At 30.3% G+C, this 55,833-nt stretch carries 49 protein-coding genes (1 of these 49 cut by a window edge); 21 read left to right on the top strand and 28 right to left on the bottom strand.

Features of this window, described 5'->3' with window-relative positions:
- Positions 1-1,066 precede the first annotated feature (1,066 nt).
- The 12 genes from G6N05_RS02125 to G6N05_RS02070 form a co-directional block, all read right to left on the bottom strand.
- Positions 1,067-1,918: an aldose 1-epimerase family protein gene (locus G6N05_RS02125; RefSeq protein ID WP_166124912.1), complete on the bottom strand. Its 852-nt coding sequence runs from the start codon at positions 1,916-1,918 to the stop codon at positions 1,067-1,069.
- Position 1,919: 1 nt separating this feature from the next.
- The gene (locus G6N05_RS02120; RefSeq protein ID WP_166124911.1) at positions 1,920-3,404 is read right to left on the bottom strand and encodes a hypothetical protein; all 1,485 of its coding nucleotides are present in this window, start codon (positions 3,402-3,404) and stop codon (positions 1,920-1,922) included.
- Positions 3,405-3,410: 6 nt separating this feature from the next.
- Positions 3,411-4,550: an ABC transporter ATP-binding protein gene (locus G6N05_RS02115; protein WP_166124910.1), complete on the bottom strand. Its 1,140-nt coding sequence runs from the start codon at positions 4,548-4,550 to the stop codon at positions 3,411-3,413.
- Between the two features lie 3 nt (positions 4,551-4,553).
- The gene (locus G6N05_RS02110; protein WP_166124909.1) at positions 4,554-5,114 is read right to left on the bottom strand and encodes a GNAT family N-acetyltransferase; all 561 of its coding nucleotides are present in this window, start codon (positions 5,112-5,114) and stop codon (positions 4,554-4,556) included.
- A 166-nt stretch (positions 5,115-5,280) separates the two neighbouring features.
- Positions 5,281-5,904 carry a DUF2238 domain-containing protein gene (locus tag G6N05_RS02105; protein WP_187002988.1) on the bottom strand — a complete coding sequence of 208 codons (624 nt, stop codon included), beginning with the start codon at positions 5,902-5,904 and terminating at the stop codon, positions 5,281-5,283.
- Positions 5,905-6,190: 286 nt separating this feature from the next.
- The gene (locus G6N05_RS02100; RefSeq protein ID WP_166124908.1) at positions 6,191-7,792 is read right to left on the bottom strand and encodes a S41 family peptidase; all 1,602 of its coding nucleotides are present in this window, start codon (positions 7,790-7,792) and stop codon (positions 6,191-6,193) included.
- A 32-nt stretch (positions 7,793-7,824) separates the two neighbouring features.
- Positions 7,825-8,619: a sulfite exporter TauE/SafE family protein gene (locus G6N05_RS02095; RefSeq protein ID WP_166124907.1), complete on the bottom strand. Its 795-nt coding sequence runs from the start codon at positions 8,617-8,619 to the stop codon at positions 7,825-7,827.
- Positions 8,620-9,276 (bottom strand): hypothetical protein, encoded by a 657-nt coding sequence (locus G6N05_RS02090; RefSeq protein WP_166124906.1) that lies wholly within the window; start codon positions 9,274-9,276, stop codon positions 8,620-8,622.
- Between the two features lie 6 nt (positions 9,277-9,282).
- Positions 9,283-9,777, bottom strand: coding sequence for a DUF4199 domain-containing protein (locus tag G6N05_RS02085; RefSeq protein ID WP_166124905.1), 495 nt, complete (start codon positions 9,775-9,777; stop codon positions 9,283-9,285).
- A gap of 179 nt (positions 9,778-9,956) precedes the next feature.
- Positions 9,957-10,586, bottom strand: a complete 630-nt coding sequence (locus G6N05_RS02080; protein WP_166124904.1) for a hypothetical protein — start codon at positions 10,584-10,586, stop codon at positions 9,957-9,959.
- Positions 10,587-11,082: 496 nt separating this feature from the next.
- Positions 11,083-11,568 carry an AAA family ATPase gene (locus G6N05_RS02075; protein ID WP_166124903.1) on the bottom strand — a complete coding sequence of 162 codons (486 nt, stop codon included), beginning with the start codon at positions 11,566-11,568 and terminating at the stop codon, positions 11,083-11,085.
- 36 nt (positions 11,569-11,604) lie between these two features.
- On the bottom strand, positions 11,605-11,997 hold the full coding sequence (locus G6N05_RS02070) for a DUF1801 domain-containing protein (RefSeq protein WP_166124902.1): 393 nt from the start codon (positions 11,995-11,997) through the stop codon (positions 11,605-11,607).
- 252 nt (positions 11,998-12,249) lie between these two features.
- Between G6N05_RS02070 and G6N05_RS02065 the strand changes: the two genes are divergently transcribed.
- Positions 12,250-13,818 carry a flavin monoamine oxidase family protein gene (locus G6N05_RS02065; RefSeq protein WP_166124901.1) on the top strand — a complete coding sequence of 523 codons (1,569 nt, stop codon included), beginning with the start codon at positions 12,250-12,252 and terminating at the stop codon, positions 13,816-13,818.
- A 51-nt stretch (positions 13,819-13,869) separates the two neighbouring features.
- Here the strand turns inward: G6N05_RS02065 and G6N05_RS02060 are convergent, their stop codons facing one another.
- On the bottom strand, positions 13,870-14,694 hold the full coding sequence (locus G6N05_RS02060) for a hypothetical protein (RefSeq protein WP_166124900.1): 825 nt from the start codon (positions 14,692-14,694) through the stop codon (positions 13,870-13,872).
- 100 nt (positions 14,695-14,794) lie between these two features.
- Positions 14,795-17,386: an ATP-dependent chaperone ClpB gene (gene clpB, locus G6N05_RS02055; protein ID WP_166124899.1), complete on the bottom strand. Its 2,592-nt coding sequence runs from the start codon at positions 17,384-17,386 to the stop codon at positions 14,795-14,797.
- A 162-nt stretch (positions 17,387-17,548) separates the two neighbouring features.
- Between clpB and ytxJ the strand changes: the two genes are divergently transcribed.
- The gene (gene ytxJ / locus G6N05_RS02050; RefSeq protein ID WP_166124898.1) at positions 17,549-17,947 is read left to right on the top strand and encodes a bacillithiol system redox-active protein YtxJ; all 399 of its coding nucleotides are present in this window, start codon (positions 17,549-17,551) and stop codon (positions 17,945-17,947) included.
- A gap of 367 nt (positions 17,948-18,314) precedes the next feature.
- Here the strand turns inward: ytxJ and G6N05_RS15790 are convergent, their stop codons facing one another.
- From G6N05_RS15790 to fahA, 6 genes are all read right to left on the bottom strand, one after another.
- Positions 18,315-18,425 (bottom strand): T9SS type A sorting domain-containing protein, encoded by a 111-nt coding sequence (locus tag G6N05_RS15790; protein WP_166125424.1) that lies wholly within the window; start codon positions 18,423-18,425, stop codon positions 18,315-18,317.
- Positions 18,426-18,443: 18 nt separating this feature from the next.
- The gene (locus G6N05_RS02040; protein WP_166124897.1) at positions 18,444-18,992 is read right to left on the bottom strand and encodes a YbhB/YbcL family Raf kinase inhibitor-like protein; all 549 of its coding nucleotides are present in this window, start codon (positions 18,990-18,992) and stop codon (positions 18,444-18,446) included.
- Positions 18,993-19,084: 92 nt separating this feature from the next.
- Positions 19,085-19,918 carry a helix-turn-helix domain-containing protein gene (locus G6N05_RS02035; protein ID WP_166124896.1) on the bottom strand — a complete coding sequence of 278 codons (834 nt, stop codon included), beginning with the start codon at positions 19,916-19,918 and terminating at the stop codon, positions 19,085-19,087.
- A 108-nt stretch (positions 19,919-20,026) separates the two neighbouring features.
- Positions 20,027-22,804 carry a COR domain-containing protein gene (locus G6N05_RS02030; protein ID WP_166124895.1) on the bottom strand — a complete coding sequence of 926 codons (2,778 nt, stop codon included), beginning with the start codon at positions 22,802-22,804 and terminating at the stop codon, positions 20,027-20,029.
- Positions 22,805-23,171: 367 nt separating this feature from the next.
- On the bottom strand, positions 23,172-24,353 hold the full coding sequence (locus tag G6N05_RS02025; RefSeq protein WP_166124894.1) for a hypothetical protein: 1,182 nt from the start codon (positions 24,351-24,353) through the stop codon (positions 23,172-23,174).
- Between the two features lie 42 nt (positions 24,354-24,395).
- Positions 24,396-25,682: a fumarylacetoacetase gene (fahA, locus tag G6N05_RS02020; protein ID WP_166124893.1), complete on the bottom strand. Its 1,287-nt coding sequence runs from the start codon at positions 25,680-25,682 to the stop codon at positions 24,396-24,398.
- A gap of 111 nt (positions 25,683-25,793) precedes the next feature.
- Between fahA and glyA the strand changes: the two genes are divergently transcribed.
- The 4 genes from glyA (at position 25,794) to G6N05_RS02000 (ending at position 31,534) form a co-directional block, all read left to right on the top strand.
- Positions 25,794-27,068: a serine hydroxymethyltransferase gene (glyA, locus tag G6N05_RS02015; protein ID WP_166124892.1), complete on the top strand. Its 1,275-nt coding sequence runs from the start codon at positions 25,794-25,796 to the stop codon at positions 27,066-27,068.
- Between the two features lie 280 nt (positions 27,069-27,348).
- Positions 27,349-27,936: a tRNA-(ms[2]io[6]A)-hydroxylase gene (gene miaE, locus G6N05_RS02010; protein ID WP_166125423.1), complete on the top strand. Its 588-nt coding sequence runs from the start codon at positions 27,349-27,351 to the stop codon at positions 27,934-27,936.
- A gap of 72 nt (positions 27,937-28,008) precedes the next feature.
- On the top strand, positions 28,009-30,231 hold the full coding sequence (locus G6N05_RS02005; RefSeq protein WP_166124891.1) for a M20/M25/M40 family metallo-hydrolase: 2,223 nt from the start codon (positions 28,009-28,011) through the stop codon (positions 30,229-30,231).
- Between the two features lie 241 nt (positions 30,232-30,472).
- Positions 30,473-31,534 carry a ligand-binding sensor domain-containing protein gene (locus G6N05_RS02000; protein ID WP_166124890.1) on the top strand — a complete coding sequence of 354 codons (1,062 nt, stop codon included), beginning with the start codon at positions 30,473-30,475 and terminating at the stop codon, positions 31,532-31,534.
- Positions 31,535-31,709: 175 nt separating this feature from the next.
- Here the strand turns inward: G6N05_RS02000 and G6N05_RS01995 are convergent, their stop codons facing one another.
- Entirely contained in the window at positions 31,710-31,880 is a 171-nt protein-coding gene (locus tag G6N05_RS01995; protein WP_166124889.1) for a hypothetical protein, read from the bottom strand.
- A 157-nt stretch (positions 31,881-32,037) separates the two neighbouring features.
- Here G6N05_RS01995 and G6N05_RS01990 point away from each other — a divergent pair, with 157 nt between their 5' ends.
- A complete protein-coding gene (locus G6N05_RS01990; protein ID WP_166124888.1) occupies positions 32,038-32,907 on the top strand; it encodes a cation diffusion facilitator family transporter in 870 nt (289 codons plus the stop codon).
- Positions 32,908-33,028: 121 nt separating this feature from the next.
- On the opposite strand, the gene G6N05_RS01985 is transcribed toward G6N05_RS01990, so the two are convergent.
- Together G6N05_RS01985 and G6N05_RS01980 are read right to left on the bottom strand one after the other, a co-directional pair.
- Positions 33,029-33,337, bottom strand: coding sequence for a tetratricopeptide repeat protein (locus tag G6N05_RS01985; RefSeq protein ID WP_187002987.1), 309 nt, complete (start codon positions 33,335-33,337; stop codon positions 33,029-33,031).
- A 123-nt stretch (positions 33,338-33,460) separates the two neighbouring features.
- Positions 33,461-36,886 (bottom strand): methylmalonyl-CoA mutase family protein, encoded by a 3,426-nt coding sequence (locus G6N05_RS01980; protein WP_166124886.1) that lies wholly within the window; start codon positions 36,884-36,886, stop codon positions 33,461-33,463.
- A 172-nt stretch (positions 36,887-37,058) separates the two neighbouring features.
- Here G6N05_RS01980 and G6N05_RS01975 point away from each other — a divergent pair, with 172 nt between their 5' ends.
- Together G6N05_RS01975 and G6N05_RS01970 are read left to right on the top strand one after the other, a co-directional pair.
- On the top strand, positions 37,059-37,781 hold the full coding sequence (locus G6N05_RS01975; protein ID WP_166124885.1) for a DUF4197 domain-containing protein: 723 nt from the start codon (positions 37,059-37,061) through the stop codon (positions 37,779-37,781).
- 12 nt (positions 37,782-37,793) lie between these two features.
- Positions 37,794-38,504 carry a DUF4197 domain-containing protein gene (locus tag G6N05_RS01970; protein WP_166124884.1) on the top strand — a complete coding sequence of 237 codons (711 nt, stop codon included), beginning with the start codon at positions 37,794-37,796 and terminating at the stop codon, positions 38,502-38,504.
- A gap of 152 nt (positions 38,505-38,656) precedes the next feature.
- Here G6N05_RS01970 and G6N05_RS01965 read toward each other — a convergent pair whose 3' ends face one another.
- Genes G6N05_RS01965 through pyrF form a run of 3 tightly spaced genes read right to left on the bottom strand, consistent with a single transcriptional unit; the run spans position 38,657 to position 41,118 of the window.
- Positions 38,657-39,439: an alpha/beta fold hydrolase gene (locus tag G6N05_RS01965; protein WP_166124883.1), complete on the bottom strand. Its 783-nt coding sequence runs from the start codon at positions 39,437-39,439 to the stop codon at positions 38,657-38,659.
- A 1-nt stretch (position 39,440) separates the two neighbouring features.
- The gene (locus G6N05_RS01960) at positions 39,441-40,271 is read right to left on the bottom strand and encodes an ABC transporter substrate-binding protein (RefSeq protein ID WP_166124882.1); all 831 of its coding nucleotides are present in this window, start codon (positions 40,269-40,271) and stop codon (positions 39,441-39,443) included.
- Positions 40,272-40,299: 28 nt separating this feature from the next.
- Positions 40,300-41,118 carry an orotidine-5'-phosphate decarboxylase gene (gene pyrF / locus G6N05_RS01955; RefSeq protein WP_166124881.1) on the bottom strand — a complete coding sequence of 273 codons (819 nt, stop codon included), beginning with the start codon at positions 41,116-41,118 and terminating at the stop codon, positions 40,300-40,302.
- A 128-nt stretch (positions 41,119-41,246) separates the two neighbouring features.
- Here pyrF and G6N05_RS01950 point away from each other — a divergent pair, with 128 nt between their 5' ends.
- The 4 genes from G6N05_RS01950 (at position 41,247) to G6N05_RS01935 (ending at position 44,807) form a co-directional block, all read left to right on the top strand.
- Positions 41,247-41,576 (top strand): hypothetical protein, encoded by a 330-nt coding sequence (locus G6N05_RS01950; protein ID WP_166124880.1) that lies wholly within the window; start codon positions 41,247-41,249, stop codon positions 41,574-41,576.
- Between the two features lie 68 nt (positions 41,577-41,644).
- Positions 41,645-43,420, top strand: coding sequence for a SulP family inorganic anion transporter (locus G6N05_RS01945; protein WP_166124879.1), 1,776 nt, complete (start codon positions 41,645-41,647; stop codon positions 43,418-43,420).
- Between the two features lie 6 nt (positions 43,421-43,426).
- A complete protein-coding gene (locus G6N05_RS01940; protein WP_166124878.1) occupies positions 43,427-44,110 on the top strand; it encodes a carbonic anhydrase family protein in 684 nt (227 codons plus the stop codon).
- 61 nt (positions 44,111-44,171) lie between these two features.
- Complete coding sequence (locus G6N05_RS01935) at positions 44,172-44,807, top strand: carbonic anhydrase (protein WP_166124877.1); 636 nt, start codon at positions 44,172-44,174, stop codon at positions 44,805-44,807.
- Between the two features lie 134 nt (positions 44,808-44,941).
- Here the strand turns inward: G6N05_RS01935 and G6N05_RS01930 are convergent, their stop codons facing one another.
- Both G6N05_RS01930 and G6N05_RS01925 read right to left on the bottom strand, forming a co-directional pair.
- Positions 44,942-46,132 carry an LETM1-related biofilm-associated protein gene (locus G6N05_RS01930; RefSeq protein WP_166124876.1) on the bottom strand — a complete coding sequence of 397 codons (1,191 nt, stop codon included), beginning with the start codon at positions 46,130-46,132 and terminating at the stop codon, positions 44,942-44,944.
- Positions 46,122-47,189 carry a DUF3810 domain-containing protein gene (locus G6N05_RS01925; RefSeq protein ID WP_166124875.1) on the bottom strand — a complete coding sequence of 356 codons (1,068 nt, stop codon included), beginning with the start codon at positions 47,187-47,189 and terminating at the stop codon, positions 46,122-46,124. Before G6N05_RS01925 ends, G6N05_RS01930 begins: the two co-directional genes overlap by 11 nt.
- Before the next feature lie 73 nt (positions 47,190-47,262).
- Here G6N05_RS01925 and G6N05_RS01920 point away from each other — a divergent pair, with 73 nt between their 5' ends.
- The 8 genes from G6N05_RS01920 to G6N05_RS01885 form a co-directional block, all read left to right on the top strand.
- Positions 47,263-47,472, top strand: coding sequence for a hypothetical protein (locus tag G6N05_RS01920; protein WP_166124874.1), 210 nt, complete (start codon positions 47,263-47,265; stop codon positions 47,470-47,472).
- The gene (locus G6N05_RS01915) at positions 47,472-47,768 is read left to right on the top strand and encodes a type II toxin-antitoxin system RelE/ParE family toxin (protein ID WP_166124873.1); all 297 of its coding nucleotides are present in this window, start codon (positions 47,472-47,474) and stop codon (positions 47,766-47,768) included. Before G6N05_RS01920 ends, G6N05_RS01915 begins: the two co-directional genes overlap by 1 nt.
- 93 nt (positions 47,769-47,861) lie before the next feature.
- Positions 47,862-49,328 carry an aminoacyl-histidine dipeptidase gene (locus tag G6N05_RS01910; RefSeq protein WP_166124872.1) on the top strand — a complete coding sequence of 489 codons (1,467 nt, stop codon included), beginning with the start codon at positions 47,862-47,864 and terminating at the stop codon, positions 49,326-49,328.
- 215 nt (positions 49,329-49,543) lie between these two features.
- Positions 49,544-50,503, top strand: coding sequence for a hypothetical protein (locus tag G6N05_RS01905; protein WP_205729725.1), 960 nt, complete (start codon positions 49,544-49,546; stop codon positions 50,501-50,503).
- Positions 50,463-52,712: a hypothetical protein gene (locus G6N05_RS01900; protein ID WP_166124870.1), complete on the top strand. Its 2,250-nt coding sequence runs from the start codon at positions 50,463-50,465 to the stop codon at positions 52,710-52,712. The genes G6N05_RS01905 and G6N05_RS01900 overlap by 41 nt, the downstream gene beginning before the upstream one ends.
- A 138-nt stretch (positions 52,713-52,850) precedes the next feature.
- Entirely contained in the window at positions 52,851-54,005 is a 1,155-nt protein-coding gene (locus tag G6N05_RS01895; protein WP_166124869.1) for a helix-turn-helix domain-containing protein, read from the top strand.
- 138 nt (positions 54,006-54,143) lie between these two features.
- Positions 54,144-55,610 carry a serine hydrolase domain-containing protein gene (locus G6N05_RS01890; RefSeq protein WP_166124868.1) on the top strand — a complete coding sequence of 489 codons (1,467 nt, stop codon included), beginning with the start codon at positions 54,144-54,146 and terminating at the stop codon, positions 55,608-55,610.
- 35 nt (positions 55,611-55,645) lie between these two features.
- A protein-coding gene (locus tag G6N05_RS01885) for a serine hydrolase domain-containing protein (protein ID WP_166124867.1) crosses the window boundary here: on the top strand, positions 55,646-55,833 show its 5' portion. 871 nt of this gene lie beyond the right edge of the window; the window shows 188 of its 1,059 coding nt (coding positions 1-188); it begins with the start codon at positions 55,646-55,648; its stop codon lies beyond the right edge, outside the window.

Here is a 55,833-nt window from a genome sequence, read left to right as displayed (position 1 = left end):
TACGATTTGGGATTTACGATTTACGGGAAGCTCTATGTGGTTAACCATTGCGGAAGTGGTTTGCGTGAGATCCTTTCAGGATGACAAGTTTGAGGGTAAGATTGCGGAAGTGGTTTGTGATTAACTATTTACGATTTGGGATTTACGATTTACGGGAAGCTCTATGTGGTTAACCATTGCGGAAGTGGTTTGCGTGAGATCCTTTCAAGATGACAAACTATACGCATAGCTTTTGATAACTATTTTGAGCGAAGCGTCTTTATGCGCAATACAACATAAAACCTATGTGGTTAACAATTTGGGATTTACGATTTGGAATTTACGTGAAGAACTAAGTGGTTAAACATTGCGGAAGTAGTTTGTGTGAGATGCTTTCAGCATGACAAGTTTGAGGGTAAGATTGTGGAAGTGGATTATGAGATTCCTCCTAAGGTCGGAATGACAAACTTTACGCAAAAAAAAATCTTTAGATTTTCAAAAATCCGCGGAAATCCCTCACCACAATCTAAACAAAAAAAAAATCCGCTACATCCGCGTACCAATCTTATATTCCTTAATTTTTCTTATATGACTTATATGTTTAAAATTATTATGGAAGTAGTTTGCGTGAGATGCTTTAAGTATGACAAACTAAATGTTAATTGTTAGCCACGAATTTTCGAATTTTTCGAATTAAAAAATCTTAAAGATTTTAAACTTTGCGACTTTGCGTGAGATGCTTTCAGGATGACAAAAATGAGTGTAAGATTGTGGAAGTGATAACGAGATTCCTCCTACGGTCGGAATGACAAACTTTACGAAAAAAAAAATCTTTAGATTTTCAAAAATCCGCGGAAATCCCTCACCACAATCCAAACAAAAAAAAAATCCGCTACATCCGCGTACCAATCTTATATTCCTTAATTTTTCTTATATGACTTATATGTTTAAAATTATTATGGAAGTAGTTTGCGTGAGATCCTTTCAGGATGACAAACTAAACGCAAAACAAAATCCTTTCAATCCTTTCCATCTGCGTGCAAAAATAAACTTCGTGGCTTTGCGTCTTTGTGGCAAGAAAAAAAATCTATTCCAAAACTTCTATTCGTATTGCTCTCAAGAAATCTTCACCAGCTGGAAGATGATTAATTCCTTCTTTATCTTCTAAATTTCCATTATGATTTCCATTATCGGCTAAACCACTCCAAGGTTCAATACATAAAAAAGGAGCGTTTTGTTTGGTCCAAATTCCTAAATAAGGAAAATTATCAAAATTTACTTTTAAAATATTTTTATCCTGATATTTCAAATTAACTTCATTAGATTTTAAGTGTTTAAAAACTAAAGCATCTTTATCAAACAAACTATAATTTAATTGTATCGTATTATTTTCTGTTTCAACTAATGTTCTTTTATCATTAAAACTTTCATTTTCTAAATGATTTGTTTCAAAAATATCAGAGTTGTTAAATTGTAATGAATGATTTTCAAAATTTCCTTCAATTGCAAAAGCTGGATGCGCTCCAATAGAAAACAACAACTCATCATCAGATTGATTTCTAACAAAGTATTCAATTACTAATTCATTATTCATCAAAGTATATGCTAAAAACAACTTAAAATCGAATGGGTAATTTACTTTAGATTCCTCCGTTTCATTTAATTCGAAAATGACTTGAGAATCGCTTCTTTTTTCAAAGGAGAATTCCATATTTCTGGCAAAACCATGTCGTGGTAACTGATACGAATTTCCATTATAAGTAAAACTATCATTCTTCAAGCGACCAACAATTGGAAATAAAACGGGTGAGGTTTTATTCCAATAGGTTTCATCTACTTGCCAGATGTAGTTTTTGTTGTTTTTAACCAATGAAATTAATTCGGCACCCAAAGTGCTAATAGTTGCCGAAAGTTGCGAATTTGAAATAGTAACTATCATTTTATTCTTCTGAAATACCTTTCCAGGTTCTTATTACTCTTGACATAAAAAACATTCCTGCAAAAATAAATACAATATTTAAACAAAACATAGTTGTCATATTATCTTTAAGGAAAATATAATGTGGATCATTATAGTATTCCATATTTTCTAAATAAGCATTAAGTCTATTTTGATAACTCTCCATATAAGTTAAATATACGGTTGGAATAAATCCTCCAAATAACCAAATAATTAAATTCAACAACACCATTGTTTTACTTTTAGTTTTCTTAGCTATTACGACACTGAAAAATAAGCCAACAACTACTAAAAAACTTATAATTACTATTATTGGATACGTAAGAAACTCTCTTAAAACTCCAGAAATAATTCCGATTACGATATTAAAAATTCCATAACTAACTAATGCAATTAACCAACTTTTACCAGAAGTAACTCGGAAAGAAAAAATCAACATTGAAAATCCAAAAACACAATAAAACAAAACTAAAATTGGTTCTAATTGGAAAACTGAAGAAGTATATGCACCAGAAATTTGACGATAATTATCTTTAAGAATATTGTGCTCAATGTAATATGTTGAATATGTTTTATCTGGTTCTGCATAACCATAGTCATATTTAGAATATGGTTCTGTATAATTCTCTTTAACTATAGATGATTTTGGATTTATTAATTCGTATTTCTTAAATTCAGGATAATTATAAGTGATAGTAAACCATTTATCCTCCGTTAAATTAGTTAAAAGTTTATGTTCTTTTAAAATTTTAAAATAATTTCTCATCAACTTTTTCACTTCAAAAGTATTGTTTGTCGCTAAAAATTTTCTGATTTTTAATTCTCTAAGCGAATCTTGTTCACGAGAAAATAAACTAAATTCCGCTACATTTCTATTGATTAATGCATATGGCGAATACTTTTTACCTAAAATGGTAACATAATCTAGATAAACTCTTTCTACTGCTTTATATTCTCCATTAACATTTGTATCATTTAAAACGGAACGAGCGGAATCAATTTCAGCTTCTTCAAAGCTTCCATCAATAAAAAATTCGGCGCTAGAAATGGTTTCACATCTTTCTTTGGCAATTTCTTCACTTATATAATTTCTTTTATGTAATTGTTTTCCAAATTCAAATGGAAAGTAAAACATACTTAATAATAGTATGATAATCACAATTTGAATCCACTCGAAAAACAACGCGTTTTTACTTTTCGTATAAAATCTTTTAAAAGAATTGTTTTTAAAATAACTTACTAACCAAAGAATAAGTATAATTAAAGAAATTAATGCCGAAAAACTAAAAAACGTGAAGTCAAAATCAGAGTCATAATATTTAGTGAAATCGAGAGTTCCATCGGCATAACCGATAAAAAAGTAAATTAAGTTTAAAAGTACTCCAATAATTAGCATTGGAATAAATTTGGTGTTCCATAATAATGGATATTTTAGCAATAATTGCTTTTGAATGTTTTTAAACATGCTCTATTATTTTACGAAAAATCTTCGGGTTGAGTTAGTAATATTTCTTAAGTAATTGATTTCTATTTGCTCGTTTATAAGTGTTTTCATAAACATAGAAATAGTAACTTCAATTGGGAAAGTAGCAATTAAAGTTCCTCCGTTTTGCTCTAATGAAATAAGATTGATTTTAGCCAATTTTTCATTTAAAACACTTATGGTTTCGGCAGTTTCAAACTCAACAATAAAATGTTTTTCTTCTGCTTTGTCTTCTTTCAAATTACGTTGTACACCTTGTTTTAAAAATACTACTTGATTAGAAGTTTTCTCCACTTCATATAATTGTTGAGAACTCAACACAATGGCAATTGGTCGGAAAGGCGAATTGGCAATGTTTCTGAAATCATCTAAAACCGTTTGTTGTGCCAAAATATCTAAATTAGCCAAAGGTTCATCTATTAATAAGATCTTTGGTTTACGAAGCAACATTCTGGCTAATTCAAAACGCATTTTATATCCTGAAGATAAGCCGTTCCAATTGTAACTTCTGAATTTTCTTAAGCCTAATCTCGTAATTACTAAATCGACCACCAAATTATTTTCTTCTGGTTTATAGCCGTAACAACTTGCTGTAAACTCTAGGTTTTCATACATACTTCCGCGCCAAGTATCCGTTCTTTGCGGAATGTAAACTAATTTAGTTCTTAAATCGAATAAATCAGAATACTCAAATTTGTAATTTATATTTCCCGAAGTTGGATGTAATTCTCCACAAATACTTCGCAATAAAGTGGTTTTTCCATTTCCGTTTTCGCCCACTAAACCAATAATTTCTCCAGATTTAATATCTAAATTAATTGGACCTAAAGCAAAATTTGAATTATAAACTTTTTTAAGATTGTCAATAGAAATAATCGTATCGTGAGGTTTAATCTCTTTTGAGGCTAAAGCAAGATGTAAATTATTTAACAAATCATTCAATTTTCCTTTTACTTCTGTTGACGTTTCATTGGTATCGTACCAATTTAAAAATTGAATAGTTTGTTTGTAATGGTGAATATCTTCTGTATCTAACGTAAAATCGATGATACGCTTAATTACTTGTGGATAATTTTCAAACTGAAATAATTCTTGTACTTCAGCAAATTGTTTTTCAAATATTGTCATATACTATTTTGTAAATTCTCTTTTTAATATTCCATAATGTGCTGAACTAATAAATTCATTATTCCAGAAGAAATTCTCCACAAAATGCGCTTCTTTTCTGAAACCATTTTTCAATAAAACTTTTTCTGAAGCGAAATTATTGGGGTCAATAACCGCTTCAACAGAGTGAAATCCGGCAGTATTAAAAGCGTAATTCACCATCGTATTTACCGCTTCTGACACATACCCTTTTCCATCATATTCTGGCAAAACCATATAACCAATTTCGGTACGATAATTTTCGGGTTGGACTCTATAAAATCCCATAAAACCAATTATTGTATCGGTATCTTTTAAGCAAACGCCCCAATTAATATCGGTGTTTTCATCAATTTTTGAGTTCATCATTTGAATCATAGCCAGTGCCTCTTCTTCAGTTTGTAAAATCGGTCGTGGTATGAATTTCATTCTTTCTGGATTACCTCTTATTTTAAAAACTTCCGGAGCATCCGAGTCTTTAAGTCGTCTCAAAACTAATCGTTCCGATTCTAAATTTGGAAAGGGTTGAAAATTTATGGTAAGCATGATATTTTATGTTTATAATGACTAATTGATTTTTTTTTAACCGCAAAGCTCGCAAAGATTTTCGCAAGGCGCGCTAGGATTTTTTTATTTTTAAAATTTATATAATTTCTTTAATCTGTGTTGTAAATCTTTTTACTTGACTCTTTTTACTTTTACTTGGCTCTTTTTACTTTTTACTTGGCTCTTTAATAAAACCAATTGCGTTGTCTTGACTTTTACTAAAAAATAACACCATACAAATGGCGCCAATTGTGGCTAAAAGCATATCAGATTGAGTGTCCCAAACGTAGCCTTGGGTGCCTAAAAAAGCATCTCCTCCATCTCCAGTACAAATAGAAACCCACCATTCTATCCATTCATAAGCGGCGCTAATTGCCAAACAAATGGAAACAATTATAAAATTGAAAAAGCTTTGATTTGCAATCACATTTTTTCTAATGAATAATTCGCGTACAATCATTGCTGGTACGAAACCTTGAGCAAAATGTCCCACTTTATCATAATTGTTTCTGGTTTGATCAAAAGTTTCTTTTATCCAATCGAATAAAGGAACTTCGGCATACGTATAATGACCACCAATAAACAATATGATACAATGTAGTAAAATGAAAAAGTAGGTGTAATTTGTAAATTGGAATTTTTTAAATGTAAACACCATTATTAAAAGCCCAATAATTGCGGGCACTACTTCTAAAAACCAAGTGAAATATTCTTTTGGATGAATGGCAGAAACGGCCAATCCGACAAGGAATAAAACCATGTATATTTTTAATGTATTATTTTTAAACATATATTTTTTTTTAAACACAGATTGAAGAAATTCTTATAATTTATATGTTTTTTAACCGCAAAGTTCGCAATGATTTTCGCAAGGCTCGCTAGGGTTTTTATTTTTAAAATTTATATGATTTCTTAAATCTGTGTTGATACAATCTATTTATTTTTTAACCGCAAAGTTCACTAAGATTTTCGCAAGGCGCACTAGGGTTTATAATTTTATAATTTCTTAAATCTGTGTTGTAACGCTTTACTTGGCTCTTTTTACTTGGCTCTTTTTACTTTTTACTTGGCTCTTTTTACTTTTTACTTGGCTCTTTACTTGGCTCTTTACTTGGCTCTTTCAACAACTCCTCTACTTCTTTTTCACGTTTGATGTCGTTTAAAATCCAATTTAATTCTGGATCGATGTTGTTTTTTCGGTCTTCAATAGTTGGATTTATTTCTTTATCTGGAAAAATTCCTCTTCCTTCAATATCCGTTTTACCATTGGCGCTAACTAACGCTAATCCGATTCGTAAATTGACTTTACTATTGGGTAATTGTACCATAGGCATTTGTGCTGCGACGGTTCCATTATAGGCTCCTCCTGTTTCTTCGCCAACAAAAAAGGCACGTTTCGTTGATTTTAAATTAGATGAAATAACACTTGATGCTGAAAAACTTCCTCCGTTGATTAATACATACACTTTACCTTTAAAATTGTTTGGTTTAGGTTGACTTATTTTGGAATATTTTGTGCTAAACAAATATTTATCGTCTTCTTTTCGTACCTTAAAATAATTGATAGAATAGAAAAATGGAGCACCTAATATTTTAAAAAACTTTACTACTGGTCCGCCACCTTTAAAATAATCGACATGTAATTTACTGGTTCTAGAAACCACTTCATAATCGTCAATAAAAACAAAAGGTTCGTTGGCTAAATAGCCATATAAATCACCAATTTCAAACAATCTTCCTCCTGGATTATTGCGTAAATCGATAATTAAATTTTTAGTATTGGCAACAGATAATTTATTAAATGATTCTTCATAAAAATCATGCGAATTTCCGTTGTTAAATTGTTTGATGGTCATTAAAGCTGTAGTACTATCATTTTCGATAAACTTTAATTCTCTTGTAAACGTTTTCGTCTCTTTATTAAATCCGTATTTGCTATTGAACTTTGCTTTTTCTTTAGTTTCTTTTTTAGACAATTTGATTTTATCTTCTTTAGAATTCGTCCCGAAAGTATCTCGTTTCACAACAAAAAGAGAATCTTTATCGTCTAATTTAAGAAGCAATTTTATACTATCTTGCATTTTTCCTTTATCTAAAGTATAAAAAGCTCCAAAACTTTTGCCTAAATATCGGTTGAAAAATGTAGTATTATAACCATCCGAAGCAATTCTTTTTTCAAATATTGGAATTAAATCAGCTGGTTTTTCATTGTTTATAGCAACCACTTCTGTCATTTCATTAATTTGAAAACGAGAACGGTTTTTTGTAATAAAAAGTTTGTTTTCGATATACTCAAAATCGAATTGCGAAAAAGCAGATTTTCCTTTTTTCTTCAGCAGTTTTTGTTCTTTTTTGGACAATTTTTCCAAACTTGGTGAAATACCTAAATGCCCTTGTCCAATTGTTTTAACAACTTGACTCAACTCTTTGTAAAAAGCCAATCCAGTCATTGGTTTCTTTATGGATTCTTTTAAACTGTCAAATTTAAAATCTAATTTTTCTTTAGAAATGTACCAATATAATTTTGGGTGTAATTGCTTTAGTTTTTTATACGAGAAATCAACATCACTTTGCAGTTTATCAACAGGAATGGGTTGTGATAAGCCTTCATTAAATTGTTTTATAGATTGGCAAGATAGAAGTAATGAAACGCTTGTTAGTAATACCAGTTTCTTCATTTATGAACTTTGTTTGTTTGGATTAAACAAATCTAACTAAAAAAAACATCATATCCATAACGAAGAATCATAATACAAACTACAAATAGAAATATTTTTCTAATAAAGAGATTTCCTTTTAAAATGGCCATTCGAGAACCAACTATGCTTCCAATTACGTTAGAAACCGCCATAATTATAGCAATTTCTATAATATAATTTCCTTGAGAAATGAAGACATACAAAGCTGAAATATTGGTCACACAATTGATTACTTTCGCATAAGCCGAAGCTTCTAAAAATTCGAAACCTAATAAAGCTACAAATCCTAAAACTAAGAAACTTCCTGTTCCAGGACCTAAAAAGCCATCATAGAAACCAATAATTATTCCTAATAAGAATCCGAAAAGGTATTTTTTATTTTCTGTAAGTTTTTTTGTGGAAATGGAACCAAAATCCTTTTTCTTAAAGGTATAAATGGCAATCGCAATTAATAAAAAAAAGATAAATGGTTTGAGAATATTGACATCGATACGGCTGACTAATTTCGCACCTATAAAAGAAAACACAAAAGAAGTAATAGCAGTAATTACGAGTAATTTCCAATTGAATTTTACGCGTTTAGCATATTGAACCGCTGCGATGGAAGTTCCTGAAAGTCCGGCAATTTTGTTGGTTCCAAAAGCGGTTGGTATGGTTGAATTTGGAAATAAAATCATAAACGCTGGAAATTGAATTAAGCCACCGCCGCCAACAATAGCGTCAATAAATCCAGCAAAAAGAGATGCGATTCCAATTATAATTAATATAGAAATGTCGTGTTGGGCAAAGAGTTCGAGTAGGTTCATTTAAAAGATGCGATAACCAAATTTAACGCCACAATATAGGTTTGGACGGATAAAATTTCCTGTTTTATTAATTTCATTTTCAATTTGTGTAGCGCCATGATATTCATCATTCAAAATACTGTTGGCTTCTTCAACAGTCAAATTAGATTTGGAACTTGTAAATCTAATTCCTAATCCAACATAAAAATCGTAAAACAAATGTTTATTAAAATCATGACGTTGAAAATATTTTACAGAAATAGCGTGTATTTTTCTTGAAATTCTATATTCTTTATTAACCAAAGTGGTATTAAATTTTATACTATCATACGTATCATGGCTGAAGTTTTTATATAAATAATCAATTCCTAAATAATCAGTTACTCCGTTTTCATTTGTATACCCTTTAAATTTTATAATCGGATTAAAAATAAATCCTTTTACATTTGGTTTGATATTATAATTTTCAATAGTATTTACATATTTTCCAAATTCTAAATTAACCGTAAAATCATCAAATGGTTTTTCGATACCAATTCTTATTGAAGAACCGTCCCAAGGATCAATTAAGTGTGTGGAAGAGATGGTAAATGAAAGCTTTTCATTATTTGAGAAATTATCTTGCGAAAAAACAAAAACTGAATGAAGTAAAAGAAGGGCGAATAGTTTATTTATCATTTAAATTTATTTCTTCTTCAAAATTACTGCATTAATTAAAGCAACTACAATTCCAAATGGGAAAATTTCCATATATGTAAGTAAAACGACTCCAATTGGTGACTTATACATTTCTTTATATTCTTCCATTTCGGCTTTTTTAGCCACTAATTCTTCTGGTGGTGTTTGCTTTAAGGCTAAATCACAATAATGTTCCATGAAATTTGGAAAGAAATTATAATAAATGATTAACCAAACTAAAACATATATTGTTGAAGTAATAAAAACAATACCTAATCCACATAAAAACGCTTGACCTAATGTGATGGTATTATTATTTTCCTTTCTTAATTTTAGAACACCTAAAACAATGAAAGTGTAAGCTAATATCATAGTAAACATGCCTAAAAAAATACTTACCGTTTTTTCAGGATGCAACTTCATATATACTGTCATGGAAGACATAACTATTGAAGCAGCAATACCTCCTAAAATTCTATATTTTAAAATAATTTTGTTCATAATTTTATTATTTTAGGTTGAATTTCAAATATAATGAATACTTGATAATATTAAAACCTTTTAAATAAATAAAATTTACAACACTAAGGTAAGTCTAAAAAAAAAGGCACTATTTCTTAAATATCACAAAAAAAAACTACCTATAATATACAAGAGGAAAAGTAAATTATTTTTATTTACTATAAAAAACTTCTAAATCTCTTTTTTTCATGATTCTGTTTTCTCGCAATTTCATCTTCACTTATATTCAATGCTTTATAAATTGAATGAATTTTATGATTCGAATTATCAATATATGCGATTACAAGATTTGTTTTAATATCAACATCAATTATGTTATTTTTTGAATCTGTAATTTGATGTTTTGTATGCATAAAATTCAGTGGATCAACCTTGTATTTCAAACATAATTCTGAAATTATATTACTAAATTCTTTCGGTTCATCATTAAAAATATAAACACCAAGAAAAAAAGTATCGTTTAAAAAATGAAGTTCTAATTTAATTTTATGTTTATATATTTTTCTTTTATAAAAATAAATATAATAATTGTCTACATCTTTCTTTTGGTACTTAAAATGCGGACGTCCTAGTTTTTTTTTGATTTGACTTGAAGACAATCCAAAATCTAAATTTATTCCAAAACCAATCTGTACATCTGAAATAAAATTTTCTTTAACTTTTATATTGTTTTTATACAATCGATCAAGATAATCATATTGACTGCTTATAGTATAATAATACCATTCTCTATCATAATGAAATAAATTATTATGGAAATTAAGTTTATTAAAAATTCTATTCAGCATAAATCGATGAGATTATTATATGATCCGATTTAGAATCTATAATAGGTTAAATTAAATCCTTCCTTTATAATTACAAAATTTTGTTTTATTGCCTCTAATCATGAATGATTTGAAGAAAATTATAAACCAATTCATAACTTTTTCTATGAAAAATTACATCAATAAAAATACTTTTTCTAATTAAATCTCAATTACGGATAAACCGTAATAAATGTTAAAATTACAAGCAATAAGAATCCAAAACATCTAGAAATATCAATCGAAATCTTACTATTAGCTAGGCAAATTTGTTTGGTAATGGTGATCAAAAAAAAGGTTTTCATTTTAAAAACAAAAGGAATGACTTTTATATTTTGTTTTCAGATTTAGGAAAGAATTTCAAAATAATTTCAGCTAATAATTCGCTTTTTACTTAAAGCGTTGAAGTATACTATTTTAGAAACATAATTTGATTCATACTTATTTATTACTTTCTCGAATTTAATAAAAATAAGTATTATGAAATAAGTATTGCTTCTTGTAATTCATCACTTGTAGGAACTTCAAACCAAGCTTCCATAAAATTAAAATCGCTTTCAGAAACTTCAAATTCGAAAGAGGATCCTTTTTCTTGATTGCGATTTTGAACTCTTTGCCAACGAATTTCTTTAGAAACATCTAAATAATGCAATTGAAATTCTATACCATTATCTAAAGCAAATTTTCTAAATTTTTCTCGATGGGATAACTTTGACAAACCTAAATCTAAGATAGCATCCGTCCCTGAATTTTCTAATTGAAGCATTAAATTTTGAATCATTGCTTCTGCTCTATCAATACGTTCCAAAAACCAATCTAAACCATCGGTTTCTTTTTTATCAGGCATAAACAAGGTTTTATTCCAAGTGTCAATTGAAAAAATAATTCCTTTATTTTGAGCTTTCAATTGGTTACAATAAGTGGTTTTTCCAGAACCTGTATTTCCAACAATTAGATGTATCATGATAAAAAATTTAGTTCAAATCTACAGAAATTTTCATTAAACCAAGCGTTCCAAAACACCTTTTCGTTTCACAATATTTTTATAATCCCATTGAATGACTTTCGATTTTTCAATCCAACGAATAATATCTTCTTTATTAATTTGAGATGCATTTGCATATCGAATAGAAGCATCTTTAAATTTTCCAGTTCCGATTTTCAATTCTTCTTCTTCAAAACTGGCGCCACTCCAAAATAGCAATCGCACACAATCTTTTAATTTATCGTAACCTACAATTGGATTACCTTCTAAAAACCAAACGGGATGCGCATGCCAAACTTTATTCTCTGCTTCTGGAAAGTTTTCCATAATTATTTCAGACAGAAGTGAACAAATTAGAAAACTTTCTCCAATTTGATTGTTATTATATTTTTGAATATCTGGATGCATAAATGAATTATTAAAAGATAATTAAGTAAAAACTAAGATACAAAATAGTTTTTAAGAACCATTTTTAAATATTAAATCTGGAAAAATATTTGGTTACAAACGAATAAAGATTGAAAAATAAAATATAAATCTAAAAAATACAAAATAATTAGAAAATAAATCTAAATTTTAATAAAATTTCAAATTTTATTATTATTAAATTTAAAAACTACACTATTTTAATTAAGTTTGTCAAACACTAATTTAAAAACCATGTTAAAAACAATTTGCATAGCCGGTGGCGGAATTTCAGGGCTTTATAGCGCTTTACAATTAAGTAAACTCAATTATAACATTATTGTTTTAGAAGCTTCTGAAACACATTGGGGTGGTCGAATTGAAACTACAGTTTTAGAAGATTTTGTAACCGAATGGGGTCCGATGCGATTTGAAACGCAATTGCAACCAAAATTCGGTAAACTTATAGACGATTTAAAAATTGAACTTGTTCCATTTACTGGTCCGAAAGCCAATCCATCACAATATCCACAGTATGACTTACCCTTACAAGAACAAAATTTAAACTCATTAGAATTATTGCGTAAAGGAATTTTACTAATGATGGGAAAAAACCCAAACAATCCGTTAGATTATGGTTGTCAAATTTGGATTGATGAGTTAACGGAAGACGATTTTCGAATCATGAGAAAAGAAGCCACTTTAAATGGAAAATTAATGTGGAAAATGGGATTTTGGAATGCTTTAAGTGAAGACGGAATTCTATCACATCAAGCTTTAATGAAAATTAGAGATACTGGTACATTTTACCACATGATTCCTGATAATTTAAATGCTATTGAATGGGTAATTTGGTGGTTACGAGCATTTAAAACAGAAGGTCAAATTTTAGCTACTATTAAAAAAGGCTCTAACGAAATTACCAAACAATTACTAATTAAATTGGAAGAACAACCAAATGTTACTTTATGTTCTGGTTCAAAAATTACAAAATTTGAAAATGCGTTTGATGATCAAATAGCAATTACTTATGTAAATAAAAACAAAGAAATAAATCTATTTGCTGATCATTTAATTTTAGCAATGCCACAATATCCATTGAAAAAATTAGCACACTTTCTTCCAGAAAATATTCAAAATCATTTGGATAGTGTAAATGGTTTTGCAATGACTAAAGTGTTTTTCATTATGGAAGAAGCTTGGTGGGAATATAACCAATCTCCGCAAGCTAGAGCCAACAGAATGCCAACTCGAGAAATACATTATTTTAGAAGATCCAAAACGAATGATAAAGATGGTTATGGTATGATTTTATTATATACCGATAAACCGGCGACCGAATTTTGGAATTATTATATTGAAAATAGAAATGAACACGAGTTTGCAGAAATTAATAAAAACGACGAAATTAAACAACAATTTGCCAATTTCATGTCGAAGGATATTTATCGTTCTTTGCAAGGAAATGAAGCCATGTCTGCAACAGGATTGCAATTAACCAAAGAAGCTGTTCTTAAATATTCTAACCAAACATTAGAAGAAATTAAACTTGATGTTGAAAAATCAATTGTTTCATATGGAATTAGAGATTGGTCTTGCGCTCCTTATGGCGCTGGAAATCATTGTTGGCGACCAGGCGTAAAATCATGGGAAGTTCAAGAACTTTTTAAAGCCTTTTCATTAAATAATTCAGAGCATAAAAATGTTCATATAATTGGTGAAGCGTATTCTGATTATACTGGTTTTATTGAAGGCGCTATTAATTCTTCAGATTGGGCATTAGAAGAAATCATGAGCAAAAAATTGGAAATTCAATTCAATTAATTATAAAATAAAAAAGCCTAACAGATTTTAACGTCTGTTAGGCTTTATTTTTTACTCTTGATTAAAAACCATTTTTATAGGCAACTGATAATAAACGGAAACAATTTTATCTTTATGTTTTGCTGGAGTAAAAACTGTAGAAATTGCTAATCTTCTAAAACCTTTGTAAATTGCTAAATCTAATTCGAATGAACCACTAGATTTAAGAAATTTATCAAAAACTAATTTTCCTTCTTTATTAATTACAAACTGAAAAAGGCTTGATATACTTAAAGTATCTTCAACTCCCGGCAAATACAATTGCACTAATTTTACAATTTTACTTCTTAAATAATTTGCAAAACAAGATTTATCTGCTCCTGTCGTTACTTCTAAATTTTTACAAGTTTCGTGAGTTGGAGAAATAAAATCATTATCTGGAACTAATTGCATACATATTTTTGATGGCAGAATATTATTATCCGTTGTATCCGTAAGATTTGTGTAATTTGTTTTTAAAATTGCAAGTCGTGAACTATAATAAGCATCAATTCTTGACTTTGTTTCAACAAATCTGTCATAAATCAACTTTCTATCTTTATCATATTTTTTATCACGAATGCTAGTATAAATATATTCTTTATGTTTTTCCAATAATTGAAATTTAGAAATTGCCTCTTCATAATAAGCAATATTTTCTTGATTTGTAACTACTATATTTTCGGCATTATTGGCTTTTGCATTAGAATTAAAAAATTCAATAGTTATTTTTTCTTGATTCAAATAACTTTGGAATATTGTTTTTAAGTCTTCATTTTTAAGTTTATCAATTAAACTTTCATTTGTTTGAGAAAAACCAAAAGTTGTAAGCATTAGTAAAAAAATAAAATTTTTCAAAATTTGTAATTTAAAGTTTAGTTTTCAAATATAAGAAAAATCCTAGCTTATTTAATTATTAGCTAGGATTTATAAAGGTTATTTTTCTTAAAAAGAAAAATTACTCTTGATTTCTAAAAACCAATTGATTATCGAAACAATCAATTAAAACTACTGAATCCGTTTTAATATTTCCAGCTAAAATTTCTTTAGACAGTTTGTTTAACACTTCACGCTGAATGACTCTCTTCACTGGTCGTGCACCAAATTCTGGTTCGTACCCTTTTTTAGCTAAATAGTCAATGGCTTCTTCAGTTGCTGTCATTGAAATGTGTTGCTGTTCTAACATTTTGAATACCGATTTCAATTGTAAACCTACAATTTGTTTAATATTCGCATTCGTTAATGGTGTAAACATTACAATATCGTCAATTCTATTGATAAACTCTGGTCGAACTGTTTGTTTCAATAATGCTAAAACCTCAACTTTTGCTAATTCCATTGCCGAATCGATACTACCTTTCAGATTTTCAAATTTCTCTTGAATAATATGACTTCCCATATTAGAGGTCATAATGATAATTGTGTTTTTGAAATCCGCTAAACGACCTTTATTATCGGTTAATCTTCCTTCATCTAATACTTGTAATAAAATATTAAAGGTGTCTGGATGTGCTTTCTCAATTTCATCTAACAAAATTACCGAATACGGTCTTCTTCTTACGGCTTCTGTTAATTGTCCGCCTTCATCATAACCTACATATCCTGGAGGTGCTCCGACTAATCGACTTACACTATGACGTTCTTGGTATTCACTCATATCAATTCGCGTCATCGCATTTTCGTCATCGAATAAATAGTCGGCTAACGCTTTTGCTAATTCTGTTTTTCCTACTCCAGTTGTACCTAAGAAAAGAAACGTTCCCAAAGGTTTTTTCATGTCTTGCAATCCGGCACGACTTCTTCGTACAGCATCAGAAATGGCTTCAATAGCTTCTTCTTGTCCGACAACTCTTTTATGTAATTCGTCTTCTAAATTCAGCAATTTTTCGCGTTCACTTTGTAGCATTTTCGTTACTGGAATTCCGGTCCATTTGGCTACAACATCAGCAATATCTTCTTGAGTAACTTCTTCTTTTATTAACGATTTTTCTGTTTGATTCTCTAATAATTCGATTTGTAATTCATCTACTTTCTTTTGTGCTTCGATGATTTTACCGTATCTCAATTCGGCAACTTTTCCGTATTCTGCGTCACGTTCTGCGCGTTCTGCTTCTAGTTTGAAGTCTTCAATTTGTTGTTTGTAACTTTGAATCGCATCAACAATATCTTTCTTCGATTTCCATTTCGCGTAAATTTCATTACGTTGTTCTTTCAATTCCGATAAATCGATATGTAAAACCTTTAATTTTGATTCATCTTTCTCACGCTTGATAGCTTCAATTTCAATTTCCAACTGCATGATTTTTCTATCCAAAACATCTAATTCCTCTGGTTTTGAATTGATTTCCATACGTAATTTAGAAGCCGCTTCGTCCATTAAATCGATGGCTTTATCTGGTAAAAATCGGTTCGTAATATAACGTTGTGATAATTCTACAGCTGCTATAATGGCGTCGTCTTTGATTCGCACTTTATGGTGTGTTTCATATTTTTCTTTAATACCACGTAAAATCGAAATGGCACTTTCTGTATCAGGTTCATCCACCGTAACTCTTTGAAAACGACGTTCTAAAGCTTTATCTTTTTCGAAATATTTTTGATATTCATCTAAAGTTGTGGCTCCGATCGCACGTAATTCTCCTCGTGCTAAAGCAGGTTTTAAAATATTGGCTGCGTCCATAGCGCCATCGCCACCACCAGCACCTACTAAGGTGTGAATTTCGTCAATAAAAAGAATGATATCTCCGTTTGCAGAAGTCACTTCTTTTACTACTGCTTTTAAACGTTCTTCAAATTCACCTTTGTATTTTGCTCCAGCAATAAGCGCACCCATATCTAAAGAATATACGACTTTATCTTTCAGATTTTCTGGTACATCGCCATCTACAATTCTGTGTGCTAAACCTTCTGCAATAGCGGTTTTACCTACTCCAGGTTCACCTACTAACATCGGATTATTCTTGGTTCTTCGCGTTAAGATTTGTAACACTCTACGGATTTCTTCATCACGACCAATAACAGGATCTAACTTTCCACTTTTGGCTAATTCATTTAAGTTTTTTCCGTATTTATTCAGAGCATCATACGTTTCTTCTGCTGAAGAGGAAGTTACACGTTCTCCTTTACGAAGTTCTGTAACAGCGGCTAGCAAATCTTTTTCGGTGACACCTTGATCTTTTAAAATTTGTGCCACTTTACTTTTCGATTTAAAAATAGCTAGAATGATGTGTTCGATAGACACGAAATCATCGTTCATTTTTTTCGCTAAAATGGATGCTTCATTTAAAGTGGAAGAAGCGTCTCGAGAAAACATAATGTCTCCACCAGAAACTTTTGGAAAACTCTGAATGGTGCTATCCAAAACTTTTTGAAACAAATCGACATTCACATTTACTTTCTTTAAAATAAAGGGTGTAACTGTTGCATCAACTTCCAAAATAGCTTTAAAAATGTGTTCGTTTTCTAGCTGTTGTTGTCCGAAACTTTGTGCAATTTGCTGTGCTTGTTGCAAAGCTTCTTGCGATTTAATGGTTAAATTATTTAAACTCATATATTTTGTAATTAAACTAACATTATTATATTCAATTGAAATAGTATCTTTGCTAAAGATTTGGTCAATTTATATTCCAAATTAAATTAAACGACAAAATGTCTGTTTTTTAAGTGTTATTCTTATAAAAATACGACAAAATGTCTTAAAAAATGACAAAATATGAGTTTTTTTAAAAATATCTTTGGAGAAAATGCATCTGAAGACAAGCAAAATGAAAATGTGGAAGCTAAATTTTTCACTTTAAACAAAATAGAACAATTTGATGAAATTGATGAAATTTCTCATACCAAACCCGTTGTACTTTTCAAACACAGCACACGTTGTATTATCAGCAGAACAGTTTTAAAACAATTTGATGCGGAGTTTCATTTTCCAGAAGATAAAATCGATTGGTATTTGTTAGATTTATTAAACCATAGAGATTTATCTAACGAAATTGCAAGCAGATATAATGTGGTGCATCAATCACCTCAAATTGTAGTAATTAGAAATGGAAAAGCGGTTTTTAATGAATCGCATGATAGCATTTCTGTGGATGATTTGAAGCAGTTTACGTAGAATTTGGGATTTGGGATTTGGGATTTACGATTTGGGATTTACGATTTTGAAGAACGAATATTCAACTTGGCATTTTGAATTTTGAAATTTTAGTATATATTAAAACCTTTCAGGAATGGAAGGTTTTTTTGTTTACAAGCAGATGAGCGTTTTAAGCATATGATTAAGAGTTTCCCGATGCGTTTTTAGAACTTCCCGATGCGTTTTTAGAAGTTCCCGATACATTTTTAGAACTTCACGATGCGTTTTTAGAACTTCCCGATATGTTTTTAAAACTTCCCGACGCGTTTAACTTAAACCTATTTCACATCAATAAAAAAGCACTTTCAATTTCTCAAAAGTGCTTTTTGTTATATACAACTATTTGTTATTTCTTGATAATTTGTTTTACAAATTCTTGTCCGTCAACAACAACTCTAATGAAGTAAGTTGCTGCTGGTAATTGTGAGAGATTAATAGTTTTACTTGAAACTGTAATTTTACTTTAAAATTAACTTTATCTTTTATAATATACGATAATACTTGCCTTTGCAATTGTATTATTCCAAAGATTAAATCCGACTATAGCAGGATTAATGTTTGCATCTAATCCTAATTTATCCGTTTTTAAAGCATAAACTGTTATAATATATTGATGAAATCCATGTCCTTCTGGCGGACAAGGTCCTCCAAAACCATTAATTCCATAATCTGTTTTACTTTGAATAGCGCCTTTTGGTGCCAAGTTAAGCTGTACATTTCCTGCATTTGTTACTAATTCACTACTAGTTGCAGGAATATCAAAAACTAACCAATGCCAAAACCCACTTCCTGTTGGAGCATCAGGATCGTACATTGTTATTGCAAAACTTTTAGTTCCATCTGGAACATTTTTCCATGACAATTGAGGAGATTGGTTGTTTCCAGTGCAACCAAATCCATTAAATTCTTGAATTTTAGAAGCTTCACCACCCAAATCCTTACTTGATAATGTAAATGTTTTTTGACCAAATAGTGTAGTTGAAAAAATCAACGATAACACTAAAATAAAATTTGTTTTTTTCATGAGATATTTTTTTTAAAATCTTAAACAAATTTAGGTTGTATTTATTGTAAATAAATTTAGTGTTTTAGTCAAAAAATGTTGCTAAAAGTTCATTATTTGTTGTGTTGTTTTGGAGTAATTCCGTATTTCAATTTATAGGCCTGAATAAAACTTGACAAATTCTCGTAACCCACTTCTAAATAAATTTCAGAAGAACTTTTTCGTTCCTGATTGAGCAAATATTTAGCATGTTCTAATCTTGCATTTTGAAACCATTTTATTGGGGATTCATTATAATGTTTTTCAAATTCTCTTTTAAAAGTAGACTCACTCCTATCGCACAAAAAAGCTAATTCTTTTAATTTCAATTTATTTAATTTATTAGTTTCAATTGTTCTGATAAACTTCTGAGTATAGTTGTCACTATTTTTCATGAGTGAAAACAAAAATTGTGTACCATGTATTTCAATTAAATATTGCATAATCTCTTCAAATTTTACCTTTAATAATTTTGACTTCGCATTATTTGAAAGTTTTGAAACATCTAATAAACTTGCAACAAATCGTTTTATAAAACCATCATATTGAAATGCACTAACAGATGTATCGGCACTTAATTCTGAATTAAGTTTCGCTTTTTGTACAAAGTCAAATAAGATTTCATTCGTAAAAAAAAATAGAATACTTCTATAGCTCTTAAAGTCGGATAGTTTTTCAGTCATTAAACAATGTCCTGATTTCATTAAAAGAAATTTAGAATTATCTATAGATAAAGATGAATTTTCAGAAATTACTTCTTTAGTACCTTCAATTAAAAAACTAAATGCATTTTGATTTAAAATAATTTGTTGTTTAATTATTTTTTGAGAATTATGATAATCAAAAACTTGTAAATTAGTTGTTATCTTTTCTTCATTAATTTCTTCAGGAAGTGTAATTATTTTCATTTATGATTTATATTTCATCACTAGTAGTTACAAAAGTATCAAAACTTAAATAAAAAAGCACTTTCGATTTCTCAAAAGTGCTTTTTGTTTTATAGTTACAAAGTTCTTTTACTTCATATTTAACATTACGTGCACAACTTCAACTGACTCTCCATTGTTATCATGTCTCGAAATACCAACTTTCATATTTGCAAAGCTATGAAGGTCATCTCTTACACTAAAACCAGAAAGAGGATACTTTTCACCATAATCATTATTAGAATTCAGATCTTTGATATATTGAATATAATTGGTCCATAAATTGTCAAAACGTTCTGCCTCACCAAATACAACAATAAATTTACGTTTTAGCTCATGTGTATCATATTTTGAAAGTAGTTTTGTAAGATGCTCTGCAACAACTGAGTTCTTCGAGCCACAACTTTCAAGTCTAAAACATTCAATGATGGTAATCGGAATTCCATTATTCATTCTAATCATGATATCTAATTCACCCGCTCCTTTACCACTGCCTGAAAGCCCAGACCTCGTTTGATCTGAGATGTTATGCCCTTTGGTTCTTAGCAAATCAACAATATCATCATTAACTAGGTCTTCAATTTTCTTTTGAAACTTTCGCTCAAGAATTCTGGATCCTACCTCAATAAGATCATTTAGAATTTTATCAAGCGAATACATAGGATTATTATCAGGTTCTTGACTATCTATTTTATACAACCCAAGAAGTTTATGAACATTCACTCCAGTAGCACTTATTTCACAAGGTATTGTTTTGAAAATATTTTCAGTCCCTACTCTTTTTACAAAAGTATAATTAAAAAGATGAGGACTCATTGAATTAATACATTCTGAGCAATTACATGGGATTTTTTCAGGAACATCAGAATAGTTCAAAGATTGATGAATATCATTTAATTCTTTTCTTATAATTTCAAGTAAAAAAGAAGCATTATTACCATTAATCCAAATGAAAAGTTTTCTAGAATACTGATCAGTAGTAATCAAAGCGCGTGTATTTTCCCTTTGAATAATTACTCCATTTTTCCAAAAGGTTTTATCATATATCAAATTTCTTGTTCTTACAATGAATCGAGCCATGATACCAGCAGGCATGAAATCATAATGATATTCAAAGCGTAGATTATCTTTATAATCCCAATCAAATTCAAGTTTTTCAGGTTTAAGTAACTCAGGAATAAGATAAACGTTTTGTTCAACCTCAAAACATAACTCAAACTTCTTCATCAGTGTAACTATGTAAGGGCGCTTATCACGCTCAAAATCATCCAGAATAGAGTCTAACATATTAGGATCGAATTCACCATTACGAGAAATGACATCTTTTGAATCAAGGATTTTATATACAGCATTTGTTGCCCATTCGGGCTTTAAAAATAATATATTTCTTAACAAATTATCTTCTTGAAAATGAAGAAAAACACCAAGATCATGAAAGTATTGACTTAAAAAAAGTGCCCTTTTATTTGATAAACCATGCTGATTACATATATTTAAATATTCGTCTGCTGAAATATAATTTGATTTTAAAGACTCTAGTATTGTTCTTATTTCTAACCACACTTTCGGAAGCTTGTCACCAATAAGTGGTAATGAATTAATTTCAGTTCCAATTTTAGCCGTAAGTAAATCAATATTTTGACCAGTACTAGCGCTAACCTGATGGAATGAAACTATGTTTTTGAATTTTGTTTTAAGAGATTTTTCATCAATGTTGATGATTCTTTCATCAATTTTATTTAGCACAATTATTATTGGGGAATTATTACTCAAGAGACGAATGACATTAAGCCAATAATCAAAACTAATAAGATGTTGATCTGTTCGTGCTTCCCAAACTAATAAATAAAGTGATCTGTTTGTTAAAAAAAATTGATGTGTTGAATGATATATTTCTTGACCTCCAAAGTCCCAAATATTAACTCTAAAGTCAGGTGATGTAGGCGTTTCGATTTTCCATGTTTTTATCTCAATTCCTTCCGTAGAATGCGTGTCAGGTATTGTATTATGTATTAAACGATTCATTAAGTAAGTTTTTCCAACATTACCTTGTCCAACTATTAGTAATTTTGCTTCAAATAACTGTACATTATCACCAAGAGATAAATAATAGTTTATGATTCCTGAAACTCCTTGAGAGGAAATTTCTACTGGTACTCTTCCGATAGGATTACTATCAAAATCTAAGAACTCGAGTGAGGTAAGATTCTCAAATTCCTTTGGCAATGAACTAATCTTATTCCCACTTAAATTCAATCTCTTTAGCTTTTTTAGTTTACCAATACTTGTTGGCAAATATGTAAGCTCATTGAAACTTAAATCAAGTTCTATTAAATTCTCCAACTGATCAAATGCATCATCTTCTATTAAACTTATCTTGTTTTCAGATAAATCTAATTTCTCAAGAGTATGAGAATCGCTTACTGCAGTTGGAAATTTCTGTAATTTATTTCCCTTTATACTTAAGCTCTCACATTTTGGGTATGTTATTCTTTCTGCTGAAATTGATGTTATTTGGTTATAACTGATATCAACTTTTTCAATACTCATCAAATTCCTAAAGTAATGACTATTTATTTCATTTATTTGATTATCCGCTAAGTTAAGATATTTAAGATTTTCAATTGTAAATATAATAATGGGTAAAGTTTTAAGTGAATTATTCTTCAAACTTAGGTGTTCGAGTTTTTTAAATTGGAAGAACCAATCCGGAATTTCGTGAATGGAATTACCGAATAAATCAAGATACTTAATCCCTGTACAAATTTTGAGTTCGTTTGGAACCTCTTTTAGTCGTCCGGTTGTTAATTGTACTTTATGGGTGCTAGTTCTTAAATCTTTAAGTTTTTCCTTGATGTGTGGTTTCATGTTCTTTGATTTTTTTTATTCCAACTGTCAACTTTACGAAGATAGTTTGTTTAAATTTATTATTTTAAAATTAAATTAAAAAGGATTTCAAATCTCAACTTTCTTTCTATTCTGATTTTCTAACATCTTTAATAGGGTTGGCTTTGTTAATTTACTACTAACTCGTAAATCCCTTCAATTTATAGCATATATACATCAATTTGGGTACGATATGCGCTATAAAAACGCTTTTCAAATATATAATTATTTTATTACAAATCTGTTATTAGGTTTTGTTTTTTTGGGACATCTATAAAAACAAGTATACAAAAAAAAGCGCATTTGAAATTCAAATACGCTTTTACTATAACTTTAATTTATTCTTAAATTATCTTCTAAATCTGTTACCAGTGATAATCGCTTTTAATTTTGCTTTTAAGTCTTCACCTGAATCATAAACCATTTGTTCGTTGGTTGGAAACGGAACAGCTCTTCTATCGAAATATTGGTAATAATCTTGTTCACAAGCACGTTTGTCACCATTATAATTGGCATAAATATAACTGAAAACAAATTCGCTTGATAATGGATAGGCGTCAATTAATTGCTTACTGTTTAAATCCATATATTCCACTTTAGCTGTAGTTTGTACTGATTTAAATTGAGTGAATTCATAAATACTTGCCGTGATCGTTTTCATTACGTCCACAACCATTGGCTTTCCTTCTGAATCTTTTACTTGAACTCCGTTAGCATCTAAAAGTGGTTTGGTACCATCTTTAATTTGTTTTTCTTTTATAAATTGTTTTTCACGAACTTGTTCAGGAGAGATTTTAATTTCTCTAAAGTTAACAATCATAGCAAAATCATAAGTAATATTACTTTGCTTTTTATTGTGATATACGGTCCATTTGTCATTGATTCCGTACGTACTAAAATCTAACATATCATCTTGTAAACGAACTGGAATAACCATTTGTGTATCGTTTTTAGTTGAAACTATTACGAAATCAGTTCCTCTAAATTGAGCTTTATCCATTAAATCACGGACATCTTTATAATTAGGATTTAACTTATCTAAATACGCCAAATCATCATAAGCTTCACGAATGACTAATTTGTTTTTTGAAGAAAGTAACTTTTTCGCATTGTCATATAAATAGATAGACAAATCTGCTTTACTCGCAATTAATTCGTTAGAATAATCGTTAAAAGGAAAGATGGCATTTCTGTTTTCTTTAATTAATTTTAAAGGTAAAACACCTCTAATTCGATCTTGACGATTGTGTAATTGGTTATACAAATTATAGATTTTCTCCAAATTTGCTGGATTTTTTTCCTTAATCAACAACGATAAATCATTTAAATCACGCTCTTTCGCTTTAGCAAATGCTTCTTCTAAAAGATACACATAATCTTGATTTCCTTTCGAGTTTTTATTGGTTCTTAATCCATCTAATGCTCTGTTAATAGCGCCATCGTAATCACCATTACTCAACATAGATTGGGTTTGCTTTACACCGCATGATGCTAAAAATAAGGCAATAAAAAGTACTGTAATTTTCTTCATAAATATATTTTTATTCAATTTCAGGCAAATTGTATGCTTTAATTAAAATTTCAAATCTAAAGCAGGTAATAATTTACTTGAACATTCTCCGAAACCAATTCTTACATCATTATTTTGACAATATCCTCTAATAATTACAGTATCGTTATCATTGATAAATTTACGTTCTGAACCATCATTCATTTGAATTGGATTTTTTCCACCCCAAGACAATTCTAACATCGAACCGAAAGAATCAGGAGTTGGTCCAGAAATAGTTCCACTTCCCATCATATCTCCAGAATTCACTCTACAACCATTGATTGTATGATGTGCCAATTGCTGACTCATTGTCCAATACATGTATTTAAAGTTAGAGTTAGAAACTACAGTTTCCACAGCATTTTCAGGTTGAATAGCCACTTGTAAATTAATATCGTAAGCGTGATTTCCTGTTTGTTGTAAATACGGTAATGGTTTTGGATTTTGCTCTGGCGAAGCACATTTAAAAGGCTCTAAAGCATCTAAAGTTACAATCCAAGGCGAAATTGACGAAGCAAAATTCTTAGCTAAAAATGGTCCTAATGGCACATATTCCCATTTTTGGATATCTCTTGCAGACCAGTCGTTAAATAACACCATTCCGAAAATTGCTTCTTCTGCATCGGCAACAGAAACTGGTTCTCCCAATAAATTAGCATCCGTAGTAATAAAAGCAGTTTCTAATTCGAAATCTACTAATTTTGAAGGTCCAAAAACAGGTTGTGTTTCACCATTTGGTAAGGTTTGACCGTGTGGTCTGTGAACTGGAATTCCACTTGGTATAACAGTAGAACTTCTACCATGATATCCGACTGGAATGTGTAACCAGTTTGGCAATAAAGCATTCTCTGGATCACGGAACATAATTCCAACGTTTGTAGCGTGTTCTTTACTCGAATAAAAATCAGTATAATCACCAATTTGAACAGGTAATAACATTTCTACATCTTCAATTTTAAAAATAACTACATCTTTATGTTTAGAATTGTCTCTTAATGTTGCATTAGAATCTAAAAATATATCAGACAATCTGTTTCTAACTAAACGCCATGTTTTTCTTCCATCAGAAATGAAATCATTAAGTGTATCTTGCATGAACATATCGTCTGTTAATTCGATACCTTCAAAATACCCTAATTGTTGTAAAGCGCCCATGTCAATAGCATAATCACCTATTCTTGTTCCAATAGTAATTACATCTTCTTTGGTAATAAAAACACCGAAAGGAATATTTTGAATTGGGAAATCGCTATCTTTTTTAATATCTAACCAAGATTTTCTACTTGGATCATTAGCAAAATTTGGCATATCTATATGTTGTATTTTTTTGTTATTATTTAAGTAATCAAAATTAAACTATCCATTCAATTTACCAAACATTTTTTGTATTTTTGACAAAATTTAAATTTAACTATACAAATGCAACGCGACGAACTTATTTTTGACTTAATTTTAGACGAGCAAGACAGACAAATTCATGGAATTGAATTAATTGCTTCAGAAAACTTTGTGAGCGACCAAGTAATGGAAGCTGCTGGTTCATGTTTAACCAATAAATATGCCGAAGGATATCCTGGAAAGAGATATTATGGAGGCTGTGAAGTAGTAGATGTTGTAGAACAAATTGCTATTGATAGAGTAAAAGAATTATTCGGAGCCGAATATGCAAACGTACAACCTCACTCTGGTTCTCAAGCAAATACAGCTGTTTTTGCTGCTTGTTTAAAACCTGGAGATAAAATTTTAGGATTCGATTTATCACATGGTGGCCATTTAACTCATGGTTCTCCTGTAAATTTCTCTGGTAAATTATATTCACCAAGTTTTTATGGTGTAGATCAAGAAACGGGTTTATTAAACTACGATAAAATTCAAGAAATAGCTACAAAAGAACAACCAAAAATCATTATCGCTGGTGCTTCTGCGTATTCTCGTGATATGGATTTCAAACGTTTCCGCGAAATTGCGGATTCAGTTGGTGCTTTATTATTAGCTGATATTTCTCATCCTGCAGGATTAATTGCTAAAGGATTATTGAATGACCCAATTCCACATTGTCATATTGTTACAACTACCACTCATAAAACATTACGTGGACCACGTGGTGGATTAATTATGATGGGTAAAGATTTTCCAAATCCTTGGGGTTTAACAACTCCAAAAGGTGAAATCAGAATGATGAGTCATGTTTTAGACATGTCAGTTTTCCCAGGAAATCAAGGTGGACCATTAATGCACATTATTGCTGCTAAAGCGGTAGCGTTTGGTGAAGCCTTAACAGATGAATTTTTCCGTTATGCCTTACAAGTTCAAAAAAATGCAAAAGCCATGGCGGAAGCATTTAACAAAAGAGGTTATAATTTAATTTCTGGCGGAACAGACAATCACATGATGTTAATCGATTTACGTAACAAAAACATTTCAGGTAAAGAAGCGGAGAACGCCTTGGTAAAAGCTGAAATTACTGTAAATAAAAATATGGTTCCTTTTGATGATAAATCACCATTTATTACTTCAGGAATTCGTGTTGGAACTCCAGCAATCACTACACGTGGTTTAGTGGAAGAAGATATGGAAACTGTTGTGGCTTTAATTGATAAAGTTTTAATGAATCACACAGATGAAGATTTATTAGAACAAGTAGCTGAAGAAGTAAACGAACTAATGGGCGAAAGAGCCATGTTTGTTTTTTAATTTAGTTTAAAAGTGTAACAGTTTATGAGTTTAAAAGGTATTGTGAATATGATACCTTTTAAACTTTACTTTTTTTTAGTTGAAATGCAAATTTTAATATTTGTCAAAAAAAGTTGATGTTCCATACCTTTCAAACTTTAAAACATTTTAAATTTGATATTAATTACTCGCAAACTTTACAAAATACCTTTTAAACTATTAAACATATAAACTCATAACCTTTCACACAATACCTTTTAAACTCTTAAACATATAAACTCATAAACTTAAGATTATGTCCATTTTACGATTGCAATTACCAACCGATCCACGTTGGGCCAATAAAGTAGAAGAAAACTTAGAAGATATTTTAAGTGACCACGCTTGGTGCGAACAAAAAGCCGCTACAAATGCGATTATGTTAATCATTAATAATGCAGAAAAAGAAGATTTGGTTACTGCCATGACGGAAATTTCTATTGAAGAAATGCAACATTTTCAAATGGTTCATGATATTATTAAAGAACGTGGTTACGAATTTTTAAGAGAACGAAAAGACGATTATGTAAACGATTTAATGAAGTTCTTAAAAAAATCTTCTGACGGAAGCAGAGAAGGCGGTTTAATTGAACGTTTACTTTTTGCAGCCATGATTGAAGCGAGAAGTTGTGAACGTTTTAAAGTCCTTTCAGAAAATTTAAAAGACGAAAAATTAGCACAATTTTATAGAGATTTAATGGAAAGTGAAGCCGCACACTACACTACTTTTATCAACTTAGCAAGAAAATATGCTGGAAATATTGATGTAGAAAGTAGATGGAAAGCTTGGTTAGAACACGAAGCTGAAATTATTGCCAATTATGGTGATGGTGTTACGGTTCATGGGTAAAAAAGAGCCAAGTAGAAAGAGCCAAGTAAAAAGGTAAAAGTAAAAAGTATTAAGATTTCTAAACTAAATATAATGGCATTCAAAAAATACGTATTTCTTTCATTTATTCTTCTTTCATTTTGTGGTTATGCACAAGAAAGCAATTTAAAAAACATCAAAAAACTAACTTTTGGTGGTGATAATGCTGAAGCTTATTTTAGTCCAGACAGCAAAAATTTAACGATGCAAGTTACCAATACACAATTTGGTGTGCCTTGTGATCAAATTTACTCGTTAGATTTAACCCAACCTGTTACTGATTTTAACAATCTAAAATTAGTGTCAACTGGAAAAGGTCGTACTACGTGTTCGTATTATATGCCTGATGGCAAACACATTATTTATGCTTCCACACATGCATCAAACAGCGCTTGCCCTGCTCCACCAAAACCAAAAGACGGAAAATACCTTTGGGCGATTTATCCTGAATTTGAAATTTACATGGCAACTAAATCGGGTGAAATTGTAAAGCAATTAACTAATTCTCCAGGTTATGATGCTGAAGCCGTAGTTTCTCCTGATGGAAAAAAGATTGCTTTTACCAGTATTCGTTCTGGTGATTTAGAAATTTATACGATGGATATTGACGGAAGTAATTTAAAACAAGTCACTTCCGGATTAGGTTACGATGGCGGTTGTTTCTTTTCGCACGACAGTAAAAAATTAGTGTTTCGATCTTCTCGTCCAACTTCAGAAAAAGACATCAAAGAATACAAAGATTTATTGGCTGAAAACTTAGTAATGCCAACGAACATGGAAATTTACACCTGTAATATTGACGGTTCCGATTTAAAACAAATTACTAAATTAGGAAAAGCCAATTGGGCTCCTTTCTTTCATCCATCAGATAAAAAAATCATCTTTTCTTCGAATCATCATGCGACAAAAGGCTACGATTTCCAATTGTATATGATTAACATTGATGGAACAGGATTAAAACAAATTACATACGAAAGTGAATTTAATGCGTTTCCACAATTTTCTCCAGATGGAAAAAAACTAGTATTTTCAAGTAATCGCCAACAAGACAAAGCAAGAGAAACAAATGTTTTTATTGCCGATTGGGTAGAAACCGAAGAAATTGAAAATGCCGATAGTAAAAACCTAAAAAAGCACATTACCTATTTAGCTTCGGACAAATTAGGTGGGCGATTAACTGGTAGTCCTGCAGAGAAAGTAGCGGCTAAATACCTTGAAAAAGAATTCAAAAAAATAGGTTTAAAACCTTACGATAAAACGTTTTTACAATCTTTCTCTTATCGTTATAAAAACAATCCCCACGGCGATTCAACTGCTGTTGGCGATTTAGTAAATGCGAATAATGTCATCGCTTATTTAGATAATGGTGCGAAAAAAACCATTGTAATTGGTGCACATTACGACCATTTAGGTATGAATGAACACAACAATTCTACTAAAGCGTTTTCAAAAGGAATGATTCATAATGGCGCAGATGATAATGCTTCTGGAGTTTCTGGCGTATTAGAATTGGCTCGAATGTATTCAAAAAACAATACTAAAGAAAAAGTAAATTTCATTTTTGCTCTATTTTCTGGTGAAGAAGATGGTTTAATTGGTTCAAAACATATGGCTGAATCGTTAAAAACGTTATATCCAAACGTAATTACAATGATTAATATGGATATGATTGGTCGTTTAGACGATAAGAAAAGTTTAATTATTGGCGGAACAGGAACCTCTCCTATTTTCTCAGAATTAGTGCAACGCAATAAACCTGCAGGATTTGGTGTAACTGAAGAAACTGGCGGAATCGGACCATCTGATCATACCTCGTTTTATTTGAAAGATATTCCAGTATTATTTTTCTTCACAGGAACACACGAAGATTATCATAAACCAACAGACGATGAAGAAAAAATCAATTATTACGGCGTAACTAACATTGTAAATTATGTGTTTAGAGTAGCGAATGAATTGGCTGAAAAAGACAAAATTGAGTTTACAAAAACCAAAATAACTTCTGAAAGAAAGATGGCTAAATATAAAGTTACTTTAGGTATTATGCCAGATTACGCAGAATACGGCGATGGTTTACATGTGGATGGTGTAACCGAAGACCGACCAGCCATTAAAGCCGGAATTAAGGAAGGCGATATCATTACCAAAATTGGTGAATGCGAAATCAAAGAAGTCTACAGTTATATGGAATGTTTAGCTAAAATAAACTCTGGTGAAACCAAAGAAGTGGTTTTTATTCGAGATGGAAAAACGAATAAAGTAAACGTAACGTTTTAATAAAATGAAAAGCCTGCATATTGCAGGTTTTTTTATATCTTTGTTTTACCCAAACAAAAGATAGCAAAATCTGCTATATTCCTACAAGCAAAACAAAAATATAATGTCCTAGTTAATAGCTTGCTTTTGCAAATTCAAAACAACATTTTACTAAAAAATCAAATAAAACGATAGCTCGGATTTATAATTCGTAACGTTAATGCGCAAGTCAGTTTGCACATGCTCAATCAAATCAAAAACTATGAAAACAAAAGCTACTCAAATACTTATCCTTTTTGTATTTACTTTTTCTTTTTCACAAATAAACACAATTAGTCATGCCGTTGATATTACAAATGTTACTTCTAAATTGGACAAAAACATTCGTAGTATATATCAAGACAGAAATGGAAACTATTGGTTTGGTACAAATGCTGCTGGCGTGTATCGATATGATGGAGTAACGCTATCTCAATATACGGTTAAAGATGGACTTGCAGACAATCAAGTGCAAAGTATTCAAGAAGATGAAATGGGATACCTTTGGTTTGGAACGGGTTTATTTGGAGTAACTCGTTTTGATGGAAAAACATTTACCACTTTTACCAATAAGGAAACGTTAGTCTTAAATACAGAAACTCCCAACAAGTTAAAAACAGAACCAAACAGTTTATGGTTTTATGCTGGTGGTGGCGCTTTCTTTTACACAGAAAACAAACTAACTTATTTACCAATTGGCAAAACGGATGCCGATATTAGTAATTCGCAAAACACTTCAAAAAATCTAAGCCGATTTTCTGTTTATTCTATTTTAAAAGACCGAAAAGGAAATCTTTGGTTTGGTACACAAGCCGCTGGTGTTTGCCGTTATGACGGAAAATCATTTACTTGGTTTACCGAAAAAGGCCTAGCCGGAACAGAAGTTTTATGCTTGTTCGAAGATAAAAAAGGAAACATTTGGATGGGAAATAATGGTGCCGGATTATTTTGCTACGATGGAAAAACACTAACCAATTTCACTCAAGAAAAAAAATTAGAAAATGAAAACTTCCGTGTTACAGGTGAATCAAAACCAGGAACTTTAGCTCGTATTTATTCCATCAACCAAGATTATAAAGGAACGCTTTGGATAGGAACAGTTGATACTGGTGTTTGGCTTTATGATGGAAAAAGCATAATCAACTATACTACAAAAGATGGACTAACCAGTAATGCCATAAACACCATTTACAAAGATCATTACGAATACATTTGGCTAGGAACAGACCAAGATGGTATTTGTAAATTCAATGGTAAAACGTTTACCAAATTTGAAGTGGAATAATACCACTCGTACTGATTTGCAATTCATAACATTACAAAAAACTTGATAATTTAGATAGCGAAAAACTTTCCAAATCGAACAAGACATAGTTTCAATCGAAATAGACATCCGCCAAATCGAAATAAGCTTCCGCCAAATCGAAATAGACATCCGCACAATCGAAATAGACATCCGCTCAATCGAAATAAGCTTCCGCCAAATCGAAATAAGCTTCCGCCAAATCGAAATAGACATCCGCCAAATCGAAATAAGCTTCCGCTAAATCGAAATAGACATCCGCCAAATCGAAATAAGCTTCCGCCAAATCGAAATAGACATCCGCACAATCGAAATAGACATCCGCCAAATCGAAATAGACATCCGCTAAATCGAAATAGACATCAGCACAATCGAAATAGACTTAGTTAAATGAAATATAAATCTATTCTTTTCTCAATTCAAATTCCCCAACAACTTTTAGTTTTGTACCTTTGAAAACTGCAATAAAAAAGCCTAAATAAAAAATGACACACGAACAAACAGCCATAAAAGCCACCTATTTTAGTATTATTGGCAATACAAGTTTAGCGCTTATAAAAGGATTAGCAGGTTTTTTTGGAAATTCTTATGCTTTAGTTGCCGATGCCATTGAATCTACAACTGATATTTTTGCTTCATTTTTAGTATTGTTTGGCATTAAATATTCGAACCGACCTGCAGATGAAAATCATCCTTACGGTCATGGAAGAGCGGAACCTTTAATCACTTTTTTGGTAGTTGGTTTTTTAATTACTTCGGCTACCATAATTGCCTATGAAAGTATTCAAAATATTGGCACACCACACGACTTACCAAAAGCTTGGACCTTAATTATTTTGGGATTAATTATTGGTTGGAAAGAATATTCGTTTCAAACCGTAATGAAAAAAAGTATCATTACAAATAGTTCTTCACTAAAAGCAGATGCATGGCACCATAGAAGTGATGCGATAACATCAGTTGCAGCTTTTGTTGGGATTTCAATTGCATTAATTTTAGGAAAAGGCTACGAATCTGCCGATGATTGGGCTGCCTTATTTGCTTCTTTCTTTATTCTTTATAATAGTTATTTGATTTTCCGACCAGCACTTGGAGAAATTATGGACGAACATCGCTATGATGATTTAGTGGAAAATATTAGACAAGAATCGCTTAAAGTAGAAGGAATAATAGGAACAGAAAAATGCTTCATCAGAAAAGCCGGAATGAAATACCACGTTGATTTACATGCTATAGTTGATGCCAATATTTCTGTAAAAGAAGGCCATGATTTAGCACACAAATTAAAAGATACACTAAGAAGTCAAATTCTAGAATTAGGCCATGTTTTAATTCATATCGAACCCAATGAATAATAACGAAAAACTCCCAATTTCAAATGAAATTGGGAGTTTTTTTATTCTTTGAAAGCTTGTCTGGATTCAAACAAAAAACCTTCCATTTCTGAAAGGTTTTTTTAAAAATTTTATTTGAAATTTATTTACAAAATCTCATTATTGATTTTATTGCTTCATCATAACCTGGTTGCAATTCTACTGCTTTTCTAAAATCTAAACAGCCACTTTCGTTTTCACTTAAATGAAACTTAGCAACACCTCTATTATAATAAGCTTTAGCATATTTTGGATTTAACTCAATTGTTTTATCAAAATCAGCAATTGATTCTTTATAAAAATTAAGTTTAATATTACAAACACCAATATAATAATACGATTCATGATTCTTAGGATCTAATTTAATTACTTCTTTAAATGCTAATTTAGCATTTACGAAATCTTTATCCATAAATTTTATCAATCCCTCATCAAACTTTTTGTCAATTTGAGCGGAAGCTTGAAAACAAAAAAACAAAACAAAAATCTTAAAAAATAATTTCATAAATCGTAAATCGTAAATCGTAAATCAAAATTACATATTACGTCTGTACTGTCCACCTACTTCAAACAAACCAGCAGTAATTTGTCCTAACGAACAAACTTTTGTAGCTTCCATTAGTAAAGCAAAAATGTTTTCGTTTTTAATGGCTGCTGTTTGTAGCAACTCAATTTGATTGGCAACTATTTCAGCGTTCGCTTCTTGTAAATGGTTTAACATTTCAATTTGATACGCTTTTTCTTCTTCTGTAGCACGAATAACTTCCGCAGGAATTACCGTTGGCGAACCTTTAGAACTCAAGAAAGTGTTTACACCAATAATTGGGAATTCACCTGTATGTTTCAACGTTTCATAATACAAACTTTCTTCTTGAATTTTACTACGTTGGTACATCGTTTCCATCGCTCCTAAAACCCCACCACGTTCTGTTATTCTGTCAAATTCTTGTAAAACCGCAGCTTCCACTAAATCAGTTAATTCTTCAATGATAAATGAACCTTGAATTGGGTTTTCGTTTTTCGCTAAACCTAATTCTTTATTAATAATCAACTGAATTGCCATCGCTCTTCGCACTGATTCTTCGGTTGGAGTTGTAATGGCTTCATCGTAAGCATTGGTATGTAACGAGTTACAGTTGTCGTAAATCGCATATAATGCTTGTAAAGTTGTACGAATATCGTTAAAGTCAATTTCTTGTGCGTGTAACGAACGTCCAGAAGTTTGAATGTGGTATTTCAACATTTGCGCTCTTTCGTTCGCTCCGTATTTGTTCTTTAAAGCTTTCGCCCAAATTTTACGTGCAACACGACCAATTACTGCATATTCTGGGTCAATTCCGTTAGAGAAAAAGAATGATAAGTTGGGTCCGAAATCGTTGATATTCATACCACGACTTAAATAGTATTCCACATAAGTGAATCCATTTGCTAGCGTGAAAGCTAATTGCGTAATTGGGTTCGCTCCTGCTTCAGCAATATGATATCCTGAAATAGAAACGGAATAGAAATTACGAACGTTTTCTTTAATGAAATATTCTTGAACGTCACCCATTAAACGTAAAGCGAATTCTGTAGAGAAAATACACGTATTTTGCGCTTGATCTTCTTTTAAAATATCCGCTTGAACCGTTCCACGAACTTGTGCTAACGTTTTAATTTTAATATCTGTATAGACATCTAAAGGTAAAACTTGGTCTCCAGTTACTCCTAAAAGCATTAAACCTAAACCATTATTTCCTTCTGGTAAATCACCTTGGTATGAAGGACGAGTTACTCCTTTTTTCTTATAAATTTCTTTGATTTTAGCTTCAACTTCAGCTTGTAAACCGTTTTCAACAATATATTTCTCACAGTTTTGATCAATGGCCGCGTTCATGAAAAATCCTAATAACATTGGCGCAGGTCCATTAATTGTCATAGAAACTGAAGTCGCAGGATGACTTAAATCGAAACCTGAATATAATTTTTTCGCGTCATCTAAACAACAAATAGAAACTCCGGCATTACCAATTTTTCCGTAAATATCAGGACGAATATGTGGGTCATTTCCGTAAAGCGTCACTGAGTCAAAAGCTGTTGATAAACGTTTTGCTGGTAATCCAGCACTTACATAATGGAAACGTTTGTTTGTTCTTTCTGGTCCACCTTCACCTGCAAACATTCTTGATGGATCTTCTCCTTCACGTTTAAATGGATATAATCCAGATGCGAATGGGAATTCTCCAGGAACATTTTCTTGTAAATTCCATTTTAAAATATCGCCCCAAGCTTGGTATTTTGGTAAGGATACTTTTGGAATTTGAGAATGTGAAAGTGATTCTGTATGCGTTGCAATTTTAATTTCTTTATCACGAACTTTAAAACTATAAAACGGGTTTTTGTATTTGTTTACTTTTTCATCCCAAGTTAAAATGATTTCCCAATTGTATGGATCTAAATTCATTTTTACACGGTCGAATTCTTTTGTCAATAATGAAACGAAATCTTTATTATCCGCATTGATTTTTAAAGAATCTTCAACAATTCCAGCCTTATCTAATTGAGGTAAATTTCCGTTTACTGATTCCACAGTTTTGAAAATTCCGTATAATTTTTGTGCGACTTCAACCTGAGTTAAAGCGGTTTCATCATATTTTCTATTATTTTCAGCAATTTCAGATAAATAACGTGTTCTATGTGGTGGAATAACGAAGATTTTCTCGCTCATTTCACGAGTAATTTCGAATGTAGATTGCAATTCAGAATTGGTTTTCTCTACAATTTTATCCATGATAGATTTGTACAACGTGTTCATTCCAGGATCGTTAAACTGCGAAGCAATTGTTCCGAAAACTGGCATAGAATCTGGGTTTTCATCCCATAAATTATGATTACGTTGGTATTGTTTTTTTACATCGCGAATCGCATCTAAAGCACCGCGTTTGTCAAATTTATTTAAAGCCACTAAATCAGCGAAATCTAACATGTCGATTTTCTCTAATTGCGTAGCCGCTCCAAATTCTGGCGTCATTACATATAAAGAAACATCAGAATGATCCATAATTTCTGTATCCGATTGTCCGATTCCAGAAGTTTCTAAAATGATGATATCGTAATTGGCTGCTTTTACTACTTCAATCGCATCAGCTACATATTTTGATAAAGCTAAGTTCGATTGACGAGTCGCTAACGAACGCATAAAAACTCTAGAGTTGTTAATCGCATTCATACGAATTCTATCTCCTAATAAAGCACCACCAGTTTTTCTTTTTGATGGATCTACAGAAATTAAACCGATAGTTTTTTCAGGGAAATCAATTAAAAAACGACGTACAATTTCATCAACTAATGACGATTTTCCTGCTCCACCTGTTCCGGTAATTCCTAAAACTGGCGTTTTGCTGTCTTTATTTTTCTCACGAATTTTATCTAAAATAGGTTTAGCAATTTCCGGGAAGTTCTCTGCAGAAGAGATAATTCTTGCTAAAGCACGAGGATTTTTATTTTCTAATTCGGCAACTTCATCGGTAATTACATCACCAACAGCATAATCTGAACGCTTTACTAAATCATTAATCATACCTTGTAAACCCAAAGCACGACCATCATCTGGAGAATAAATTTTAGTAATTCCGTACGCTTCTAATTCAGCAATTTCAGTTGGTAGAATTACACCACCACCACCACCAAATATTTTGATGTGACCTGCTCCTTTTTCTTTAAGCAAGTCGTACATATATTTGAAATATTCGTTATGTCCACCTTGGTAAGAAGTCATGGCGATGGCATTCGCATCTTCTTGAATAGCTGTGTTTACTACTTCTTCTACACTTCTATCGTGTCCAAGATGTATCACTTCTACACCAGTAGATTGAATAATTCTTCGCATAATGTTAATTGCGGCATCATGTCCGTCGAAAAGCGATGCAGCAGTAACAATTCTTACTTTATTAATAGGAATATAAGGTATTTGTGGTTCCATCTTTAAATTTTGTTCGATTTTAAGGGTGCAATTTACGAATTTAATAATTTTTATTTCTAATAAATTACACTAAAAAATAAACAATTTATCAAAAGAAAGTATCTTTGTTACAGATTTTCAATTAACGGCATAAAATTTGTTTTAATTCTGCCAAACCATAAATTTTAAAAACATGAAAAAAATTATTTTATTAGCAGTTTGTATCCCTTTCTTCGGTAATGCACAATTAAAAAATGTGATTAAAAAAGCTGCCACAAAAGCAACAACTAAAACAGCAGCAGTTTCGACTTTAGAAATCGCAAATGGTTTGAAAGAAGCTTTAGATAACGGTGTGAAAAAACAAGTTACTAAATTAACAGCTGTTGATGGATTTTATAAAAATGAATTAGTTAAGATTTTATTACCTGAAGAATTACAAAAAGTAGATAAGCGTTTACGTCAAATTGGCTTAGGAAGTTTAGCTGATGAAGGGATTTTAACTTTAAACAGAGCTGCTGAAGATGCAGTGAAACAATCTACCCCAATATTTATTGATGCGATTAAGAACATGAGTTTTACTGATGCGAAAAACATCTTATTAGGAAATCAAAATGCTGCAACAACGTATTTACAAACTTCAACAAATAAAGCACTTTACGATAAATTTAATCCTGTTATCAAAACCTCTTTAGCTAATGTTGGTGCGGATGCGGTTTGGACAAAAATAATAGATAAATATAATTCTATTCCATTAGTAACAAAAGTGAATCCTGATTTAACAGATTATACCACAAACAAAGCGCTTGAAGGTGTTTTCAAAATGATTACTGTGGAAGAAAAAAATATCAGAAGTGGTTTAGATTCAAGAACTTCTGCTTTACTTAAAAAAGTTTTTGCTTTACAAGACAAAAAATAAAATTCAAAAATCATGAAAAAAATAGTTTTATCAATAGCTTTTTTGTCCTTAGTTAGTTGTGCCGAAATGCAACAAGTTTTAGAGCAATTGCCACAACAAACTGGAATTTTAAGCCAAGCCGAAATGGGTAACGGATTAAAAGAAGCTTTAAACAATGGAATTACCAAACAAGTTTCGAAATTAACAGCAACGGATGGTTTTTTTAGAAACGAAGCAGTAAAAATATTATTACCTGAAGAAATACAAAAAGTTGATACCAAATTACGTCAGTTAGGAATGAGTAAATTAGCGGATGAAGGTTTAAAAGTTTTAAACAGAGCTGCTGAAGATGCGGTGAAAGAAGCGACTCCAATTTTTGTAGATGCAGTAAAACAAATGACTTTTACAGATGCTAAAAATATTTTATTAGGTAACGAAAGTTCTGCTACAAATTATTTACAAACGTCAACTTCAACCGCTTTATATGGTAAGTTTAACCCAGTAATTAAAAACTCTTTTGCAAAAGTAGGAGCGGATAAAATTTGGACTCAAATTATTACAAAATACAACAGTATTCCGTTAGTAAAAAAGGTAAATCCGGATTTAACAGACTATACTACAAACAAAGCAATGGAAGGTGTTTTTAAAATGATTGCTGTGGAAGAAAAAGATATAAGAACGAATTTTTCAGCAAGAACTTCTGATTTATTAAGAAAAGTATTTGCTTTACAAGACAAAAAGTAATTTTAACATCAATAACATAAGTATAACAAAAACTTAACAGAATTAACTATTTAAAATACAGATATTTGTATCACAATAAATAGGTTTGTTTAAGGTTAGTTTTTAGTTAATAAAACAACTGGAATTTCGGTTTCAGTTGTTTTTTTTATGCCTTAAATTTTCTGTTTTTGATTTTGTAAATATTGAATTACTTCTGAATTGAAAACCTCCCATTTCTCTACATTAACTACATGTCCGCAGTTTTCGATCACGAGTAATTTTGAAGATTTATAATGACTTTCAACCACTTTTCGAACAGAAGGCAAAAACATGTAATCTTCATTTCCCATTACATATAAAGTTGGAACTTGCAATTCTACTTGGCGAAACCATTTTAAAATCGGATTGATTTCTGCGGTTAGTTTAAACCATTTGATAAATTCTTTTTGGTAGAGTTTTTTTGCTTGGTTTATGAATAGAAGTCGAGATTGCTTATGGTTTTTATTTGGCATAATTACAAAAGCAAAAAAGCGATATAAGACCAAATATGGCAAAACGTATTTGAAAATGTTTCCCAACTTCATTAATACTTGCGAGCGAAAATTCATCTTTAAAATAGCGCCGCCCATAATCATACTTTGCACCCTGTTTTCGTACATTTCTGCAAATTGACGAATTATAATTGTTCCTAAAGAAATTCCAACAAAGTGTGATTTCTCGATATTTAAATGATTTAAAACTTCCAAAACATCATTGGCAATAGCTTTAAAAGTATATTTTTTAGAGATTTTTTCTTTAGAATTTCCGTGACCACGTAAATCTAGTAGTAAAACATTAAAATGCTTTTTAAATTCTTTAATTTGTTTGAACCAAATAGAAGAACTTCCGCCAGCACCATGAACAAATGTCACCCATTCGTTAGTGTTATTGTTTTCATACGTGGTGTAGGCTATCATTTTATTTGTAAATATATAGCTTTTCTTGCAACAAAGTAAAATAATCGAAGGCTTTTACTAAACGACTTCCATACCAAGAAAACATTTCACCATCTACAAAAATAGTTTTAGCGTGATGTGTGTGTCGACCTAATTCAAATGCGTGCTCGTCTTTAAATGGAAAAGGTTCTGAAGATAAAAATACAAAATCAGGATCACCTTGAATACGCATTTTATTGACGACTACTTCAGGATATCTTCCTTCGTATTTTGGATTATTATCGTAGATATTTTCTAAACCGTTAAGCTTTAGCATTTCGTTTATGAATGTATCACCAGCAGCAACCATATATGGATTTGCCCAAATAAAATACGCCACTTTTTGTTTGGCATTTTCTTCAAATTTTGAAGCGACAACCTTTTGAAATTTCTCGTAAGCAAAGTTAATTTTATCAATCCATTTTTGAGCATTAGTACGTTTATTAAACAGATTTCCAAAATCTTCTATCATTTTGTTATTCTCTTCAATGGAAACAATATCCGTTACCCAAACTGGACAAATATCCTTTAATTGTTCTACAATTTCTTTTGTATTTTCTTCTTTATTGGCGATAATAATATCGGGCTTTAAAGCTTTTATTTTATCGTATTTGATATTTTTCGTACCACCAATTATCGTTTTAGTCGATTTAAAATGAAACGGATGCACACAAAACTTAGTGATTCCAACAATAGCATCTTCCAATCCTAAATCGTATAACAATTCGGTTTGTGATGGCACTAAAGAAATAATTCTTTTAGGTGTGTTTTCAAAAGTATGGGTTGTACCAAGTTGATCGGTGAATTGTTTCATCTATGTTTTACTTTTGTCTTGGCTCTTTTTACTTTTTACTTAAAATTTCATTCATTTCTACTTGCAACTTCAAGGCTTCTTCCCTAGCCTTTTCAGCGAAATCAGTTCCTTTTGAAACGTAAATAATTCCTCGCGAAGAATTGATTAACAAACCAACATTTTCACTCATTCCATATTTGCAAACTTCGGCTAAACTTCCGCCTTGAGCACCAACACCAGGAACTAATAAGAAACTATTAGGTACAATTTTACGAATTTCTGTAAAGTATTCTGCTTTTGTCGCACCTACAACATACATTAAATTCTGACTATTCTTCCAATTCTTAGAAGTTTCCAAAACTGTTTTATATAATTCTTTTCCGTTTGTTTCTAGAGTTTGAAAATCGAAAGCACCTTCGTTTGACGTTAACGCTAACATTATGGTATGTTTATTTTCAAAAGCTAAAAATGGTTCCACAGAATCTTTTCCCATATAAGGTGCAACTGTTACGGAATCAAAATTTAAATCTTCCAAAAAAGCTTTGGCATACATGGTTGACGTATTTCCAATATCGCCACGTTTTGCATCGGCAATGGTGAAAATTTCTGGATACTTTTCATTTATGTAATTGATGGTTCTTTCTAAAGATTGCCAACCTTTTAACCCATATGCTTCGTAAAAAGCTGTATTTGGTTTATAAGAAACACATAAATCATGTGTGGCATCAATTATGGCTTTATTAAATTCGAAAATTGGATCTTCGGTTTCTAATAAATGTGCTGGAATTTTAGTTAAATCGACATCTAAACCAATACATAAAAAAGATTTTTTTAGACGAATTTGCTCAATAAGTTGTGGTGTAGTCATTTTGTTTTTGTTGTTGTGCAAATTTATAAAACATTATCGACTCGGAACATATTTCTTTACATTAAATTCTAATCTTAAAATGGTATTAACAAAAAATTATTAGTATTTAAAATTGAAAAAAAAGTTTTTTGTTTATTTTTGCAGAAATAAGTTTAACATTAGTGAAGAAATTTTTCGTACATATTATCATATTTGTGTTTGTGACCTGCCTGTTCACACCACCTGTATTTGGTCTTATTATGATTAATGAAGATATTGAAAAATATACGGATGTTAATATCAATAATTTTTTTGAAGAAGAAATTAAATCTCACGATATAGATTTATTTACAAAATGTTATAATTTAAATGCGATTAACACTTTAGAATTGAAAAAGAAAAGAATCAATTCTCATATTCCTGCAAATTATATTTCAAACTCATTAGAATTTTTTTCCCCACCGCCCGAATTAATTTAAACATTTCGCTTTTTTACGTTTCCGAAGTATTTGGAACGATCGTTTATGTATTAAATTAATAAATTGGTATGTCAAAAAAAATCAATCTTTTTGCAAACCTTAAATCTGATTTTGCTTCAGGTTTAGTGGTTTTTCTAGTGGCTTTGCCATTGTGTCTCGGTATTGCTTTAGCAAGTGGAGCACCCTTATTTTCAGGTATTATTTCAGGTGTTATTGGCGGTATTATCGTTGGATATTTAAGTCAATCTCATTTAAGTGTTTCTGGTCCAGCAGCAGGTTTAACTGCAATTGTTTTAACTGCAATTACCGATTTAGGCTCGTTTAACGCCTTTCTTTTAGCTGTTTTAATTGCCGGATTAATTCAGTTAGCCCTTGGTTTTATAAAAGCCGGAACCATTTCAAACTATTTTCCAAACAATGTCATTGAAGGAATGTTAGCCGGAATTGGAGTTATTATTATTTTAAAACAAATTCCTCACGCCTTTGGCTATGATCCAGATTTTGAAGGTGATGAATCTTTTTTTCAACCTGATGGACAAAACACATTTTCAGAACTTTTTCAAGTATTTGACCACATTCAATTAGGTTCCATTATTATTGCTTTACTCTCATTGGCTATTTTAATTCTTTGGAATAAAATAGAAGTTTTAAAGAAAATAAAATTAATTCCACCCGCTTTAGTAGCTGTAATGGTTAGTATTTTATTAAATGAGTTTTTTATTCAATCGGGAAGTAATTTCGCTATTGCTAAAGAACATTTGGTAAGTTTACCCGTTCCAACCACATTGGAAGAGTTCAAAAATATTTTAGTTGCACCTGATTTCACTGCTATTTCCAATTCAAAAGTTTGGATTGTAGCCATAACAATTGCAGTAGTTGCCTCAATTGAAACCTTATTATGTATTGAAGCAGCCGATAGAATGGATGCTTTAAAAAGATACACCAATACTAATATCGAATTAAAAGCACAAGGAATTGGAAACATTGTAAGTGCCCTTTTAGGAGGTTTACCAATGACTTCAGTAGTAGTAAGAACGTCTGCAAATAATGCTGCTGGAGCAAAATCTAAAATGTCAACCATTATTCACGGATTGTTATTATTAATTAGTGTTTTGGCCATTCCAGCTGTCTTAAATAAAATTCCTTTGGCTACATTAGCTGCTGTTTTATTATTAGTAGGGTATAAATTGGCTGTTCCAAATATTAAACATTTTTCAAGCTATATGCCTTCTAGTATAAACCTACTAATAATATCTTTAGTAGCCATTAAAATTTCATATGACAATGCTCCGAACAAAATTATAATTGTCCTTTTTGCTATTCTATCACTAATAATTTTGGCATATTGTATTTATAAAGCTTATAAAGATGCTGAATTTAAAAAGCTATTAGCACGTAATCAATATATTTATTTTCCGTTTTTTGCAACAACATTAGCTGTAGTTTTTACCGATTTATTAAAAGGTGTTGCCTTAGGTATGATAATCAGTGTGATTTTTGTTTTGAAAGGAAATATGAAACGTGCCTATAATTTTAGAAAAGAAGAATATCAAGATGGCGACATCATTCATATCGATTTAGCGCAAGAAGTTTCTTTTTTAAATAAAGCTGCGATAAAAGAAACTATAGCTTCAATTCCTGAAAATTCAAAAGTCATTATAAATGCATCGGATACCGTTTATATCGCTCACGATGTGTTGGATTTGATTAAAGAATTCAAAAAAATTAGATCAAAAGAAGAAAATATTAAAGTTAAACTAATCGGTTTTAAAGAAGCCTACGAACTAGAAGATACTTCTGAAGAGGAAAAACACGTTTTTGTAGAACATAAATTAAAAAAATAAAACAACATGAAAACATTAAATAAAGAATTACAATCGTCTATATCACCAAGAAAAGCTTTAGAAATATTAAAAGAAGGAAACAATCGTTTTATTAATAATTTAAAAGCGCATAGAAATTTATTAGAGCAAGCCAACGAAACTAGAGATGGACAATGGCCATTTGCCACAATTTTAAGTTGTATTGATAGTAGAACTTCTGCAGAATTAATATTCGACCAAGGTTTAGGCGATGTTTTCTCTGTACGAATTGCAGGAAATATTGTAAATACAGATATTTTAGGAAGTATGGAATTTGCTTGCAAAGTAGCTGGTTCAAAACTAATTGTCGTACTTGGACACACAAAATGTGGTGCAGTAAAAGGTGCTTGTGACCATGTAGAAATGGGTAATTTAACAGAATTACTATCTAAAATTCAACCAGCAGTTTATCAAGAAAAAACTATTACAGAAAACAGAACTTCTAGCAACGCTACTTTTGTTGAAAATGTAGCTGAAATCAATGTAAAACGCAATGTTAAAAACATTATCGAGCGTAGTTTTGTCTTAGAACAAATGATTGAAAATGGAGAAATTGGAATCGTTGGAGCGATGCACAATATCGAAACAGGTGAAGTTAGTTTTTATAATGATGTTACTTTTATAAATGACGAACAAAATCCAAATTTTAGTATTAACGATTTAAAATATTAAAAATTAACACTCCAGTTAATTTCTTATATTTGAATAACCAAAAGGATTTTACCCAAAAAAAATGAGCGATTTTTATAAAAAAATATTAGAAAATAATAAAGAATGGGTAGAGCAACAATTAGCCGTTGACGAAAATTATTTTGAAGATTTATCAAAAGGACAAAACCCGCCTTTATTATGGATTGGATGCTCAGACAGTCGTGTTCCAGCCAATGAAATTATTGGGGCAAAACCTGGTGAAGTTTTTGTTCATAGAAATATCGCCAATTTAGTAGTTCATACAGATATTAATATGCTTAGTGTTTTAGATTATGCTGTGAATGCACTAAAAGTTAAGCATGTAATTGTTTGTGGACATTATGGTTGCGGTGGTGTAAAAGCCGCTATGGGAAATCAATCTATTGGAATAATTGATAACTGGATTAGAAACATAAAAGATGTTTACCGAGTGAACAAAGAGGAGTTAAATGAAATAGTCGATGAAGATAAAAAATTCAACAGAATGGTTGAGCTAAATGTTATCGAGCAAGTTTTCAATTTAGCCAAAACATCAATTGTTCAAAATGCTTGGAACATCAATCAAGAATTACATTTACACGGTTGGGTTTACGGATTAAATTCAGGTTATGTAACCGATTTAAATGTGAATTTTAGTTGTAATAAAGATTTAGATTCAATGTTTAAATTAAATTTTTAAAAAACTTTGCCACGAATTCTCGCATTATAAAACGAATTAAATATATAATTTGAATCGACTAAGTCGATAATTAATTCGAATAAATTTTCGATTTTAGTTAGTAAAAAAATTCGTGAATTCGTGGCTAAAAAAAACTAATCGTTTAAATTTTCATTAAACGCAGAAGGCAATAATTGAGGTATAAATTTTATCAAAATTGGTAATAACAAACCTCCACCTGGAAGTAAAAAAATAGTCAATGACGGTATCGATTTACAGATATCTAGTAGCTGTTTTTTTACTTTCTTTTTTTCCTCAAAACTCAAATCATGTTGGGTAGATTTTCGCAATAATTTCACCAATTCTTTACTTTCAGAAAGCTCCTTAATTAAACGTGTTTTATTCCTACTAACCAGCTTTCCAATATTATCCTGCGTGTTATTATAAAACTGTTTTACGGGATGATTTAAATTAAAAAATGGTAATTCTTTTTTATATTTGTTTATGAAATTAACCAATTCATAACCAGTATTTTGACTTATTTTATTTAAATTTAATTTTAAAGCAAAATCTTCTAAGAATATTTGTTCGTTATTGTACACAACACCATCGCTTAAAAGCGTCATATGCGCTACTTCATACAAGTATAAACTTTCTAAATTTGTTCTGTTTCCTTCAAAAATTAATTCAAGTATTTCTGCTTCATTTATCTTCGAAACTTTAGAATAACGCAACGAGTTTTCAAACATTTTTAACAACATCATATCGTATTCCGACTTATCAATTTTCACATTCAAGGAAAGCATAATTAAAGCCAAACATTTACGTTCTAAATCTTTAAAAAACTCTAAACTTATGGTGTCGTTTTTTAGGTAAAATTCAAAGGCCAAAACATCAATAAAGAGCATCGCATTCGTAACCATGTGTGTGAAGTTTTTGGTCACAATATTGTCATTGGTTTGCAAACGCTCATTGATAATACTTTCCAATTTTTGAAACGAATTCGCGTCTGGCAAAACCATTTTCATGAAACTGAATTTCCCTTTAGAAATTTGATTATAAAACTGAATAATTGTTTCTATAAATTCTTCTACATCTTTACCTTTTTGGACTTTATACAAAGCAATTAAGGTAGATAAAAAACCAACTTTAATCTTTTCTTCAGTATCCCATTTTTTATCATCAACCTCAGAATTTAAATGATAATTCACAACATAACCGTAAATTAATCCGGAATTCTGACAACCCACAAAAAATTCTTCTTCAGTTGCATAATGAGAAATTTCATTAGCATACTGATTGATATATTTTTCAATCCAGCCGTTAATTGATGGGTTAATTTGCATGAATTACATCGTGTATTAAATCGTAATTAATCAACAAGCCAACAAATTTACTATAACTTTCCATTCCGTCTTTTTGTTGGTTGAATTTTAAAAACTTGTCGTAAAAGTATTCAAAAAATGTATCAATCCACGAATGATACTGTTTCCAAAAGGTTTTATTTTCATTAAAATTTTCCAAAACACCTTTGTTTATGAATTTACGATACGATTTACTACTTCCTTCTTCAATCACTTCTAAATTATACAAACAATAATTCAAAGCAAAAGCATAAGCCGAATATTGAAAATAAACATCTTTATTACTCGAAGCCGCCATAAATCCAATGAAATTACATTCACTTTCCGAAGCAATTCCGGTTTGATGCGCCATTTCATGACAAATAGTTAACGGCGAAGTGTATTTTGGTTTCAAATAATTGACTTGCGCTTCATTGGTAAACGGATTCAAATAACCTCCAAATCCCATATAACTCAACGGCAAACTGTATAATGATGATTTTATGCTTTCATTTTTATATTTGATTTCAGTCAATTGATTCGAAAATAAATCATAACCATTTGGCGACATCTCATACATTTCTTGTTCTGAATAGTTGAACACTACTTTTTTAGTAGAATCTTTTTCAATTTGAAATTGTAATTCGTTCGTTTTTACGATTAGTTTTTCCGTTAAAGCGATTAATTGTGCTTTCGTATATTCTTTTTCAATTCCGATTTTCTCATGCAATGGAATTCGGTAATAATTGATTCCCCATAAAAAATGAAACAAGAAATATAAAATCGAAATGAAACTCAAAATGGTTAACCCGTTCGCTTTCCAATTTTTAAAAAATCCGATTCTGTTTTTATAAATCCATCTAAAAATGAAGAAAAACAATATCGTATAAAACAAATCGCCTACAGAAAAAGGAATCCAACCGAAAATAATTCGACTAATTTTAGAGAGGTACAAATACAATCCATTGCTATAAAAACGCTCTACCATTTCTGGAAAAAGCGCTAAAACTTTCATCAGTATAATTTGAACGAATAAAAATAAACTTAGCTTTTTTTTCATTTGCTAAAATTATTATAAATCGACTAATAAATAGTAATATTTTTTATAATTTTGTTGCATAGGCATTAATCTTATGACACAAGTTACTTTAAATATTCCCGATCAAGATTTAAACTTTTTTATGCAATTAATTGAAAAGTTTAATTATGATACTACTATTTCTGATTTCGAAATGACATCTGAAATAAAAAACATACTTGATACGCGACGAAAAAACTCAAATGAAGAAAATTACATTCCTTGGAGTGAAGTAAAATCAAAGATAATTTTCAATAAAAAATAATGAGTTATTCCGTTTTCTTTGAACCAAATGCTATTAATGATATTCAAGAAGCTGTTTCTTATTATGACTTAAAAAAAGAAGGTTTAGGAGAAGTTTTTTATAACTCTTTAGAAAACGCAATTGAAACCATAGTTATAAATCCAAACTTTCAAATTAGATATAAAGATTATATAGGTTTACCTTTGAAGAAATTTCCTTTTATTGTGTTTTATTACATTAAGGAAGAAAGCAAAAAAATTCACATTATTTCTATATTTAACACTTCTAAAAATCCAAATACATATTACGATTTATAAACAATGCTTAAATATTCAAAAAAAAACGAATTTTGAATGTTGAATAACGAATTTTGAACAATAAAAAATAACAACAAACAGAACAAAAATAAAATGAGTCAAGAAGTAAGAAATTTAGAACCAAAAGAGCTTTGGAACAAATTTGCCGATTTAAACGCTGTACCACGTCCGTCTAAAAAAGAAGAACGTGTAATTGCATTTATGATGGAATTTGGTCAGAAATTAGGATTTGAAACCATTAATGACGAAGTAGGAAACGTAATTATCAAAAAACCTGCTACTGCCGGAATGGAAAACCGTAAAACTATCGTAATGCAATCGCATTTAGATATGGTGCACCAAAAAAATAATGATACGGATTTCGATTTTGATACGCAAGGTATTGAAATGTATGTTGATGGAGACTGGGTTCGTGCAAAAGGAACCACTTTAGGAGCCGACAACGGTTTAGGAGTGGCGACTATTATGGCTATTTTAGAAAGTACCACAATTCCTCATCCTGCTATTGAAGCGTTATTTACAATTGACGAAGAAACAGGAATGACTGGTGCAATGGGCTTAAAAGGTGGTTTATTACAAGGTGAAATTTTATTAAATTTAGATACAGAAGAAGACGACGAAATTGATATCGGATGTGCTGGTGGTGTAGATGTAACAGCTGTTGCAGAATACGATGAAGAAGAAACTCCTGCTGATTCTGTAGGTTATACAATTACTGTAAAAGGTTTAAATGGTGGCCATTCAGGAATGGATATCGATAAAGGTTTAGGAAATGCTAACAAAATTATGAACCGTTTATTATTTAATGGTTTTGAAGATTTTGGCTTACAAATTTCAACCATCAATGGTGGAAGTTTACGTAATGCAATTCCAAGAGAAAGTGTTGCACAAGTTGCCATTGCTCCTATTTATGATGAAGCTTTTACTTTCGATATGCAAGAAATTGTAAACGAAATTAAAACAGAATTCAAAACTACAGAACCAAACTTAGAAATCGTGATTGAGAAATCGGCAACGACTCCAACTAAAGTGATGCCTCCAATGGCTCAGTTTTACATGGTTCGTTCTATTTATGCAGCACATAATGGCGTGTATAGAATGAGTGCTGATTTTGATAATTTAGTGGAAACTTCAAACAACATTGCGAAAGTTACGGTTGGAAACGGAAAATTACAAGTAGAAAATTTAACACGTTCTTCTGTAGAAACTTCAAAATTCGATTTAGCGAATGCGTTACGTTCTGCTTTTGAATTAATGGGTTGCGAAGTAACTTTTGGAGGTTCTTACCCAGGTTGGACACCAAACGCCAACTCGGAAATCTTAGATGTTTTAACTTCTATTTACGAAAAACAAAACGGAAGTAAACCTCACGTTGTGGCTTGTCACGCTGGATTAGAATGTGGAATCTTAGGAACAAATTACCCAGAAATGGATATGATTTCTTTCGGACCAACAATCAAAGGCGCACACAGTCCTGATGAAAGAGCGAATATCGCTTCAGCGCAAAAATACTGGAAATTTGTATTAGAGATTTTGGAAAACATTCCGGTTCGTAATTAAGATTTACGAATTTCGATTTACGAAGTAATTCATAATAAAAAACCTCGAGATTTTTTTTCTCGAGGTTTTTGTTTTTTCTTTAAAATCGGGCATAATTTTTGATTATTTTTATACAGAAATTTCAACTAATATTTTTTCTTCAAATGAAACCATTTTTTCTAGGAATACTTTTTTGTTCATTCCTTTTTTCCTGTAACAACCATAAAGTAAAACAAGTGGAACGCGCTTTTTATTATTGGAAGAGCAATGGTTATCAGTTTTCTCAATATGAAGATTCAATAACTGAAAGTTTGAAAGTGAATAAATTATATTTGAAATTTTTTGAAGTCGAACACGATGAAACTTTAGGCAACATACCTTTTTCTAAAACAGATCTTAGGATGTACAATAATCAAGCACAAAGAATTATTGTTCCAACAGTATATTTAAAAAACGAAATTTTTATAAAAAGTAGTAAAAGTGAATTAGACACATTAGCAGACAATATTCATTTTTTAATTCAAAAAAATTGTCGGGACAATTTCAAATTAGAAAAAAAAGTTACCGAATATCAAATGGATTGTGATTGGACCTTAAAATCGAAAGATAACTATTTCTATTTTTTAAAAGCTCTAAAAACAATTTCGAAAAAAGAAATAAGCTGTACTTTAAGACTTTATCCATACAAATACAGAACAAAAATGGGAATTCCTCCTGTTGATAAAGTAATGTTAATGTGCTATAATTTAATTAATCCGTTATCAAATAAAAACAAAAACTCCATTCTTGATTTAGAAGAATTTAAAAGTTATTTAACGGTAGAAGAAAAATACCCTATTCATTTAGATGTGGCATTACCAACTTATTCGTGGATGCATCTGTATAGAAATAATAATTTTTTAGAGATCTCGTATGCTAATTTAAATGATACAAAAAAAGTATTAAAACCAATAAAACCCATGTGGTACGAAGTTGTGAAAGACACAATAATTGGTGAATCTTATTTTAGAGTAGGTGATAAATTGAAAATTGAAGAAACCACTACAGAAAATATCCAAAGTGCTATACAACTTCTAAAAAAACATACTCCATTAGATTCAAAAATTACCGTGTCTTTATTTCATCTAGATGAACAACAATTAATAAATTACAACAATGAAGAAATTTCTAGTTTTTATAACGGTTTTATCGAGTAATTTTTTAATTGCTTGTGGGTTTTATCCTTATGGTGAAGAATTACGTTTCTCGTTTTTAAACCCTTCAATTTTTAATATTTATGACTTTGCTGAATTTAATTATTCTAGTAATTCTAATTATCCTGGAATAAAATATCCTACTAATTATATTTTTCCAAATAATCAGTTATGGATGAAATATTGTAAAAACAAAGTAGATAATATTTCAGTTAGTGATTTGATTGATGAAATGTCTTTAAAAGATATCCATTCGAAATCAACTAATAAAATGTTGAAATATTTATATCAAAATAAGGATTTAGAAGCCATAGCATATTTAAAATTTGCAAAAAGTTGCGAATATGGAAACACTTGGATTGATGATCCATGGGAAAGACATGAAGTAATTACTTTACCCAAAAGAATTAAGCAAGTAGAAAAGGCAATTGAGTTATCTAAAAAATGTAAATCGAAAGAAATTAAATTACGTTATGCTTTTTTAGCCATAAGAATGTCGTACTACAATCAAAATAATGTAAAAATAAAAACGATTTTTAAAGATAATTTTGAATTAACCAACGACAAAAATATAATTTATTATTGGAGTTTATATTTCCGAACATTGGCTGAAAAAGACAATTCGCTTCGTAATTTTTATGCGGCTCAAGTTTTTGCTCATGCTGTAGATAAAAGATTTATGGTACTTCAACAATATGATACAAATACTGCTATTGAAGAAGTCTTAAAACACGCCAAATCTAAAGAAGAAAAAGCCAACGTATATTTTATTGCTGGCGTTAAAAAACATGATAAAACCTTAGATTATTTAAAGAAAATTAACAAACTACAACCAAATCATAAAGGCCTAAATTTTTTATTATTACGTGAAATAAATAAAATTGAAGATTGGATTTTTACACCTTATTATTCTCTATTCCAACCTTCATTAGCAGTAGAAACTGCAGAAGATATTTCAACAAAAAGAGTATTCAATACTATTGAATATGATAGAAAATATGCTAAAGAATTACTAAACTTTATTCGTACTAAAAAACATCAAACTTCAGAAAATTTAGAACTTTGGAACACTTGTAAAGCTATAGTATTATTTGCTACTAAAGAGCATAAAAATAGTTTATTAGAAATTTCGAAACTAAAAAAAACAGTTACTAAAAACGAGGCATTAATCCATCAATTGGAAATATTTGAAGCATTAAACTTGGTAGCTGAACAAAAATACGATACCGCATTTATAACTAAAAGGTTAGAAACATTGCTTTTTAAGCATAAAGAAAATAAAAAATTAATCTTTGCTATTGGAAAAGAATTTGAGCTAAAAAACAATACCACTGAGGCAGCAATTTTATTTTCCACATTGAAAAATAATTATTCTGACAATTATGACAGCGTATATTGGAAGACAATAAAAAATAAAAAAAACACTTATTCAGATTATTATGAAAATTATTTTGATTATATAGATGCCATTTACACGCCTTATCAAACCAAAAAAATAATTGATGCGATTAAAACAAACTTAGTAAGTTCTAATAATTTTACAAATTGGAAATATGAAGCTATAAGAAAGGATTTATCTAATCTTTATGACTTAGTGGGAACAAAATATATTCGTCAGAACAAATTAATTAAGGCATTACCTTATTTTAAAAAAGCTAATGCCGATAAAGTAACATGTGATAATCCGTTTTATAAATTAGAATATACTCCTAGTTTTATTCAATTAAAAAAAGAAGTAAAATTTAATAAATACACCATAACTAAAGAATTGATAAAAAACATTAATAAAGCAAATCAGCCAACAGAAATAAACAAAGATTATTACTTTTTTATCATTGCGAATTGTTACTACAACATGACACAATATGGCAATTGCTCTATCATGAGAAGATATTACACGGTTAGTTATGGAAACGAAACTGTAATTGAAGATGAAAAAGAGTTTTTTGAAAATAATTTGGCTAAACAATATTATAAATTAGCGTTTAAACACGCTAAAACCAGAAAGTTTAAAGCACTTTGTTTGAAAATGATAGCAAGATGTGAAAAAAACAAAATTTTAAGTCAAAGAGAAGAATATGTATATGGAAATAAGTATGATTCCAATTTAAACAAATATTATTTAGATTTAAAAAATAATTATACTTCTCAATATGAAGAACTAGTATCAAACTGTGATAATTTTCCTGAATATTTCAACGCAAGAAGATAACTTTCAAACCTCGAGATTTCATTTTCTCGAGGTTTTTTTATGAAAATTTTATATATTTGATTCATATTACATCGTAACGCATATAATCAAGTGTTAACCATAATTATAAACCTTACTAACACCAAAAGAAAATAATAAATGGATAAATTTAATTTATTAGTTATTGTAACTGTAATCTCATTGTTCATTTCATTATTTCTTTCCTTTTTTCTGGTTACGGTTCAAACGAAACACAAATTAAGTAATTCTCTTTTTGCTTTTTTTCTGATCATAACCGCAATAGATTCTAGCACACCTTTGATTGAATTAGTCACTACAGGTCCATCAAATCTGGGAATTCTAAGAAGCACACTCGCTTTCTTGCAAATTCCTGCTTTTTATCTGTATGTAGTATCGGTTTGTTATTCAGATTTTAGGTTTAAACCCAAATACATCCTACATCTGCTTCCGTTTTTGATTGCAAATGTCATTATGTTACCGCGTTTTTATTTGGTTGATGCTGCTGCTAAAGTGAACTTTATTATAAATCGCAAGAGCATGATAGAACTACAATTCAATCATACTCTTATACATATTCAAATAGTTATATATTTTATTGCCGTCTTTATGATATTAAGAAAAGTAAAAAAACTATATCTTGAAAATTATGCAGGTGCCAATATTAATTCTTATAATTGGTTGTTTCAGTTTACAATCGTACTAACTATTTTATATTCGTGTACGATTGTAAAAAACATTTTCAAATTTTCTGATTATCCATATATTTCTGAATTAATAAAAATTGGCATCCAAGTATTTCTGCTATTTATTGTTTGTTGGTATTTATTTAAAGCCTTAAATAATCCTAGTTTATTTAGAAATATCGATTCAAAATTAAAATTGGTTGCTGATATTGTTTTAGAGGAAAATAAAAACGAAACACAAACTATCAGCGAAAAAGAGCATCAAGAAGATTTAGAGAAATTAAAAAAATATATGATTGAAGAAAAACCCTTTCTTAATCCTTCCTTAACCATTCAAGAGGTTTCTGCTGCTGTTGGAATTCCTGTTCGAAATTTATCAGTTTTAATTAATCATAAATTAGAACAACATTTTTACGATTTCGTAAATAGCTATCGTATTGAAAACGCAATGGAAACTTTAAAAGATAGCACAAAAAACAAGGTCACTATTTTAGAAATTCTGTACGATGTGGGTTTTAATTCCAAATCTTCTTTTAATACTGCATTTAAAAAACACACGGGTAATACGCCAACTTCTTATCGTAACAATTTACAAAACAACACTTTGTAATTACTCGTACTTTTCATTGTAACCACTCCTACTTATTTTTCAAAAGAAATGCGTTCGAATACTTGCATTCGGTCGCACAGCTCTTAGTTCTTTTTCAATTTTGTATCGAAATAAATTTTTAACTAAAAACTCGATACAATGAAAAAAACATTTTTATTCCTAATTCTTACAGGACTAATTTTAAGCTGTCAAACAAGTAAAAATGTAGCCTCTAAAAATAGAGATTTTACCTTTATTACAGATAGTTTAAATATTGACCAACAATTAGAAAAGTATAAACTTCCTGGATTCAGTCTTGTTGTTTTTGAAAATTATAAGATGGTCTATTCTAATCAATTTGGTGTAAAGTCTATAAATTCAAATGAAAAAATAGATGAAAACACTGCATTTTCCACAGCATCAATTTCAAAACCAATTACTGCGCTTCTTTGTTTTATTTTGGAAGAAAAAGGTTTAATTAATTTAGACAATCCAATAGACAATTATCTAAAACGTTGGCATTTGCCAAAAAGCAAGTTTACTGAAAACAATAGTCCAACTTGGAAACAATTTCTTAATCATACTGCTGGTACAAGTCAAGGTGGGTTTGCCGACTATTATGAAGGTGACACAATTCCAACAATAAAACAAAGTCTTTTAGGACAGATTCCGAGATACGATAAAGAAATTGAATTTTTATTTGCTCCAGGTACAAGTTTTGAATACAGCGGTGGTGGTTATGTAATTATTCAAATGGCATTGGAAGACACTTTGAATAAATCTATTGCAGCACTTGCAGAAGAACATATTTTCGCACCTCTTGGTTTAAAAAACACAACAATGATTCAGCCAAATGAAAATGGTTTTTTATCAAATGTAGCCTTGGTTCACGATGAAAATGAGAAAGTTATTAGAACAGGTTTACCAATAACACCACAAGTTGGAGCTTCTGGAATGTGGTCTACTCCTACTGATTTGGCAAAAATTTCAATTGAGATACAAAATGCTTTACGCAATAAAAACAACAAAGTGATTTCTCATAGCGTTGCAAAAAAAGTAACAGAAGTAACCGCTTTAAAAGATGCTGTTGGTGGCTGGAGTTATGGATGGCAAAAGTCTTTTGGGTATAACAATTATGATTGGTTTTCTTGTAATGGTTCCAATACTGGAGTTGGTGGTAACATTCTAGCTACGATGACTGATGGCAATGGCGTTGTATATCTTGCCAATGGTGAAAAACCGAATCGTTTTCCTGTGATGAATCAAACTCGAAATAAAATTCTGAAAGTGATGAACTGGAACAAAACATCTAATGATGACATACAAGAAATACCTACAAGTTTAAAAGAAAAGCTAATTGGTACTTATGATGATTTCCTTTATGGTCAAGGAATGGAAACCAAAATTGTAGAAAAAAATAATCGACTTTATATTGAATCGCCAATTTTAGAACATTTCAAAGGCAAGAATAATAATGAGTTGGTCTATCTAAAAAATGGATCATTCAAAATTATAGATTATCCTAACTTATTACAATTCGATTTTAGCAAAGGAAAACTAAATTTTGTAACCTTAACAAGAGGTGAATTAAGTACAAAAGTTCAAATCGTTAATAAAGAAAAATAACAAACATTTTAAAAACAAACTTAATATAAAAAACTATGAAAACTTCATTAAAATTATTAGCAGCACTAGTATTAATTAGCAACTTTTGTTTTGGACAAGACTTTTCTAAAAAGATAGATTCCATAATTAAAGACAATTATCAAAAAAATCCAAACATAGGAATTAGTGTAGGTTTTATCAAAGACAACGAAGAATACTATACTGCTTATGGCAATTTGAATAG

Origin of the sequence: Flavobacterium bernardetii (assembly GCF_011305415.1) — a bacterium.
In the GTDB taxonomy this organism is placed as follows: Bacteria; Bacteroidota; Bacteroidia; order Flavobacteriales; family Flavobacteriaceae; genus Flavobacterium; species Flavobacterium bernardetii.
Note: the sequence above shows the minus strand (reverse complement) of the source record. Positions and strands in the feature narration are given on the sequence as shown.

Bases quoted from the DNA above. Each gene is read 5' to 3' on its own strand.
- G6N05_RS02125 (WP_166124912.1), bottom strand. From the start codon at position 1,918: ATGATAGTTACTATTTCAAATTCGCAACTTTCGGCAACTATTAGCACT.
- G6N05_RS02120 (WP_166124911.1), bottom strand. From the start codon at position 3,404: ATGTTTAAAAACATTCAAAAGCAATTATTGCTAAAATATCCATTATTA.
- G6N05_RS02115 (WP_166124910.1), bottom strand. From the start codon at position 4,550: ATGACAATATTTGAAAAACAATTTGCTGAAGTACAAGAATTATTTCAG.
- G6N05_RS02110 (WP_166124909.1), bottom strand. From the start codon at position 5,114: ATGCTTACCATAAATTTTCAACCCTTTCCAAATTTAGAATCGGAACGA.
- G6N05_RS02105 (WP_187002988.1), bottom strand. From the start codon at position 5,904: ATGTTTAAAAATAATACATTAAAAATATACATGGTTTTATTCCTTGTC.
- G6N05_RS02100 (WP_166124908.1), bottom strand. From the start codon at position 7,792: ATGAAGAAACTGGTATTACTAACAAGCGTTTCATTACTTCTATCTTGC.
- G6N05_RS02095 (WP_166124907.1), bottom strand. From the start codon at position 8,619: ATGAACCTACTCGAACTCTTTGCCCAACACGACATTTCTATATTAATT.
- G6N05_RS02090 (WP_166124906.1), bottom strand. From the start codon at position 9,276: ATGATAAATAAACTATTCGCCCTTCTTTTACTTCATTCAGTTTTTGTT.
- G6N05_RS02085 (WP_166124905.1), bottom strand. From the start codon at position 9,777: ATGAACAAAATTATTTTAAAATATAGAATTTTAGGAGGTATTGCTGCT.
- G6N05_RS02080 (WP_166124904.1), bottom strand. From the start codon at position 10,586: ATGCTGAATAGAATTTTTAATAAACTTAATTTCCATAATAATTTATTT.
- G6N05_RS02075 (WP_166124903.1), bottom strand. From the start codon at position 11,568: ATGATACATCTAATTGTTGGAAATACAGGTTCTGGAAAAACCACTTAT.
- G6N05_RS02070 (WP_166124902.1), bottom strand. From the start codon at position 11,997: ATGCATCCAGATATTCAAAAATATAATAACAATCAAATTGGAGAAAGT.
- G6N05_RS02065 (WP_166124901.1), top strand. From the start codon at position 12,250: ATGTTAAAAACAATTTGCATAGCCGGTGGCGGAATTTCAGGGCTTTAT.
- clpB (WP_166124899.1), bottom strand. From the start codon at position 17,386: ATGAGTTTAAATAATTTAACCATTAAATCGCAAGAAGCTTTGCAACAA.
- ytxJ (WP_166124898.1), top strand. From the start codon at position 17,549: ATGAGTTTTTTTAAAAATATCTTTGGAGAAAATGCATCTGAAGACAAG.
- G6N05_RS02040 (WP_166124897.1), bottom strand. From the start codon at position 18,992: ATGAAAAAAACAAATTTTATTTTAGTGTTATCGTTGATTTTTTCAACT.
- G6N05_RS02035 (WP_166124896.1), bottom strand. From the start codon at position 19,918: ATGAAAATAATTACACTTCCTGAAGAAATTAATGAAGAAAAGATAACA.
- G6N05_RS02030 (WP_166124895.1), bottom strand. From the start codon at position 22,804: ATGAAACCACACATCAAGGAAAAACTTAAAGATTTAAGAACTAGCACC.
- G6N05_RS02025 (WP_166124894.1), bottom strand. From the start codon at position 24,353: ATGAAGAAAATTACAGTACTTTTTATTGCCTTATTTTTAGCATCATGC.
- fahA (WP_166124893.1), bottom strand. From the start codon at position 25,682: ATGCCAAATTTTGCTAATGATCCAAGTAGAAAATCTTGGTTAGATATT.
- glyA (WP_166124892.1), top strand. From the start codon at position 25,794: ATGCAACGCGACGAACTTATTTTTGACTTAATTTTAGACGAGCAAGAC.
- G6N05_RS02005 (WP_166124891.1), top strand. From the start codon at position 28,009: ATGGCATTCAAAAAATACGTATTTCTTTCATTTATTCTTCTTTCATTT.
- G6N05_RS02000 (WP_166124890.1), top strand. From the start codon at position 30,473: ATGAAAACAAAAGCTACTCAAATACTTATCCTTTTTGTATTTACTTTT.
- G6N05_RS01990 (WP_166124888.1), top strand. From the start codon at position 32,038: ATGACACACGAACAAACAGCCATAAAAGCCACCTATTTTAGTATTATT.
- G6N05_RS01985 (WP_187002987.1), bottom strand. From the start codon at position 33,337: ATGGATAAAGATTTCGTAAATGCTAAATTAGCATTTAAAGAAGTAATT.
- G6N05_RS01980 (WP_166124886.1), bottom strand. From the start codon at position 36,886: ATGGAACCACAAATACCTTATATTCCTATTAATAAAGTAAGAATTGTT.
- G6N05_RS01975 (WP_166124885.1), top strand. From the start codon at position 37,059: ATGAAAAAAATTATTTTATTAGCAGTTTGTATCCCTTTCTTCGGTAAT.
- G6N05_RS01970 (WP_166124884.1), top strand. From the start codon at position 37,794: ATGAAAAAAATAGTTTTATCAATAGCTTTTTTGTCCTTAGTTAGTTGT.
- G6N05_RS01965 (WP_166124883.1), bottom strand. From the start codon at position 39,439: ATGATAGCCTACACCACGTATGAAAACAATAACACTAACGAATGGGTG.
- G6N05_RS01960 (WP_166124882.1), bottom strand. From the start codon at position 40,271: ATGAAACAATTCACCGATCAACTTGGTACAACCCATACTTTTGAAAAC.
- pyrF (WP_166124881.1), bottom strand. From the start codon at position 41,118: ATGACTACACCACAACTTATTGAGCAAATTCGTCTAAAAAAATCTTTT.
- G6N05_RS01945 (WP_166124879.1), top strand. From the start codon at position 41,645: ATGTCAAAAAAAATCAATCTTTTTGCAAACCTTAAATCTGATTTTGCT.
- G6N05_RS01940 (WP_166124878.1), top strand. From the start codon at position 43,427: ATGAAAACATTAAATAAAGAATTACAATCGTCTATATCACCAAGAAAA.
- G6N05_RS01935 (WP_166124877.1), top strand. From the start codon at position 44,172: ATGAGCGATTTTTATAAAAAAATATTAGAAAATAATAAAGAATGGGTA.
- G6N05_RS01930 (WP_166124876.1), bottom strand. From the start codon at position 46,132: ATGCAAATTAACCCATCAATTAACGGCTGGATTGAAAAATATATCAAT.
- G6N05_RS01925 (WP_166124875.1), bottom strand. From the start codon at position 47,189: ATGAAAAAAAAGCTAAGTTTATTTTTATTCGTTCAAATTATACTGATG.
- G6N05_RS01920 (WP_166124874.1), top strand. From the start codon at position 47,263: ATGACACAAGTTACTTTAAATATTCCCGATCAAGATTTAAACTTTTTT.
- G6N05_RS01915 (WP_166124873.1), top strand. From the start codon at position 47,472: ATGAGTTATTCCGTTTTCTTTGAACCAAATGCTATTAATGATATTCAA.
- G6N05_RS01910 (WP_166124872.1), top strand. From the start codon at position 47,862: ATGAGTCAAGAAGTAAGAAATTTAGAACCAAAAGAGCTTTGGAACAAA.
- G6N05_RS01900 (WP_166124870.1), top strand. From the start codon at position 50,463: ATGAAGAAATTTCTAGTTTTTATAACGGTTTTATCGAGTAATTTTTTA.
- G6N05_RS01895 (WP_166124869.1), top strand. From the start codon at position 52,851: ATGGATAAATTTAATTTATTAGTTATTGTAACTGTAATCTCATTGTTC.
- G6N05_RS01890 (WP_166124868.1), top strand. From the start codon at position 54,144: ATGAAAAAAACATTTTTATTCCTAATTCTTACAGGACTAATTTTAAGC.